48 protein-coding genes and 1 pseudogene are annotated in these 45811 nt (G+C 73.1%); 13 read left to right on the forward strand and 36 right to left on the reverse strand.

Translation table 11 applies throughout. From position 1 onward, the window contains the following. The first annotated feature begins 60 nt into the window (after positions 1 to 60). Together GPJ59_RS05125 and GPJ59_RS38395 are read left to right on the forward strand one after the other, a co-directional pair. On the forward strand, positions 61 to 786 hold the full coding sequence (locus GPJ59_RS05125; protein ID WP_258023904.1) for a hypothetical protein: 726 nt from the start codon (positions 61 to 63) through the stop codon (positions 784 to 786). Beyond that, entirely contained in the window at positions 783 to 1415 is a 633-nt protein-coding gene (locus GPJ59_RS38395; protein WP_219665163.1) for a DUF6875 domain-containing protein, read from the forward strand. The genes GPJ59_RS05125 and GPJ59_RS38395 overlap by 4 nt, the downstream gene beginning before the upstream one ends. 242 nt (positions 1416 to 1657) lie before the next feature. On the opposite strand, the gene GPJ59_RS05135 is transcribed toward GPJ59_RS38395, so the two are convergent. The 10 genes from GPJ59_RS05135 to GPJ59_RS05180 all read right to left on the reverse strand — a co-directional run bounded on the left by GPJ59_RS05135 (position 1658) and on the right by GPJ59_RS05180 (position 11037). Continuing rightward, positions 1658 to 2626: an ABC transporter permease gene (locus GPJ59_RS05135; RefSeq protein ID WP_219665164.1), complete on the reverse strand. Its 969-nt coding sequence runs from the start codon at positions 2624 to 2626 to the stop codon at positions 1658 to 1660. Next, complete coding sequence (locus GPJ59_RS05140; protein WP_219665165.1) at positions 2623 to 3531, reverse strand: ABC transporter ATP-binding protein; 909 nt, start codon at positions 3529 to 3531, stop codon at positions 2623 to 2625. The genes GPJ59_RS05135 and GPJ59_RS05140 overlap by 4 nt, the downstream gene beginning before the upstream one ends. Before the next feature lie 22 nt (positions 3532 to 3553). Then, positions 3554 to 3931, reverse strand: coding sequence for a GntR family transcriptional regulator (locus GPJ59_RS05145; RefSeq protein WP_308120144.1), 378 nt, complete (start codon positions 3929 to 3931; stop codon positions 3554 to 3556). A gap of 92 nt (positions 3932 to 4023) precedes the next feature. Then, the gene (locus GPJ59_RS05150) at positions 4024 to 5862 is read right to left on the reverse strand and encodes an ABC transporter ATP-binding protein (protein WP_219665166.1); all 1839 of its coding nucleotides are present in this window, start codon (positions 5860 to 5862) and stop codon (positions 4024 to 4026) included. Further along, a complete protein-coding gene (locus tag GPJ59_RS38400) occupies positions 5863 to 7497 on the reverse strand; it encodes an alpha/beta hydrolase family protein (protein ID WP_219665167.1) in 1635 nt (544 codons plus the stop codon). Then, positions 7487 to 8368, reverse strand: coding sequence for a hypothetical protein (locus GPJ59_RS05160; protein ID WP_219665168.1), 882 nt, complete (start codon positions 8366 to 8368; stop codon positions 7487 to 7489). The genes GPJ59_RS38400 and GPJ59_RS05160 overlap by 11 nt, the downstream gene beginning before the upstream one ends. A 2-nt stretch (positions 8369 to 8370) precedes the next feature. Further along, positions 8371 to 8733, reverse strand: a complete 363-nt coding sequence (gene adfB, locus GPJ59_RS05165; protein ID WP_219665169.1) for an actinodefensin-associated protein B — start codon at positions 8731 to 8733, stop codon at positions 8371 to 8373. Continuing rightward, the gene (locus GPJ59_RS05170; protein ID WP_219665170.1) at positions 8733 to 10268 is read right to left on the reverse strand and encodes a hypothetical protein; all 1536 of its coding nucleotides are present in this window, start codon (positions 10266 to 10268) and stop codon (positions 8733 to 8735) included. The genes adfB and GPJ59_RS05170 overlap by 1 nt, the downstream gene beginning before the upstream one ends. Continuing rightward, entirely contained in the window at positions 10265 to 10666 is a 402-nt protein-coding gene (locus GPJ59_RS05175) for a lasso peptide biosynthesis protein (RefSeq protein WP_219665171.1), read from the reverse strand. Before GPJ59_RS05175 ends, GPJ59_RS05170 begins: the two co-directional genes overlap by 4 nt. 194 nt (positions 10667 to 10860) lie before the next feature. After that, positions 10861 to 11037 (reverse strand): hypothetical protein, encoded by a 177-nt coding sequence (locus tag GPJ59_RS05180; protein WP_219665172.1) that lies wholly within the window; start codon positions 11035 to 11037, stop codon positions 10861 to 10863. Positions 11038 to 11404: 367 nt separating this feature from the next. Here GPJ59_RS05180 and GPJ59_RS05185 point away from each other — a divergent pair, with 367 nt between their 5' ends. The 3 genes from GPJ59_RS05185 (at position 11405) to GPJ59_RS37155 (ending at position 15751) form a co-directional block, all read left to right on the forward strand. Beyond that, positions 11405 to 12715, forward strand: coding sequence for an aminoglycoside phosphotransferase family protein (locus GPJ59_RS05185; RefSeq protein ID WP_219665173.1), 1311 nt, complete (start codon positions 11405 to 11407; stop codon positions 12713 to 12715). A 271-nt stretch (positions 12716 to 12986) separates the two neighbouring features. Further along, positions 12987 to 14591, forward strand: coding sequence for an alpha/beta fold hydrolase (locus tag GPJ59_RS05190; protein WP_219665174.1), 1605 nt, complete (start codon positions 12987 to 12989; stop codon positions 14589 to 14591). A 581-nt stretch (positions 14592 to 15172) separates the two neighbouring features. Continuing rightward, a complete protein-coding gene (locus GPJ59_RS37155) occupies positions 15173 to 15751 on the forward strand; it encodes a Uma2 family endonuclease (protein ID WP_308120147.1) in 579 nt (192 codons plus the stop codon). On the opposite strand, the gene GPJ59_RS05200 is transcribed toward GPJ59_RS37155, so the two are convergent. The 12 genes from GPJ59_RS05200 to GPJ59_RS05255 form a co-directional block, all read right to left on the reverse strand. After that, a complete protein-coding gene (locus GPJ59_RS05200) occupies positions 15748 to 16722 on the reverse strand; it encodes an alpha/beta hydrolase (RefSeq protein ID WP_219665176.1) in 975 nt (324 codons plus the stop codon). The two genes, GPJ59_RS37155 and GPJ59_RS05200, sit on opposite strands and share 4 nt — an antisense overlap. Then, positions 16719 to 17513 (reverse strand): indole-3-glycerol-phosphate synthase, encoded by a 795-nt coding sequence (locus tag GPJ59_RS05205; protein WP_219665177.1) that lies wholly within the window; start codon positions 17511 to 17513, stop codon positions 16719 to 16721. The genes GPJ59_RS05200 and GPJ59_RS05205 overlap by 4 nt, the downstream gene beginning before the upstream one ends. Continuing rightward, positions 17510 to 18241, reverse strand: coding sequence for an N-(5'-phosphoribosyl)anthranilate isomerase (locus GPJ59_RS05210; RefSeq protein WP_219665178.1), 732 nt, complete (start codon positions 18239 to 18241; stop codon positions 17510 to 17512). The genes GPJ59_RS05205 and GPJ59_RS05210 overlap by 4 nt, the downstream gene beginning before the upstream one ends. Continuing rightward, the gene (locus GPJ59_RS05215) at positions 18238 to 19383 is read right to left on the reverse strand and encodes an acyl-CoA dehydrogenase family protein (RefSeq protein WP_219665179.1); all 1146 of its coding nucleotides are present in this window, start codon (positions 19381 to 19383) and stop codon (positions 18238 to 18240) included. The genes GPJ59_RS05210 and GPJ59_RS05215 overlap by 4 nt, the downstream gene beginning before the upstream one ends. A gap of 63 nt (positions 19384 to 19446) precedes the next feature. Further along, complete coding sequence (locus GPJ59_RS05220) at positions 19447 to 19821, reverse strand: ectoine synthase (protein ID WP_219665180.1); 375 nt, start codon at positions 19819 to 19821, stop codon at positions 19447 to 19449. A gap of 73 nt (positions 19822 to 19894) precedes the next feature. Beyond that, a complete protein-coding gene (trpA, locus tag GPJ59_RS05225) occupies positions 19895 to 20755 on the reverse strand; it encodes a tryptophan synthase subunit alpha (RefSeq protein WP_219665181.1) in 861 nt (286 codons plus the stop codon). Beyond that, complete coding sequence (locus GPJ59_RS05230; RefSeq protein WP_219665182.1) at positions 20748 to 21836, reverse strand: anthranilate phosphoribosyltransferase; 1089 nt, start codon at positions 21834 to 21836, stop codon at positions 20748 to 20750. The genes trpA and GPJ59_RS05230 overlap by 8 nt, the downstream gene beginning before the upstream one ends. A gap of 89 nt (positions 21837 to 21925) precedes the next feature. Beyond that, positions 21926 to 22180 carry a phosphopantetheine-binding protein gene (locus GPJ59_RS05235; protein ID WP_219665183.1) on the reverse strand — a complete coding sequence of 85 codons (255 nt, stop codon included), beginning with the start codon at positions 22178 to 22180 and terminating at the stop codon, positions 21926 to 21928. 103 nt (positions 22181 to 22283) lie between these two features. After that, positions 22284 to 23780, reverse strand: coding sequence for an AMP-binding protein (locus GPJ59_RS05240; RefSeq protein WP_308120145.1), 1497 nt, complete (start codon positions 23778 to 23780; stop codon positions 22284 to 22286). Positions 23781 to 24145: 365 nt separating this feature from the next. After that, positions 24146 to 24988, reverse strand: coding sequence for a MaoC family dehydratase (locus tag GPJ59_RS05245; protein ID WP_219665185.1), 843 nt, complete (start codon positions 24986 to 24988; stop codon positions 24146 to 24148). Beyond that, positions 24985 to 26241, reverse strand: a complete 1257-nt coding sequence (locus GPJ59_RS05250; RefSeq protein ID WP_219665186.1) for a beta-ketoacyl-[acyl-carrier-protein] synthase family protein — start codon at positions 26239 to 26241, stop codon at positions 24985 to 24987. The genes GPJ59_RS05245 and GPJ59_RS05250 overlap by 4 nt, the downstream gene beginning before the upstream one ends. A gap of 53 nt (positions 26242 to 26294) precedes the next feature. Beyond that, positions 26295 to 27506 (reverse strand): aminotransferase class I/II-fold pyridoxal phosphate-dependent enzyme, encoded by a 1212-nt coding sequence (locus GPJ59_RS05255; protein ID WP_219665187.1) that lies wholly within the window; start codon positions 27504 to 27506, stop codon positions 26295 to 26297. A gap of 293 nt (positions 27507 to 27799) precedes the next feature. Here GPJ59_RS05255 and GPJ59_RS05260 point away from each other — a divergent pair, with 293 nt between their 5' ends. Next, positions 27800 to 28687: an AfsR/SARP family transcriptional regulator gene (locus GPJ59_RS05260; RefSeq protein ID WP_219665188.1), complete on the forward strand. Its 888-nt coding sequence runs from the start codon at positions 27800 to 27802 to the stop codon at positions 28685 to 28687. 21 nt (positions 28688 to 28708) lie between these two features. Here GPJ59_RS05260 and GPJ59_RS05265 read toward each other — a convergent pair whose 3' ends face one another. The 6 genes from GPJ59_RS05265 to GPJ59_RS05290 form a co-directional block, all read right to left on the reverse strand. After that, on the reverse strand, positions 28709 to 29083 hold the full coding sequence (locus tag GPJ59_RS05265) for a PIN domain-containing protein (RefSeq protein WP_219665189.1): 375 nt from the start codon (positions 29081 to 29083) through the stop codon (positions 28709 to 28711). Then, positions 29080 to 29340: a hypothetical protein gene (locus GPJ59_RS05270; protein WP_219665190.1), complete on the reverse strand. Its 261-nt coding sequence runs from the start codon at positions 29338 to 29340 to the stop codon at positions 29080 to 29082. The genes GPJ59_RS05265 and GPJ59_RS05270 overlap by 4 nt, the downstream gene beginning before the upstream one ends. 57 nt (positions 29341 to 29397) lie before the next feature. Beyond that, entirely contained in the window at positions 29398 to 29673 is a 276-nt protein-coding gene (locus tag GPJ59_RS05275; protein WP_219665191.1) for a hypothetical protein, read from the reverse strand. A gap of 143 nt (positions 29674 to 29816) precedes the next feature. Beyond that, complete coding sequence (locus GPJ59_RS05280) at positions 29817 to 30569, reverse strand: SDR family NAD(P)-dependent oxidoreductase (protein WP_219665192.1); 753 nt, start codon at positions 30567 to 30569, stop codon at positions 29817 to 29819. Continuing rightward, entirely contained in the window at positions 30566 to 31552 is a 987-nt protein-coding gene (locus GPJ59_RS05285; protein ID WP_219665193.1) for a 3-oxoacyl-ACP synthase III family protein, read from the reverse strand. Before GPJ59_RS05285 ends, GPJ59_RS05280 begins: the two co-directional genes overlap by 4 nt. 14 nt (positions 31553 to 31566) lie before the next feature. Then, the gene (locus tag GPJ59_RS05290; protein ID WP_219665194.1) at positions 31567 to 31821 is read right to left on the reverse strand and encodes a hypothetical protein; all 255 of its coding nucleotides are present in this window, start codon (positions 31819 to 31821) and stop codon (positions 31567 to 31569) included. A 304-nt stretch (positions 31822 to 32125) separates the two neighbouring features. Between GPJ59_RS05290 and GPJ59_RS05295 the strand changes: the two genes are divergently transcribed. The 6 genes from GPJ59_RS05295 to GPJ59_RS05320 all read left to right on the forward strand — a co-directional run bounded on the left by GPJ59_RS05295 (position 32126) and on the right by GPJ59_RS05320 (position 38241). Continuing rightward, complete coding sequence (locus GPJ59_RS05295; protein WP_219665195.1) at positions 32126 to 33025, forward strand: class I SAM-dependent methyltransferase; 900 nt, start codon at positions 32126 to 32128, stop codon at positions 33023 to 33025. A gap of 11 nt (positions 33026 to 33036) precedes the next feature. Next, the gene (locus GPJ59_RS05300; RefSeq protein WP_219665196.1) at positions 33037 to 34605 is read left to right on the forward strand and encodes a flavin-containing monooxygenase; all 1569 of its coding nucleotides are present in this window, start codon (positions 33037 to 33039) and stop codon (positions 34603 to 34605) included. Positions 34606 to 34625: 20 nt separating this feature from the next. Then, positions 34626 to 36161 (forward strand): FAD-binding protein, encoded by a 1536-nt coding sequence (locus GPJ59_RS05305; RefSeq protein WP_219665197.1) that lies wholly within the window; start codon positions 34626 to 34628, stop codon positions 36159 to 36161. Positions 36162 to 36253: 92 nt separating this feature from the next. Further along, positions 36254 to 36730 carry an SRPBCC family protein gene (locus GPJ59_RS05310; RefSeq protein WP_258023906.1) on the forward strand — a complete coding sequence of 159 codons (477 nt, stop codon included), beginning with the start codon at positions 36254 to 36256 and terminating at the stop codon, positions 36728 to 36730. Then, entirely contained in the window at positions 36727 to 37566 is an 840-nt protein-coding gene (locus tag GPJ59_RS05315) for an alpha/beta fold hydrolase (protein WP_219665198.1), read from the forward strand. Before GPJ59_RS05310 ends, GPJ59_RS05315 begins: the two co-directional genes overlap by 4 nt. Positions 37567 to 37578: 12 nt before the next feature. Beyond that, complete coding sequence (locus GPJ59_RS05320; RefSeq protein ID WP_219665199.1) at positions 37579 to 38241, forward strand: 4'-phosphopantetheinyl transferase family protein; 663 nt, start codon at positions 37579 to 37581, stop codon at positions 38239 to 38241. A 42-nt stretch (positions 38242 to 38283) separates the two neighbouring features. Here GPJ59_RS05320 and GPJ59_RS05325 read toward each other — a convergent pair whose 3' ends face one another. The 4 genes from GPJ59_RS05325 to GPJ59_RS05340 form a co-directional block, all read right to left on the reverse strand. After that, positions 38284 to 39282 (reverse strand): AraC family transcriptional regulator, encoded by a 999-nt coding sequence (locus GPJ59_RS05325; RefSeq protein WP_219665200.1) that lies wholly within the window; start codon positions 39280 to 39282, stop codon positions 38284 to 38286. Positions 39283 to 39508: 226 nt separating this feature from the next. Next, entirely contained in the window at positions 39509 to 40006 is a 498-nt protein-coding gene (locus GPJ59_RS05330) for an anthrone oxygenase family protein (protein ID WP_308120146.1), read from the reverse strand. Then, the gene (locus GPJ59_RS05335) at positions 40003 to 40659 is read right to left on the reverse strand and encodes a hemerythrin domain-containing protein (protein WP_219665201.1); all 657 of its coding nucleotides are present in this window, start codon (positions 40657 to 40659) and stop codon (positions 40003 to 40005) included. The genes GPJ59_RS05330 and GPJ59_RS05335 overlap by 4 nt, the downstream gene beginning before the upstream one ends. 101 nt (positions 40660 to 40760) lie before the next feature. Then, a complete protein-coding gene (locus GPJ59_RS05340) occupies positions 40761 to 41588 on the reverse strand; it encodes an NmrA family NAD(P)-binding protein (RefSeq protein WP_219665202.1) in 828 nt (275 codons plus the stop codon). A gap of 354 nt (positions 41589 to 41942) precedes the next feature. Between GPJ59_RS05340 and GPJ59_RS05345 the strand changes: the two genes are divergently transcribed. Next, the gene (locus GPJ59_RS05345; protein ID WP_219665203.1) at positions 41943 to 42935 is read left to right on the forward strand and encodes an AMP-binding protein; all 993 of its coding nucleotides are present in this window, start codon (positions 41943 to 41945) and stop codon (positions 42933 to 42935) included. Positions 42936 to 43005: 70 nt separating this feature from the next. On the opposite strand, the gene GPJ59_RS05350 is transcribed toward GPJ59_RS05345, so the two are convergent. From GPJ59_RS05350 to GPJ59_RS05365, 4 genes and pseudogenes are all read right to left on the reverse strand, one after another. Next, the gene (locus tag GPJ59_RS05350) at positions 43006 to 43788 is read right to left on the reverse strand and encodes a hypothetical protein (protein WP_219665204.1); all 783 of its coding nucleotides are present in this window, start codon (positions 43786 to 43788) and stop codon (positions 43006 to 43008) included. Positions 43789 to 43905: 117 nt separating this feature from the next. After that, complete coding sequence (locus tag GPJ59_RS05355) at positions 43906 to 44724, reverse strand: hypothetical protein (RefSeq protein ID WP_219665205.1); 819 nt, start codon at positions 44722 to 44724, stop codon at positions 43906 to 43908. Further along, positions 44724 to 45548, reverse strand: a complete 825-nt coding sequence (locus GPJ59_RS05360) for an SDR family NAD(P)-dependent oxidoreductase (protein WP_219665206.1) — start codon at positions 45546 to 45548, stop codon at positions 44724 to 44726. The genes GPJ59_RS05355 and GPJ59_RS05360 overlap by 1 nt, the downstream gene beginning before the upstream one ends. Then, positions 45545 to 45811, reverse strand: a pseudogene (locus GPJ59_RS05365) (hypothetical protein); the annotation flags it as partial. The pseudogene GPJ59_RS05365 and the gene GPJ59_RS05360, both read right to left, overlap by 4 nt.

Genomic DNA, 45811 nt, shown 5'->3' on the forward strand with positions numbered 1-45811 from the left:
TGTGTTGTTGTCAAGCACAAGACGGCAGCCGACAGTGGCCACGGTCACGTGGGCACGGAGATGTGTCTAAGAGCCAGACCCCACCCCTACCCGGAGGCCCCCTCGTCTCCGGCGACCCCCCGTCCGTCCCCGCCCCCGCCCGCGCCCGCGCCCGCGCCCGCGCCTGCGCCCCCGACCGCGCCCCCGACCGCGCCCCGGGCGGAATCCCTCCCCGCATCCCTCCCCGCGGCCCGGATCGCCCACCTCGGCGAACTGCTCGCCGCCGCGTTCCAGCAGGACGCCCTGACCCGCTGGATGATCCCCGACGACCGGCGGCGCGCCGAGCTGCTGCCAGGGTTCTTCCGGGTGTTCCTCGACCTCTCCGGGGCCCATGACGGCGTGGTCACCACGCCGGACGGCGACGCCGTCATGCTGCACCTGCCGCCGGACGCCCGGCCCGACGAGGCCGCGCTGGAGGCGGCCCTCGACGCCGCGCTCGGCCCGTACGCGCCCGCCATGCGCACCATCGCCGCGCTCCAGGCCGCCCGCCACCCGGCCGGGCCCCCGCACTACACCGTCTCGTTCGGCGCCGTACGCGCCGGCCGCCGGCAGAGCGGCGTGATGTCCGGCCTGCTCGCCGGGCTGCTCGACCGTGCCGACCGCGAGGGGGTCGCCACGTACTCCGAAGCCAGCTCGCCGGGCGGTGAAGCCGCCCTGCTGCGCGCCGGTTTCGCCCGCCTCGGCCCGGACATCGTCCTGCCCGACGACGGGCCGGCCCTGCGACCGATGTGGAGGGACCCCCGATGAGGGGCGACGACCTGATCATGTCCTGGTCCGCGGGCGAGGTGGCGCGGGGCGAGGTGCCGGCGCCGTACGCCGCCCCGCTGCAGCCCGTCCTCCTGTGGAGCCGGGACTTCCTGGTCTCCAGCCACCCCGAGCTGGGCCGCACCGGGCCCGTGTGCCCGTACACGCAGCCGTCGTTGCGCAAGGACCTGTTCCACCTGGCGCTGCCGTCGCCCGACTGCGAGGACCTGTCCTCGGCGGTCGACTCGCTGCGCACCCGGCACGCCAAGCTGTCGGCCCCGCTCTCCCCGGAGGACCGCGAACTCCTCACGATCCTCCTCGTCCTGCCGGACTTCGACCCGACCGACTCCGTCGAACTGGACGAGCTCCAGCGCAAGGCGAAGGACGAGTTCGTGGCGGAGGGGCTGATGATCGGCCAGTTCCACCCGGTCTGCGAGGAGCCCGGCCTCTACAACGAGTCCTTCCGCCCCCTGCGCTCCCCGATCCCGCTCCTGGCGGTGCGCAAGCTCCTGGTCTTCGACCTCCCGTTCCTGGTGGGCGACGACGCCCACATGGACCACTACCTCCAGCGCTTCGCCCCGGAGATCCCGACCCGCATCCGCGACCAACTGGTCGACCGGGTGGTGGCCTGACGGCGACCGGGTGGTGGCCTGACGACACCCACCCCACCCCTGCGCCACCCACCCCACCCCTGCCACCCGCCCGCCGCCCCCTGCGAACCCACCCCGCAGGGGGCGGCCGCGCATCGCGCCCGTTGCGCGAGCGGTACACCGGGTACGGCGCCCCGCTCTGCCTCCTGGCCGACCGCCAGGAAGGCAGGGTCACCCTGTTCTCCGAACCCGGCGAGCTCGGCTACGCCAGGGTCGGCCTGCAATCAGAGGACCCGGCGGCGCAGGGACCAGGCGCTGAGGGCCAGGAGGGCTGCCGCGACGGTCAGGAAGGCCGTGCTCTCGGCGGTCTGGAAGGCCCAGAAGCGGGTGGCCGGGTAGTACTCCGCCGCCTGCTGCCTCACCCCCTGCTTGGTCAGGCAGCTCTGGATGCTCTCCGTGCCGTCGCAGCCCGAGGGGTTGAAGGAGACCTTCCGGCCCTCGTCGTCGTAGTACGCGGAGCCGACCCGCCAGGCGTCGTCGGGGATCCAGCTCTTCCCGCCGCGCTCGCTCTCGCCCGTGCTCTGGGCCACCGTGCCGGTGGTCCGCTCGGGGGAGAAGTAGTGCGGGCGCAGGCCCCCGCCGAGGGCCAGGAGGACGACGAGGTAGAGGCCCAGGGTGATCGCCATGGCGGCGAGGGTGTTGCGGAAGAGCATGCCGGCCGCCACCCCGATGGCGAAGGCGAGCACCGTGTACGCGCCCAGCACCAGGCCCTGGGTCTCGAATCCGGGGGTCAGCAGGGGGCCGCGTGTCACATGGTTCAGCGGCTTCAGCGCCCAGACCCCGATCACGCCGAGGAACAGCATGAGGACCGCCACCGGGCCGCCGCCGACCAGGAGCTTCGTGGCCCACCACCGGCGCCGGCCGACGGACTGGGTGAGCCCGAAGACGTGCGTGCCCTGTTCGAACTCGCGGGCGAAGAGCGGCGCTCCCGCGAACATCCCCAGGAGGACGGGCAGGCAGAGCAGCACCATGGGGAGGAAGGAGACGTACGTCTTGTACTCGGAGCTCAGCGCGGCCATGGCACTGCTCGTGCAGGGGTCGGAGCCGATGCGGAGGCAGCCGGCAATGCCCCGGTCCTCCATGAAGGAGACGGCGTCGAACCGGTAGAAGACCATCACGGCGCCGACCGCCGCGATCAGCAGGGCGCTGACGAGGAACTGGAGGCGCTGCTGGCGCCAGGCGACCCAGATCATGCGGCGGCCACCTCCGCCGTCGCGCCCTGGCCGGCTGCCGGGCGGGCGGACCTCAGATGGGCCATCGCGAGTTCCTCCAAGGTGGGTTCGTGTGCCTCCCAGCCGGGCATCACCGCCGGTGCGTGACCTCGTACGAGCACGGTGGCCTGGCGCTGGGTGCTGCGGGACTCCACGACGATCTCGTCCGGGAAGCGGCTCTCCGCGCCCTGGCTCGGCCCGATCATCAGCCGGTGGCCGGCGAGAAGGTCCTCGACGTCCCCGGCCAGCCGCACCCGGCCGCCGGCCAGCAGGAGCAGGTGGTCGCAGATGCCCTCCAGGTCGGCGAGGACGTGCGAGGAGAGCAGTACGGTCATGCCGGTCTCGGCGACCTCCGCCATCAGGGCCTGCATCACCTCCTCCCGGGCAAGTGGGTCCAGGTCGGCCAACGGCTCGTCCAGCACGATCAGTTCGGGCCGCCGCCCGAGGGCCATCGCCAGGGCGACGCGGGTGCGCTGGCCGCCCGAGAGGGTGGAGATCCTGGCGTGGAAGGGAACTCCTGCCGACTCGACCAGGCCGCGTGCGTAGGTGTGGTCCCATTCCTGGTTCAGGGCGCTGCCCGCTCGTAACATCTCCTCCACCGTGAACCCGCGGTAGAGCGGTTTGTCCTGGGCGAGGAAGGCCAAGCGCGGGTGGGTCCCGCTGCTGACAGGGCTGTCGCCCAGCACGCGGATCGCCCCGGCGGTGGGGGTCAGCAGGCCGGTGGCCAGCGCCATGAGCGTGCTCTTGCCTGCTCCGTTGGGCCCGACCAGCGCGGACACCCGTCCGCGCGGCAACTCGAAGGTGCAGTTCTGCAGTGCCCAACCCCGCTTGTAGCGCTTGCCCAGGCCCTCAGCCGCCAGTGCTGCGACGCCATCGGTCGTACTCAACCCGTCACGCTCCTTCTTGTCTTCAGTACTGAGCGTCGATGACGGCCTTGACCAGCGCTTCGACGTCCTCGCGGGTCAGCCCCTCCGCCTGGGCGGCGCTCGTCCACGCCTCCAGCTCGCGGCGCAGCCGCGAGTCGGGCCCGGCGGCCGCGCTGGCCAGGGAGCGCCGGACGAAGGTGCCGAGGCCGGGCCGTGGCTCGACCAGTCCCTCACGCTCGAGTTCCCGGTAGGCCTTGAGCACCGTGTTCGGATTCACCGCTGTCGCGGCCACCACTTCCTTGGCCGTGGGGAGCCGGTCGCCCACTTCCAGCATGCCGAGCCGCAGCGCGTGCTTCACCTGCTGCACGAGTTGCAAGTAGGTGGCCACTCCGGAACGGCGGTCGATCCGGAACTCGATCACTCAACACCCTTTCACTAATCAGTTAGTGAAAGCATGATGATCCCGTCCCGTCCGGGGTGTCAAGCACATCGGCACCGCGCGGTGCCCAGGCTCTATGCCTGCTGGTACGCCTGCGCCTGGAGGCGGAACAGACGGGCGTACGTGCCGTTCCGGGCCATCAGCACCTCGTGGCTGCCCCGCTCGACGACGCGGCCCGCGTCGAGTACGTAGATCCGGTCGGCCTCGCGCACATTGGCGAAGCGGTGCGAGATCAGCAGGACCGTGCGGTCGGCGAAGAGGTCGCGGATCCGGCCGAAGAGATCGGCCTCGGCCTGCGGGTCCAGGGAAGCCGTGGGCTCGTCGAGGATGACCAGCGGCGCATCCCGGTAGAAGGCCCTGGCGAGGGCGAGGCGCTGCCACTGGCCGAGGGAGAGCTCGGCGCCACCGGTGAACTCCTTGCCCAGCACGGTGTCGTAGCCCTCGGGCAGCCGGTCCAGGAAGGCGTGCGCGCCGGCCCGTTCCGCGGCCAGGACCGCCCGGTCCCGATCGGGCGGGGTCTCCGGGCGGCCGAGGGTGATGTTGTCGGAGGCCGTCAGCTTGTACCGAACGAAGTCCTGGAACACGACGGAGGTCGCGGCGCGCAGCCGCTCGGGGTCGGCGTCGCCGTGGGCCCCGGCGCCGCTGCCGTCCTCTCCGTACAGCAGGCGTCCGCCGTCCGGGCGGTAGAGGCCGGCCAGGATCTTGGCCAGGGTGGTCTTGCCCGAACCGTTGGCACCCACCAGGGCGACGATCTCCCCGGCCCGTATCTCGACGCTGACGTCCTCCAGGGCGCGGGTCGTGGACCCCGGGTAGGCGAAGGCGAGGGACTCGGCGCGCAGCGAGGTGAACTCCTGTGCCGGCCGCGCGGGTTCGCCGGTGTCCGGTCCGGCCGCGGCGGCGAAGTCCTGGAGGTCCTTCATGTACAGGACGGCCTCGCCGAGGCCGTTCAGCAGGGCACCGATCATCTGGGCCCGCAGGGACAGCTGCCACAGGCCGGCGAGCGCCGCCAGCGCGGTGGACAGTTCGACGCGCCCGGCCGCCACCAGCCACCACATCGCCCCGATCACCGCACCGGTCGTCAGGTCGCCCGCCAGCCGGGCCGCGATCTTGCGGCGTACGTGGACCGCGTGCATGGCCTCGACCTGGGTGATCTCCTGGCCGTACCGGTCGGCCCAGCGGCGGCGCAGCGTCCCGGCCAGGTCCAGCGCGCGAATCTCCTTCGCCTCGTCCCGGCCGGTCAGCAGCTGCTCCAGGTACTGCCGCGACCGGCGGTTCTCCGACAGGGTCCGGTGCAGGTCGTACCCCGCGCCGCGCTCGTCACGGGCGGTCTTGAGCGTGGGCAGGACCGCGAGGAGGACGAACGGCAGCAGCCACCAGACCAGGACGGCGAGGACGGCCGTGACCGCCGCGACGGTCAGGACGGCCTGGAGACCGGCAGCCAGTGCCGTGACGACCATCGCGGGCTGGGCGCGCGAGGCGAAGACCGCCCGCTGCAACCGGTCATGGAACGCCGGGTCCTCGAACTCCGGGAGCTCCACCCGGCCCGCGGCCCGCAGGACCAGGCCGAGGGCAAACCGGTCGACCTTGACGGCGAGCACCCGTTGCCGCGCGCCCGCGACGGCGCGCAGGATGCCCGCCCCCGAGCCCAGCACCACCAGTCCCGCGATGACGGCGATCAGCCACTGGCTGGGTGCGGCCGGGGCCGCCCGGCCGCCCGGGGCAACGGCCCCGCCGAGGGCGTACCGGATGAGCAGCAGGACCGCCACCAGGCCCAGCGAGGCGGTCAGTTGGGCGATGAGGAGCTGGAGCAGGCAGCGGCGGTCGGCCCGCCAGGCGAGCCGTACGGCGAACAGCGCGCAGCCCACCGGCTCCCGGAGGCGCGCGCCGGCGCTGCGGTCGCGGGTACGGGGCATTCAGTGTGTCTCCAGCTTCTCCAGCCAGGCCTGGTGTTCCCCGGCCACGGCCTCAAGGGCCTCGTGGGAGCGGAAGGTGTGTCCCTCCTGGGGGAGCAGGACCAGCCGGGCGGTTCCTCCGGTGGCGACCACGGCCCGGTACAGCTCGACGGCCTGCTCGGGGGTGGTGGCCGGGTTGGCGTCGTCGGCGCCGTGGACGACGAGCACGGGGCGGTCCAGCCGGTCCGCGAACTGCAGGGCGCTGAAGGCCCGGTAGACATCCGGCGCCTGCCACAGCGTCCGCCGCTCGTAGTGGAATCCGGTCGGCGTGGAGGTGCGGTTGTAGCAGCCGCTGTGGGCCACGGCCCCGGCCGGCTCCGGGAGCTGCGCCAGGGCGTAGAGGGCGAGGGTCGCGCCGAAGCTGTGGCCGCCGACGGCAACGGTGCCGGGGCGCAGGAGCCGGAGGGCGGTGGACAGGGCGGCGGTGATCTGGCCGTTCAGCAGGGCTGGTGTGGCATCGTCCGGCCAGTGCAAGGGCAGGTCGAGCACGGCGGCGCGGTGGGAGGCCGCTGCGAGGAAGTGCGGCGGCCGTCCCGGGGCGGCTTCGCCGCTGCGCAGTGCCCTGATCCACAACAGGGCGGGACCGCCCGCGGCCCTGCCCGGCAGGACGGTGAGCCGGGCCTCGGCGAAGCCGGTCGGGATGGAGTGGACGGCGGCCGGCGCATCGGGAGGAGGCGGGACGGCAGGCCGCGCCCCGCCCGGCGGCGGGGCGGACGCACCCCGCGCCGCGGAACGCCGGTCACGCCGAGCGGACCGTACGGACGACGGTACCGGGCGTGCGGACGGCGGCGGCGCGTCCGGCAGCGGTACCGGTACGGGGACCAGCCGGCCGGGGGCGGACGGGTGCAGCCGTGACGTGGCCCAGCGCAGACCGTGTTCGTCCGGGCCGACGCCCGATGGATGGGCGTGTCCGATGGCCAGGGAGCCGTCCGGCGCGGCGTCCAGCGCCCGGACCAGCAGCAGCGGTCCGAGCAACTCCACGGCCCCGTACCCGGGTTCGAGTGTCGCCGGCCGGACGGCCGCCACGCGTTCGAGCTCCTCGGGCCCGGGCTGGAAGCTGACGAACCCCGGGCCTGTCGCCTCGTACACCGCCGCCCGCCATCGGGGCCGGTCCGCAGGAGCCGGGCGGGAGGCGTCCGGGGTGAGCAGTGCGAGCCGTCCGTCGGTGAGCCAGGCGAGCGGCGGGCGGCCGGGCCCGGTGAGGCTGGTGGCTGCCCGCACGTCCGGGTAGTGGCGTACCGTCCGCGCGGTCAGGTCCGCGATCCACGGACGGGCGGACCTGTCCTCGTGCACCGAGAGTCCGGCCACCAGGGGCCGGCGCGGATGCCAGGCGAGCGGGGTCGGCAGCACATCGGTGACGGGCAGCTCCCAGCCGTCGTCCGGGCGCTGCGCGGTGTGGAGTGCGATCCGCAGCGGCCGGGCCCGGCCCGGCTCCGTCCCGGCGAGCGCGGGATCGAGCACGAGCGAGCGCCAGTGGACGGGCGAGGGGTGCCGTTCGGCGACGGGGGGATGGGCGGGGAAGGTCAGCTCGGCCCACGTCCGCCCGTCCGGGCCGGTGTCCTGGCGCCGCCAGACGCCGTACAGCTCAGCCGGCACGGTGGTCCGCCGGGACCGCGGGGACGGAGGCGAGGGTGATGCCGTCGATGAGGGCCTTGACGGCTCCGATGCCGGAGGCCGGAGCGCACACGGGTGTGCCCGAGGCGTCGAGGCCGGTCGCGCACGGCACGCCGAGGCCGTGCAGGGCGCCGGGCAGCTCGGCCTCCTTCGCCACCGTGACCATGGTGACGGCAGCCAGCCGCTCCGGTTCGCCCGTGGACAGGAGGTGCTTGAGCGAGCGGCACGAGGGACAGTCGTCGGCGACGTAGAGCCGTACCGAGCGGACCTGTGCCGTGCACGGCGGGGCCGTGGAGGCGGCACGCGCACGGCGCCGGTCGGCCGTCAGGAGGGCGGCGAGGGTGAGGGCAGCGGTCGCGGCGGTGGCCGCTGCGCGCGGGAGCGGGCGGGCGTCCGCGTCGGACAGGGCGAGAACGGCCCCCGCGAGGAGCGCGGCGGCGGCGTTCAGGCCGATGTGGGCCCGGCCCACGGCGGCGAGCCGGGCCAGCCCGAAGCAGGCGCACTTCTGTCCCCGGGTCCGGGCGGCGACGACGGTGAGCACGGCGTACGCGAGGCATGCGACGGCCGCCCCCCAGCGGACGGGCAGCAGCACCACGGCAGCGGTCGAGGCGAGTTCGGCCGTACCGACCAGCCGGGGGCCGGCGGGCGCGGCCAGGAGGCCGGACCGGAGGGGCCAGGACAGCTTCTCCGGGGCGGTGACCAGTTTGGCCGCGCCCGCCACGGCGAGCGGCCCGGCGACGAGGGCGAGAGCGAGGTCCGCCGGCCGGACGCCGAGGAGCGCGCCGTCCCCGGGCGCGGCCGTGGCCGACAATGCCGACAGGTCTGACAGGGCCGACGACAGGGCTGATGACATGGTCAGGCACTCCGTTCCGGTACGAGCCAGCCTGCGGCGATCAGCTGGGCGGTGAAGCGGGCCACGGGCGCGCCGGCCTCGGGCGGTGGGACGCCCACACCGAGCAGGCGGGCGAGGACCTCCGCGTCGCGTTCGCCGTACTCGGCGACCGCGAGCGTGCGCCCGTGCGCGAGGACCGCGCCGCCGAACGGCAGCGGCGTCAGCGTGACGGCCGGTCCGAGCCGCAGGGGCGTCCCGGGCGGAGGCAGGAGCGGAGCCTGCGGCAGGCCGGCCGGCGCGAGGGGCGGCGTTCGGGGTAACGGTGGCGCGGCGGGCGGTCCGGCGGCGGGCGGCACCGGCGGCGGGGTCGCGGAAGGAGTGCTCATCAGCGCTCCCTCAGCCAGCGGTCCAGCCAGACGAGGCGCAGCAGGGGCAGGGCCTGGCCGGCAAGGGACCGGCCGTCGCGCAGGCTGGCCGTGACCAGCCGCGGCTCCAGCAGCCCCAGGTCGCCGAGGGCGCAGTGGCGTTCGAGTTCGGACACGATCTTCCTGCGCTCCCGGTGCAGGTACGCCGCGGCGCCCAGCCGCAGCCAGTGCCCCGGAGCGCCCGCCCGCAACCCTGTGACACCCGCGGCGGTGACCGCACGACGCAGCGGAAGGTGGTTCTCGAAGCAGCCGCGGCGGATCCGGCCGAGCCGGCGCGGGGCCAGCGCGGCCGCGGCGGCGAGTACGCCGATGTCGGTCGCGGGCAGCAGGGCTCCGGCCGTGCCCCGCTCCGCGAGTCCGCCCACCAGTCGGCCGACCACCGGTTCCTCGGCGTCCAGGTGGTCCTGCCAGACCGCCATCGACCCGCGGTGGGCGGTCTCGTAGGCCTGGCGGCCTTCGTCGGTGAGCCAGGGAAGCCGGCTTCCCCCGGTCGGTGACGGTGGCGGCGGCGCACCGAGCTGCTGGGTGTCGGGGCCGCTTCCGCTCCGTGCGTCATCGCCGGAACCGGCGCCGCGCCGGCCGGGTGTGTACACGACGCGGTTGTCGAGCAGTTCGCGTGCCTCGCCGAGGGTGCGCAGGGTCCCGGAGATGTGGAAGGGCTCGCAGCCCAGCAACCGCCAGGCCCTGGCGCCACGCGGTACGTCCGGCAGCCTGACCGAGATGAGTGACTCCAGCAGCGCGCCGGAGACCACTGGCAGTCCGGTGGCGTCGGCGAGGGCTGCGTGCAGGCGCACCGGGGCCTCGAAGTCCGGGAGGGGCGGGAGGAGTTCCCCGCCGTGGACGGTGTGGTGGTCGAGCATGCCGTGCAGGTCGAGCGCGATACGCCGGGGCTCCCCGCCCGGTACGGACGCCGGCGGGTGCCAGTCTCCGGCCGGCACGAGGTCGGCGTGCACGAGGTGGGCGCGATGACCGGCGGCCTCGGCGAGGACGGCGAGGTAGCCGGAGGCGAGCCCGCCGCTGTACGCGAGGGCGTAGGCCCCGCCGTCCGCCGCGCGCTCCAGCGACCGGGTCACCGCGTGCGCCAGATCGCCCTCGGGGGGCGGGAGTTCGGACCGCTCCCGGGTGACGGTGATCCCCTGTGCGTCCACCCGGATCCGGGTTCCCATGGTCAGCCTGCGGACGCCGGGCAGGGGGGTCGCGTCGGGGGGTGCGGCCTGCCCGTGCAGCAGGGCGAGGAGTGCACCGGGTTCGGGCTCCGGACGTGCGCCGGGTGGCAGGAAGGCGGTGAGGTCCGCGCCCCATTCGAGGCGTCCGGGGCGCGCCCGGAAGTAGACGGGGCGTTCGTCCGGCCGGGTCCTGCGCAGTTCCAGGCGTTGGTCGTGGCGTTCGATCAGGATGCCCAGGGCGGCCGCGGTCGCGTCCGGTGCCGAGCAGCGCGGTACACCGCGGGACATCTCGACCACGGCGGGTGCGGGTGCGGGTGCGGAGGTGCTCATGCGGCCCCCGACCGGTGGACCTCGACGTACTCCTCCCGGACGGGCAGGGAGGTGCTGACGACACGTCCGCCGCACTCGACCCAGGCGTAGAACCCCGCGGGAGGAGACGCGGGCGCGATCTCGCGGCCGAGGTGGAAGCTGGCGGGCAGGCCGATGCCGCGCAGGCCCGCGGTGAGGTAGACGGCGTCCTCGACGGGGTCGAGAAAACCGACGGTGAGACGCTGGGCGATGCGCAGCCGCGCGACGGCCCGGCCCACGGCTCGCGGTCCGGTCCCCAGGTCTCCGCGCCTGGCCGGCCAGTGGTCGATCTCGTACAGGCCGCGTCCGGCGCGCGCCGCCGCCAGGAAGGCGGCGGCTTCGCGTGCAGCCCGCGGCACTGCGAACAGTCCTGTCACCATGCGTCTCCGACCTCGGCTTTCGCGCCCCCTCGGGACCTGGGGGCGGGATCGTACGCAGCGGAGTCCGCCGGACCGCCGCATCCGGGCGACCGGGCGACCGTCCGGCGGATTCCGCTTTCGTTCATGTCACGGCGCCGCCGCCCGCTCCGGGGACCGGTTCGGGGACCGGAGGATGCGCGGCGGGGCGGGGACGCCTACGCGTAGCGGCAGGTCCACCACTCGCAGATGAGACTCACCGATTCGTTGCAGCAGTCCGAGTCCCACCAGCAGCTGTATCCCGCCATCCGGCATTCCTCGGCGACCGCCGTGGGCTCCGAGTAGAGGTGCTGCTGCAAGCCGTTGCTGGCGAGCTGCGAAACCACCGATGTCACCGGCACAGTGTTCCCCTTTCCGATGAGAATGGTGCTGTGGCCCAAAAGGACGGGCGCAGCACGGATTTCCGACGTGGGGACGCTAGCCATCGCACGATACGTCACGGAAGAGCGCGATACCGAAAATCCTGTCCGGGACAGAACGGGACAGGCGCGATCAGGCTCAGGTCAAGTCCGGCCAAAGCAGCGGCGTTATCCGGACACCTTGTCAACTTCATTGACTGACCCCGTTCGGTCACACTAACGTGCCCCATTTGCGGAGGAGGACTTCGCTTTCTCGCTCGCACGGGGGTGTGGCGTACGCATGCTGAAGGCCAGGGTGGAGTTGTTCGGAATCATCGGCCGGCGACGGGGCAGCGAGACCGAGGTGCTCCTGCTGCCCTCGCCCGACGGCTGGTCCCTGCCCCGCTGGCGTCACCCCGGCCCGCAGGCCGTGCACGCCGAGATAGCCGACCGGTTCGGCCTCTTCGTGACCACGCGCGACTGCCTGGAGGGGCGCGGCACGTCGGAGACGGCCTCCGGTGCGCCGCGTTACTACGTCCACGAGGTCCACCGCGCCACCACGGGCCCGGCCCCACTCGCCCTGCGGGAAGGCCGCTGGGTCACGGCGGCAGGACTGGGCGGCGCGGATCTGGCCGAGCCCGGCCAGCGCGAGGCCCTGGAGGCCGTACTGGACCGCGCCGGCGACAGCGACGGCGGTGACAGGGCACAGGCCGCGACCAGGGCATGTCCGCCGTGGACGCGCGCCGGGTGGTACGCCGAGGCCGCCGCCTGGGCCGACGACCGGCTGCGCGGCTGCGGACGGCCGGCTGCCGGCGTTCCCGAGCAGCCGTTCCTGCGCGCCTGGTCGTTCCAGTTGCGGATACCCGTCCAGGGCGGCGGCGCGGTGTATTTCAAGGCGTCGCCGCCGGTGTTCGGACACGAAGCCGAGGTGACGCGACTGCTCTCGGACCGCTTTCCGGCCAATATCCCCCGAGTTCTGGCCGTGGACGCGGAACGGCACTGGATGCTGACCGATGATTTCGGTGGGGTGCAGCGCACGGATTCCGTCGGCGAGGCCGTCGAAGGCTGCGCCACCATGGTTCCTGTGCTCGCCAGGATCCAGCGGGAGGTCATCGGCGATTTACCGGCATTACGTGCTGCCGGGTGCCCGGATCACCGGACGCTGCGCCTGCCGGAACTCTTTGCGGAACTCCTCGCGAATACTTCTTCACTTGGCATCAAGGAAAATCGCCGGCTCGCCGAAATCCTGCCGCGCTTCCGCGGGCTCTGTGCCGAACTGGCGGATCTGGGCGTCCCGGATTCCCTGGTCCACCAGGACATCTGGCGCGGCAACCACACCTTCCGGAACGGCACACCGCTCCTGTTCGACTGGGCGGAAAGCGTGATCGGCCATCCCTTCATCTCGCTCGACGTCGCCCTGCGCGATCTGCGGTCGGCGGCCCCCGGTGACGACGCCGCCGTACGCCGGGTGACCGACGCTTACCTGCGCGGCTGGTCGCGCCACGCCCGCGCCGGGCAGCTCCGGCGCGCCGCCCGGCTCGCGGCGACGGCGGGAATCGTCAGCCGCGCCCTGCTGTGGCGCTCGGCACTCCATGGGCTGGAGCCGGAGCGGGCACGTCCGTACGCGGGCACGGTGGAGGCCCAGCTGCGCGAGCTCCTGCGCGCCCCGGTCTGACGATCCCCGCCGCTGGGCCGGGCCCGGCGGCCTGCCTGCGCGGCCGTGCGCCGCAAGGAGCCCTGCCCCGCCCGCGTGTTCCGCCCCCGCTTGCCCGCCTCTGCTGCCCGTTCCCGACGTCCGCATCCTCTGTGACCTCGCATCCGTCCCTTTGCTCTCCTGCGCCTCCTGACGCACGGGGGTCCGCCGCCCCACCCCGTACAGCCGGCTGTGACGGCGTGTCCGCGGCCGCCCACCGGCCCCATGTCCACGAGGAGAAACGTTGGCCCTCATGCCCCCGCGAGCACTCCGCCTCCCGAGGCCGCCCCGACGCCTGCGCACGGCGTTCGCGGCCGGCCTGTGCGCGGCGGTGCTCCTCCAGCCGACGGCCGCCGCCACCCCCCGGGAGAACGGGAGCGGCACTCCCTCCACCGCCGTGCGGTGGCAGGAGTGCAGGGCGATCGTCGGCATTCCCGTCGACCCTGCCGTCGCCGACTGCGCCGTCCACCACGTTCCGCGCGACTACGCACGGCCCGCCGAAGGAACCGTCCCCCTCGTCATGCTGCGCCGCCGGGCGAGCGACCCGGCCCGCCGGACCGGCACGCTGTTCGTCAACCCCGGCGGGCCCGGCACCTCCGGCCTGCACACCGCCTACCGCGCCGAACGCTTCCTGGACCCCGAGGTGCTCGCCCGCCACGATGTGATCGGCTTCGACCCCCGAGGGGTCAACACCAGCGCCGCGCTCAAGTGCTACCTCAGCCAGGAGGACTACGCCGCCGGGGCCGCCGACCGCGTTCCCGTCCCGGTCGCAGACTCCGAGATCGCGCGGACGCTGCGCGCCACCGCCGCCTACACCGATGCCTGCGCCCGCAATGCCGGCCCGCTTCTGCCGCATGCCACGACCCTCAACGCCGCCCGCGACCTCGATCAGTTGCGCCGCTCGACGGGCGACGAGCGGCTCGGCTACATCGGCTTCTCCTACGGCACCCTGCTCGGCGCGACCTACGCCAACCTCTACCCCGACCGCGTAGGGTCCATGGTCCTGGACGGCAACGTCGACCCGGTCCTGCGTTCGTCCGACGGGCTCGAGTACGACCGCCGCCGCGCGGCCGGGACGGAGCTCGCCCTGGCCGAGTACCTCCGGCGCTGTGCTGCCGCCCCGGCCGTCTGCCCCTTCGCCGGCAGCGATACCCGGCAGAAGTTCGACCGGATCCGCGACCGGCTGCGTACGGGACCGCTGACGCTTCCCGACGGCACGACGACGACCCTGAGCCGCTTCACGGCGAAGGTTGCCGACTCGCTCGCCACTCCCTCCCGGCACACCGAACTCGCCGGCACCCTCGCCGAGCTGCACCAGGCCGTAGCCGCCGAGCCGGCCGCCCCTGCGGCGCAGGCGTCGGAAGGTGCCCGGGTGATCGAGGCCGCGGAGGCCTCCGTACAGGCGGGCACTCCGTACCGCCGCGACGACTCCGAGACGGCGTACAACTGCCTCGACAAGCCCTATCCGCCGACGCCCGCGCTCTGGCCCGTCCTCGCCGCGCACTGGGAAGGCCAGTCGCCCACCTTCGGGCGGATGGCCGCCTTCGAATCGCTTCCGTGCGCCACCTGGCCAGCGCGCTGGTGGCAGGCCGACCGCTATGCCGGGCCGTGGAGCCGCCCCACCCCCCGCCCCGTGCTGGTGATCGGCAATCGCTACGACCCGACGACCCGGTACCGCTTCGCCGAACGCATGGCCACCGTGCTCGGCAGCGCACGACTGGTCTCGGTCGACATGATCGGCCACACGGCACTCGGCCTGAGCCGCTGCGCCGACGCCATCACCACGGACTACCTGCTGGGCCGGGCCGATCCGCCGCCCGGCGGCGCCGAGTGCCGGCCCGACACCGAAAGCTTCTGAACCCCGCCCCATATGTTCCGTTTTCACGCACCAAGCGCACCGAGCGCACCACACGCACCACGTTGGGAGTACATGTGCCAGCCGACCGACCGTCGTCCACCTCCTGTCCTCCGCCGGAGCCCGGTGTTGCCCGAACCGCCCGGGAGTTCAACACCATGCTCCGGCTGCTCAAGGAACACGCCGGGCTCACCTTCCGCCAGCTGGAGACCCGTGCCGCCCGCGCCGGCCGCCGGCTCCCGCGTTCCACCACCGCCTCGGCGCTCGCCCGCCCCACTCTTCCCCGGGAGCACGTCACCGAGGCCCTGGTCGTGGCCTGCGGCCTGAACCCGCAGCCCTGGCTGGCCGCCCATCGCAAGCTCGCCTCCGCACAGCGCTGCCCGTCGGCCGTCATCAGCGATCCGCCCGGCGTGGGCAGGTCGGTTCTCGCCACGCGCGACGCCGCGCAACTTGTGGCCGCCGCCGGTGAACCCGCCCAGGAGGGGCGGCTGTACGGTCTCGTTCGGGTGATCATTGCTCCTCCGCCGACGACGACACTCCGGCACCGAGGTACGTTCGCGAGCAGAAGAGAGGAGCGCAGCAACGTGAGCACTGCACCGGTCGAGGGGGACGGCCGTCTCGGCGACTACAGCCGGGTGGCCGATCCCGAGCGTGCCCTGAAGTACGCCATCCAGCACATCAAGGGTGATCGCACGGAGATCATCGAGGGGGTCATCGATACAGTGTCACCGTCCTGGGCTCATGAGACTGCTACGGAGCGAATCCGTGATCAGGTCAAGCCTCGTGCGGCAGAGCTTGATTGCATGACCGGCTCTGGGAACCTCGACCTTCCCGGCTCCCCCAACTGGTACGTACCCGATATCGCCGTCGTTCCGAAGGACGTGGCCAAGGACAGCGGGGCCCTCCTCCCCGACCAGACCCTGCTCGTCGTGGAAGTGACCTCCGAGTCCAACGCCGAGACCGACCGGATCGTCAAGCGCAAGCGATACGCCGAGTACGGCGCCCCGCTCTACCTCCTCGTGGACCGCATCGAGCGGAGCGTGACGCTGTTCTCCGAACCCGGCCAGCTCGGCTACAGCAAAGCCGACGGTCCGCACCCCTTCGGCACCGTCATCACCCTGCCCGACCCGTTCGGCATCGACCTCGACACATCCGAGCTCTAGACCCAGCCCTTGGCGCGCCCCGCGCCCAGCAGGCATTCCTCCAGGAAGGCCAGCGCCCGCAGGTGGTACGCCCGCCCCGTCAGGCCCAGGGTGATGTTGTGGCCCGCGGCGGGAAGGTGGTCGACGGCCACCGAAGGAGCCGCCGTCAGGCGGGCCGTCATCTCCGTCAGCGTGGGGCCGTCCAGCTGCCACCACAGCTCGTGCTCCGCGAAGGTCAGGCGGACCGGGATGCGGACCCGGGGGGCCAGGGCTTCGAACTGGCGGGGCCAGTGGATCGTTTCCGCCGATTCGCGGGGCGGGGTCGGGGAGAGCAGGGCGCGGCTGGCCTGGAAGGTGCCGCGGGGGTAGAGGTTCAGGGGGCCCCAGTTGAGCTTGGTGGCGCCGCCGCCCAGGGTCGAGGGGAAGTGCAGGGCCTCGGGGTTGTAGAGGTAGCCCGTGCCCGAGGTGTCCAGGCCGAGGAGGGGGACCGCGCCGTCCGTGGCCGCCGTGTGGAGGGCGACCTTGCCGCCGTCCGAGTGGCCGAGGAGGAAGACGCCGGCGCCGAGGTCGTGGGTACGGGCGTACTCCTTGAGCGCCGCGTGCAGCGTCTCCGCCTGCTCGGCCAGGGTCAGGCCCTCTGGCAGGAGGTTCGCGGAAGCGCCGTAGCCGGGGCGGTCCACGGCGAGCACGGTGTGGCCGAGGGCGGTGGCCAGCGGGACGAAGAAGTTCCAGTACGCCGCCCGCATGCCGCGGCCGTGCACCGCCAGGATCGTCGAGCGGGCCGGGCCCCCCGCGGGCTCGGCCAGCAGGGCGGACAGGGTGATCCCCGCCGCTTCGATCTCGTACGGGCGGATCCCCGTAGCCGCCGGGGCCCCGGCCCCGGCCCGGGCCACCGCCGGAGCCGCCGTAGCCGCCCCAGCCGCACCCTCGCTCGCACTCACGCTGAGCGCGTCCAGTGCATCCGGTGCGGCCAGTTCATCCAGTGCACTCATCGCAGTGCCAGTCCCTTCCGCGCCGCCGCCACCGCGTCCACCCACGCCACCGGCGAGCCCGTCCGTAGCAGCGACGTGCCCACCAGCAGCCCGCCGAAGCCCGCGTCCAGCAGGTTCGCCGCGGTGGCCGGGCCGTCGATGCCGCTCGCGCTGACCGGGCAGGGGGTGCCCGTCGCGCGGACCGCCGGCAGCAGGTCCAGGCTGCGGCCCAGGTCCCCGGCGCCGCGCTCGCGCGTCTTGATGTCCTTGTTGTTGACGGCGATCACGCACCGGGAGGCGTGCGGGACCAGCTCCAGCTCGGCCTCGGTCGTCACCTCCACGAACGGGGTCAGGCCCGCCAGCAGGGCCTCCGTCACCAGCGTGCGCATGCTCGACTCGGGCAGCAGCGCCGCCGTCAGCAGCACCGCTGACGCGCCCAGCTCCTTCGCCGTGCGGATCTGGTCCTTGCGGGTGATGAAGTCCTTCTGGAGCAGCGGCAGGTCGGTCATCGCCGCGACGTCCCGCAGCAGCGCCGGCGAGCCGCCGAACCAGCGGCCCGTCACCACCGAGATGCACGGCGCGCCCGCCCTCTCGTACGCGGCCACGATCGCGGCCGGGGTGCGGCCGCCCAGCAGGTCGTAGCCGTGGGCGTCGCGCCGTTTCACCTCCATCACCACCGGTGTCGGCGAGGCCAGCAGGGCGTCCAGGAAGGACACCTTCGTACGCGTACGGCTCGTACGGCTCGTGCTGCGCGTGGTCGTGCTCGTGCCGTGCGTGGTCGTGCCGTGCGTGCTCGTGTTACGGGTGGTCATGACGACAGCTCCATCTCGCGGGTGGTCCGGTGACGGCCTTCGGCGCCCGTGCGCCACGCGCGGGCCAGGGCGGCGATCTCCGGTGTCCCGAAGCCGCCGGTGACGCGGTCGCGGGCCGCCGTGTCCACGTCGATGCCGCGGAAGCCCGGGTCGCGCACGACCTCCTCGTACGCCGGCCTGGTGGCCGGGGTCAGCCCGCCGGCCAGCAGGAACGGCCGGGTCAGGCGGGGCAGCAGGGCCATGACGTCGGCCTGGTCCAGGCTGCGGCCGGTGCTGCCGATCCGGCCGTCCTCGGTGGCGGTGTCCAGCAGGAACAGGTCCGTGCCGGCCCGGGCGTAGGCCCCGATCAGCGGGCGTTCGACGCACCCGCCGCCGCCCGGCGCGACATGCAGCACCTTGACGATGCCCACCGACGCCGGCAGTGCCTCGCGCAGCGCCCGTACGACGGCCGGCGGCTGGTAGGCGTGGAGCTGGATCCAGCTGACCCCGGCGCGCCGGGCGGTCGCCGCGAGCGCGGCGGGGTCGGCGAGGAAGGTGACCCAGACGGGCAGGAGCCCGGTCGAACGGGCCGCCGCCGCGAGGGCGGCGAGCCCGTCCGGGTCCAGTTCCGAGGGGCCGCCGGGTACGCCGTGCCAGAGCCCGACGCAGTCCGCCCCGGCGGCCGCCGCGGCCTCGATGTCCTGCGGGGCGGTGGCCCCGCAGACCTTGAGCAGGGTCCGGGAGCTCATTTACCGAGCCCCAGCATCGAGGCGATGCGGTTGTACTGGATCTCGTTCGTGCCGGAGTAGATGGTGCCGCCGACGGCGTTGCGCACGTCCTGCTCCAGTCCGAACTCGGCCATGTAGCCGTGCCCGCCGAAGATCTGGACGGCGGTGAGGCTGGTGGCCAGGTTGCTCTCGCTCGTGACGAGCTTGGAGATGGCGAGGTCGACGGTGACGTTCTCGCCCGCCTCCAGCTTCTCCCCGGTGTCGTAGAGCCACTTGCGGGAGGTCTCCAGCTGGATCTTCGTGTCGACGATCTTGTTGGCGATCGTCTGGTACGAACCGATCGCCTTTCCGAACGACTTACGCGTCCTCGCGTAATCGACACAGCGCTCCAGCCGGTGCTGCATCTCCCCCACGTTGACGATGAAGGAGAAGAGGATCTCCCGCTTCATCACGTGGTCCAGCACCAGAAAGCCGCCCCCGACCCGCCCGAGCACCGCCGACTTGGGCACCCGTACGTCGTCGAGGAAGAGCTCGCTCAGCGGCGAGGTCCGCAGGCCCATCTTCTTGATGGGTTTGCCGCGGGTCAGCCCCGGGGTCGTGCCGTCCACCAGGAACGCCGTCGTTCCCAGCGGGCCGCCGTCCGGGTGGGTCCGGGCGTAGACGACGATCACGTCCGCGACCGGCCCGTTGCTGACGAAGACCTTGCTGCCGTTGATGACGAAGTCGTCGCCGTCCCGGACCGCCCGGGTCGTCATCGCCATCGCGTCCGACCCGCCCTCGGCCTCGGTGATCGCGTGCGCGCCGATCGCCTCGCCCGAGCAGATCAGCGGGAGCCAGCGCTCCTTCTGCTCCGCGGTGCCGAACTGCTGGAGCGGGATGCCGGTCGAGCACATGGACGTCGTGACCGAGAAGCTCAGTCCCGCGTCCCTGTTGTACTCGCCGAGTCCCTCCAGGACGTACATCGTGGTGAGCAGCGACTGCCCGAGTCCTCCGTACTCCTCGTCGAAGGGCAGTGCCAGGATTCCGGTCTTCTGGACGAGCTTCCACTTGTCCTCCGGGAAGGCCGAGCGCTCGTCGAGTTCGAGGTGGTCTGCGCTGAGTGCGTCTCCCCACCGCTCCAGGCCTTCGCGCAGATCTGCCTGGTCGGCGTTCCAACGGATCACGGTGGACCCCTTTGAGTCGGTGTCGGTGATCGGATCAATGCGTGGCTGCTGCTCGTCGGGCGGTCAGTAGGCGGACGAGCGGGCGGCGTCGAGGTTGTGGACCTCGTCCCCGCGCAGGGCCGGCGAGAAGACGCAGACCAGGCGCAGGTCCTCGTGCGGGCTGGCGACGAGGAAGTGGGCGTCGTGCTGGTCGAGGGCGTACATCCGGCCCGGGACGATCTCGTGGGAGGTGCCGTCGAGCTCGATGACCTCGCCGGAGCCGGCGATGCAGTAGCAGGCCTCGAGGTGGTTGACGTACTCCAGGCGGGACTTGGTACCCGCCGCGACGACGGTGTCGGTGAGGGTGTAGCCGAGGCCGTCCTCGGCCAGGAGGAAGCGGCGGCTGAGGCCGTTGCCCCACTCGACGGTCTTCACGGACTCGATGTCGCGAACGATCATGACAGTCTCCTGGTGTGAGATGAGGGGTGCGTGGCTGGGCGGAGCAGGACCGTACGGGTGAGAGATGCGCAGGTCAGGACTGTGCAGGTCGTACCGAGCGGACGAACTCGCGGAAGGCCTCGGTCACGTCGCGCCCCGCTTCCTGGGCCGCCGCCACGGCGGCGACGGCGGCGGAGCCGATGATCGCGGCGTCGGCGCCGGCGGCGCCGACGGCCTCCACGTGCTGCCGTGTGCTGACCCCGAAGCCGACGGCGATCGGGGACGTCGTGTGCGCCCGGAGCTCGGTGACCGTCTGCGCCAGCGCGGCATGGCCGGCGGCCGGGGCGGTCCCGCTGCGTCCGTAGTGGGCGACGAGGTAGAGGTAGGCGGAGGCGTGTGCGGCCGCCTCGGCGCGGGTCTCGTAGGGGCTGTTGGCGTAGCAGGTGGTGACCACCGGGAGCCCGGCCTCGGCGGCCGAACCCAGGTGTTCCTCGCGCAGCCGCGGCGGCAGCGCGTGGACGAGCAGTCCGTCCGCCCCCGCGGCCGCGATGTCGCGGGTGGCGGCGGTCAGGTCCCGGTGCCCCAGGGAGTACCTCCAGTCGGCGAGCAGGGCGATCCGGGTGCGGGTCAGGTGCGGCCGTACGTCGGCGACGAAGCCGAGTACGTCGTCCAGGCCGGCCCCGCCGCGGTCCAGGGCCCGGCGCGCGGAGCGCCGTACGACGGGCCCGTCGGTGACGGAGTCGGGGAACGGGACGGCCAGTTCCAGGCAGGCCACGCCCTCCTCGTCCAGCATCAGGACCAGCTCGCGCAGCTGCGGCAGCGGCGGGTCCCCGGCGTTGAGGAAGAGGGCCAGCCCCGGCACGCCGCCGGGGCGGCGGGCGGGGAAGAAGGGGGCGGGGGCGGTCGTGGTGGTCGCGGTGGCGGTGGTCGCGGTGGCGGTGTCCGGCCTAGGCATGGGCCACCGCCGGGACGAGGGTACGGGCGGGGGCGGGGCGGCCCGCCGCCGCCAGCCGGTCGGCCAGGTCCAGGGCGGCGCCCGAGCGGATCGCCTCCTGGGCCTCGGCGACCGCCGACAGCCAGTCCCGGCGGGTGCCGGCGGCCACCGCCAGGGCGGCGGCGCCCAGGCTGACCGTGCGGGTGGCCACGGCGCCCGCGGTGCCGGCGAGCACGGAGCGGAAGTGTTCGACCGCTCCGGCCGGGTCGGCGGCGGGCCGCAGGTCGGCGAAGGACCCGTCGCCCGGGGTGAGTTCGCCCGGCCGGACGATCCGGGTCAGGGAGCGCTCCCCGTGGACGGTGTTGGTGGCGAAGGGAAGCAGCTCGTCGGCCCCGGTGTCGTTGGAGACGAGCCAGATCCGGCGGGTCGTGGTCGAGGCGGCGAGCTCCCGCAGGACGTCCAGGGGCGCGGCCGCGGAGACCCCGGTGACCTGGGCGGTCACCGGCAGGTCCGCGAGGAACGGCCCGAGGGCGTTGAGGAACCGGCCGAAGGGCTTCATACCGATCGGGGCCACGGTCCGCGCCAGCCGGGTCAGCTGCGCCGGGTAGACGAAGGGCCCGGCGAAGGCGATCCCGTGGGTGGCGAGGGTGTCCTCGGTCTGTGCGTAGGAGGAGGTGAGCCGGACGCCGAGCCGCTCCAGCAGGTCCACGGAGCCCAGCGAACTGGTGTAGGCGCGGGAGCCGGTCTTGACGACCTTGACCCCGGTGGCGGCGGCGACGAAGGCTGAGGCGGTGGAGATGTTGAAGGTCTTCGGGCCGCCGCCGGTGCCGACGACGTTCACGGTGCCCTGCCAGGTGGTCCGGTCGATCCCGGCCGTCCCGTCCGCCCCGCCCGTCCCGGCCGGCGTACGGCGCTCGGCGAGCGAGTCGAGCAGGTGCCGCAGGGTGTCGTGGTCCGGGAGCCGGCTGGTCAGGGACGCCAGCAGGGCGACGACCTCGGCCTTGTCGAGGCTGCCGGCGCCGAGCTGGTCCCACCAGGACCGCCAGGTCTCGCGCCCGACCGGGGCCTGCTGCTGGAGCAGACCGGTGAGTGCGTCATGCACGGTCGTTCTCCGTCTCTCTCCTCGTGCGGATCGGTAGGGGCGGTGCGTGGGTGGTGCGTGGGCGGTGCCTGGGCGGTGCCTGGGTGGTTCTAGGCGGCCGCCGTGCGCGCACCGGAGATGAACGTGTCGATGGCCTCGACGCTGCGGAAGTTGTTGGGGTCGAGGTCGGCGTCGCCGACGGCGAGCTCGAAGCGGTCCTCGACCCAGGCGATGAGCTTGAGGACGCCCAGGCTGTCGATGACCCCGTCGTTGAGCAGGTCGTGGTCGGCGGCGAGCTCGGCGGGGGAGGTGCCGGGCAGGAACTCGGCGATGACGAAGGTCTTGATGGTGTCGACGTTGCTCATGACGGGCTTCCTTCGGTGAGAGGCGTGTTCGCGGGTCGTGGGGTGGTGCGCTGTCGTGGGCTGCGCCCGTGCCGACGGGTGGATCCGCCGGCCAGGCGGCCGGTCAGGCGGCCGGCGCGGCCTCCGGTACGGCCGCCGGCGCGATCGGTTCGAGCCGGTCGAGCGCCTTGCGGTCGACCTTCCCGGTGGCCGTCTTCGGCAGCGGTGCTTCGGTGAGGGTCAGCTGGGTGGGTACGGCGGCCCGCGGCAGGTGGCGGGCGCAGTGCCCGCGCAGGGCCAGGACGGTCAGGTCGGAGCCGGGGGCGCGGCGGACGCCGGCGACGAGCTTCTTGCCGGCGATCGGGTCGGGTACGGCGGCCACTCCGGCCTCCAGCACGTCGGGGTGCTCCTGGAGGACCCGTTCGATCTCGGCGGTGTTGACGGCGACGCCGCGGACCTTGACCTGGAAGTCGGTGCGCCCGGTCAGGTGCAGGGTGCCGGCCCCGTCGCGCCGTACGAGGTCGCCGGTGCGGAACCAGCGGCGGTCGTCCAGGCCGAGCGGGTGCCCGGTGAACTTGTCGGCGTGGCGGGTCCGGTCGAGGTAGCCCCGGGTCTGGAAGGGCGTGGAGACGAACAGTTCGCCGCTGCCGGGTCCGTCCACGACGGCCCCGGTGTCCGGGTCGAGGACGAGGGCCTCGACGCCGGGCAGCGGGCGCCCGATGGGAACGGGCGGGAAGCTGGTCGCGGACGTGTCGACCTCGTGGACGAAGCTGTCGTTGGTCTCGGTGCAGCCGTAGATGTTGTGGATGCGGGCCTTGGGGAAGAGCGTGGGCAGGACGGCGTACGTGCGGTCGGGGACGGCGTCCCCGGTGAACATCACGTGGTCGACGCCGGGGAAGGTCGCGCCGGTCTTCGCGGCCGCGTCCTGGAGCAGTCCGAAGGCCATCGGCACGGCCTGGACGACATGGACGTCGTGGCGGGAGACCAGGTCGAGCAGGTGCCGGCCGTGGGCGGCGAGCGCCGGGTCGACCAGGACCACGCGCCCGCCGCGGGCCAGGGTGGTCCAGACGTCGAGGAGGCAGAGGTCGAAGTTGAGGGGGGCGTAGTTGAGGACGGTCCGGTCGGGGCCGATCCCGAACGCCGGCCCGGCCCAGGCGGCGAACCGGTCCACGGCGTCCCGCCCGAGCGGGACGATCTTCGGCAGGCTGGTCGATCCGGAGGTGGTGAGCATGAACGCCACCTCGGCGGCCTCGTCGGCCGGCAGCGGCTGGGCGGCCACGTCCGGGTTGGGCGCGACCCGGCCCGGTGCGCCGCCGGGGGCGAGCACGTACCGGCATCCGGCCTGGGCGAAGAGGTCGGCGAGCAGGGTGTCGGCGAGGGCCGGCGACGGCAGCAGCAGCGGCCGCCGGGCCAGCAGGCAGGCCAGTACGAGCGCCACGGCGTCGGGCGATTTGTCGGCCAGGACGCCCACCGGCTCCCCGGGGTCGAGCTCCAGCCGGGCGAGCCGGTCCCGCTCCTCCCCGGCGAGCTCGTACAGCTCGCGGTAGGTGGTCTCCTCCCCGTTGAAGAGCAGCGCCACGGCGTGCGGCCGGTCGCGCACCTGGGTCAGGAACCCACCCACGATGCCGAGCGACGGCTCCACACCGCCGCTGCCACCGGCGGCCACACCGGACCGCAGCCCCGATCCTTCAGCCCCGCCGCTGCCACCGGCGGCCGCACCGGACCGCAGCCCCGATCTTTCAGCCCCGCCGGCGTTTGCGGCGCGGGGTCCGGGGCGGAGCCCCGATCTTTCAGCCCCGCCGGCGTTTGAGGCGCGGGGTCCGGGGCGGAGCCCCGGGAGGGCGGAGCCCGAAGAAGTCCCGGCGGAGCCGGACACGTTCCCGGCGGAGCCGGACAGCGCCCGGGCGGAGCCCGACACCACCTCGGCGGCAGCCGGTCCCTCGGCCTGGGCGGAGCCCGGCCCCCGGTTCTGCTGCGGCGCGGCCATCACGCACCCCCTGCGGGAACACCGAGCTCGATCCAGCCCGACTTCACCGCCGCGCCCTTGGGCGTCTTGCAGGTGAAGCGGACCACGCGGGCCTCGGCGTCGGGCTGGAGGGCGATCTCCAGCGGGATGTCGGGCGGCACGGGGGCGGAGAAGCGGCAGCCGAGGCCGCGGACCCGGGCGGAGTCGCCGCCCGCGAAGCGGTCGACCGCTTCCTCCACCGCCAGCGCGACCACGCTCATGCCGTGCGCGATGACCGTCTCGAAGCCGGCCGAGCGGGCGGCGTCCTCGTCGAGGTGGATGGGGTTGAGATCGCCCGAGGCATGGGCGTAGGTGCTGATCCAGTCGCAGGTCAGCTCGTGCACGGCGGTCTGCGGTTCGCCCGCGCCGGCCGGGGCGGGGACGGCCGGGCCGCCGGTGATGTCGCCGAAGGGCTCCAGCAGGGTGGCGCCCACCAGCAGCGCGGAGATGACCAGTTCGGCGAAGGGCCGGGGCCCGTCCTCGCCGAACAGCTGCACCCGCAGCGCGATCCGGGCGCCGCGCGGCTCCTTGCGGATGCCCAGCACGTCCAGGGAGACGGTGACCTGCTCGCCGGGGCGGACGGGCCGCTCGGTGCGGATGTCCTGGCCGAGGTGGACCACGGACACCGGGCCCGGCTCGGCCGCGGTCAGCGCGGCGACGGTCTCCTCGGCGACGGTGTGGGCGAGGACGAAGGTGTGGACCGGGGAGGCCTGGCCGGGGCGGGCCGTGGGCAGTCCGCGGCGGGCGGCGCCCCGGTAGTCGGTGATCTCGGGCTCGGTGACGGTGACCGTACGGACCGGGGTGGGCAGCGACAGCAGCGTCATACCGGCATCACCACCACGGAGGCGTTGTGGCCGCCGAACCCGAAGGAGTTCGAGAGGGCGGGTCCGGGGCGCACGGTGCGCGGCGCGTCGCCGTGGACGACGTCGATGTCCATTCCTGGCTCCAGCTGTTCGTGGTTGGCGGTGGGCGGCACCTCGCAGTGCCGCATGGCCTGCACGGTGGCGATGAGTTCGACGGCGCCGGCGGCGCCGATGAGGTGGCCGATGACCGACTTGGGCGCGGTGACCGGCGGCTGGGCGGTGCCGAACACCTTGGCCAGGGCGGCCGCCTCGGAGCGGTCGTTGTACGGGGTGGAGGTGCCGTGCGCGTTGACGTGCACGATGTCCTCGGGGGCCAGTCCCGCGTCGGCGATGGCGCCGGCCATCGCGGCGGCCGCGCCGGCGCCGTCGGGCAGCGGCATGGCCAGGTGGTGGGCGTCGGCGGTGGCGGCGTACCCGGCGAGCAGCCCGTACGTCCGGGCCCCGCGGGCCGTCGCGTCCGCCAGCCGTTCGAGTACGACGAACCCGGCGCCCTCGCCCATCACGAACCCGTCGCGGTCCACGTCGAAGGGCCTGGACGCGTGCTCGGGGTCGTCGTTGCGGAAGCTGACGGCGCTGAGGTTGCCGAAGCCGGCCAGGGTGACCGGGGTGAGGGTGTGCTCGCAGCCGCCGGCGACGACGACGTCGGCGCGGCCGGTCTGGAGCAGCATCAGCGCGTGCCCGATGGCGTCGGCCCCGGAGGCGCAGGTGTTGGCGAGGGTCAGCGCGGGCCCGGTCCAGCCCAGCCGCATGGCGATCTGGGCGGCGGCCGCGTTGGGCATCGTCATCAGCGGCATCAGCGGGTTGACCTTGGCGGGGCCGCCGGTGGTGAAGTTCGCGGACTCCAGGTCGCTGGTGGCCCGCCCGCCGACGGCGTTGCCGACGACGATCGCGGTGCGCCCGGCCTCGGCGGCCGGGGAGCCGGCGTCGAGGTGGGCGGCGAGCGCGGCGGCGGTGCCGTAGTGGGCGAAGGGGTCCATCCGCCGGGCCTCCTTGGGCGGTACGAGGCCGGCGACGGCCTCGATGCCCCGGACCCGGCAGCCGATCCGTACGCGGTGCCGGCTGAGGTCGATGTGGGTGAGCTCGGCCGCGGTGGAGCGGCCCGCGCGCAGCGTGCTCCACAGCTCGTCCGGGGTGCACCCGCCGGGGGTGACCACGCCCATGCCGGTGATGGCGACGGGCGGCTGCGCCGAACTGCCCCTGGACGGTCCAGGCATGTCTGCTCCCTGCTTTCCCTGACGTGGTGGTGGGCGGCGGGCCGGCGGCGGCGTCAGATGATCCGGCACTCGCGCGCGGCCTTGATGAAGGCGTCGGCGGCGAAGTCGATGTCGGACACGGTGTGCCGCGCGGTGATGGCGATGCGCAGCCGGGCCAGGTCGTTGGGCACGGCCGGGGTGACGACCGGCAGGCCGATCACGCCGTGCTTGCGGGAGATGGTGGCGAAGTCGTACGCGGCGTCGTCGGAGCCGGCGATGACCGGGACGACGGCGGTCTCGCTGTCGACGGTGGAGATGCCGGCGGCGTGCAGCAGGCCGCGGAAGCGCTCGGACTCGCGCTGGATGAACTCCACCCGCCACGGCTCGCGCTGGAGGATCCGCAGGGACTCCAGTCCTGCGGCGGCCTGGGCCGGGCCGAGGGCGGCGGAGAAGAGGAAGGGGCGGGAGGCGTACTTCAGGTGCTGGATGAGCTCGGCGGGGCCGGCGACCCAGCCGCCCATGGACGGGATGCCCTTGGAGAGGGTGCCGACCTTGACGTCGACCTTCACCTCGTGGTCGAAGTGCTCCTCGATGCCGCGGCCGGTCGCGCCGATCACGCCGAGGGCGTGGGCCTCGTCCACCATCAGCAGGGCGTTGTGCGCGTCGCAGACCTTGCGCAGCTCCACCAGCGGGGCGATGTCGCCGTCCATGGAGTAGACGGAGTCGACGATGACCAGGCGGACCCCGGTGTCGGGGGTGCTCGCCAGGCGGCGCTCCAGGTGGGCGACGTCGTTGTGGCGGAAGCGGACGACGCTCGCGCCGGAGAGCTTGCAGCCGTCCACGATGCTGGCGTGGTCGTACTTGTCGATGAAGACGGTGTCGCCGGGGCCGACGAGTCCGCCGATGACGCCGGTGTTGACGGCGTAGCCGGAGCCGAAGACCAGGGCCTGCTCGCGGCCGGCGAACTTGGCGACCTCGGCCTCCAGCTCCTCGTGCAGCGGGGTGCTGCCGGCCAGGGCGCGCACGCCGTGGTTGCCGGTGCCGTAGCGGTCGACGGCGGCCTTGGCGGCGGAGACGACCCGCTCGTCGCCGGCGAGGCCGAGGTAGCTGTAACCGGACATCATCAGCAGCCGCTGGCCGTCCTGGTCGGCGTAGGCCGAATCACGCTCGGCGGTGTACGCCACGAAGCTGTTCTTGCGGGCCGGCTCGTACTCCAGCTCGGCGACCCGCTTGCGGAAGTAGGCGAACTTCGGCTCCAGGCGGGCCCAGGCAGCGGATGCGTTCACGAGCTTCTCCTCATCGGCAAACGTCCGGCGGACCCGGAACTCCATCGGTGCCCCGCCGTTTTTCCGGCCGGGCTCTAGTGGAATTCCATTAAGGCTCGGGGGGCGCAATAGCAGCGCAAGAGGAGTCCCTGGGGCATCCCTGTGCGGGAGCCGCGCGGCGATGGATTCCCGCTCGAATGCGGGGCGTGGCGGTCCATCGGCCGTTGACATGCAAAGAAGTGGCGCGGGTATCTTCGAAACCGCACGAACTAGGGGGACACGGCCGGAAGCCGACCGTTTTCGGAGAGTGCATAGTGCTGATCAGACTCGTAGGTCTTGTCACGATCGAGCCGGACGGAGCTCCGCCGCAGCACCTCTCCAGCGCCCAGGCGCAGGTGGCCTTCGCCCGGTTGCTGATCGAGCGGACCACGGGCACGGACCGCGACCAGCTGGCCGAAACCGTGTGGCCCGAGGGGCTGCCGGACACCTGGGCCTCGGCGCTGCGCAGTGTGGTGAGCCGGGTCCGTACGTTCGTGACGACCCCGCAGGACCAGCCGGGCACGACACCGCTGGTCGCGCAGGGCGGCCGGTACGTGCTGCGGCTGCCGCAGGACGTGGCGGTGGACGTGGAGTGCGCGGAGGCCGCGGTGGCGGAGGCGGGTGAGGCGTACGCGGAGGGCGCGTACGCGGTGGCCCAGCAGCTGGCGGCCGGCGCGGTGTCGAACCTGCGCGGCTCGTTCCTGCCCTCGCACGAGGGCGAGTGGGTGTGCGCGATGCGCGAGCAGCTGGAGGAACTGCGCCTGAAGGCCCTGGAGACGGCGAGCCTGGCCTCCTCCGCCCTCGGCGACGAGCACCACGCCCTGCGCTACGCGGAGGAGGCGGTGCGCCGGGCCCCGTTCCGCGAAAGCGCGTACCGCTGCCGGATGGCGGCGCACACCCGCGCCGGCAACCGGGCGGAGGCACTGCGCAGCTACCAGCAGCTGCGCGAGGTCCTGGCGGAGGAACTGGGCATCGACCCGGCCCCCGAAACAGAGGCCGCCTACCTGGCCCTCCTGCGCACCCCGGAACCCCGCCGCCCCCTGCGCCCCTTCACGTACGTCGACCCGGTCCTGATGGGCACGTTCGAAGTCGACCGAGCGGCGGCCCCCCAACCGTGCTCACTGTCGGACCACGGCTGCACGACGCACCGGCGGGTGGCGTAGTCCCCGTCTCCCGCCTCGGGGCTATGACGGGTCGAGCGGCTGGATGCCGGTCCCCTCGTACAGGTCGGGCCTCAGCGACAGGACGGTGACCGGCTCACCGTCCTTCGCGGCCTGCCAGGCGATGGCCGCCGGGTGGGCGACGGCCCAGTCCACCCCTGGCCAGGACGCGGCGTCCAGGGCGTGGGCCGCGGTGAACGGGACGGTCTCGGCGAACCGCAGGCGCGCGGCATGGGTGCCTGCCCCAGGTGTCAGGCGCTCCGCCGCGAGCACGGAGAGCGCCGGGACCAACACGCGCCCGCCGCCACGCGAGGCCTCGACGTAAACTCCGGCGAAGAACTCGTCAGCCTGGTACAGGGCCGTCAGAGCGGTGTGGTCGAAGACGGCGGTGACGTTCACGCAGCCGCGCCCTCTTGGTGGGCACGGATGCGCTCCCAGGCGGACCGACCGGCCTGCTGGAGCCCGTCCGTGTACTCCAGCCCCAGCTCGGCGGCGGCCTCCATGGCCCGCTGCTCCTGCTCGGCCTCGGTCAGCCGACTCTGGGCGAGCTGCTCAAGGAGCTCGGTGATGGTGGTACCGCTCTCCTGCGCCAGTATGCGCAGCCGGTCCCGGACGGCCTCGGTGGTCTTGACGCTGGTGGGCTTGCTGCTGCTCATGGGAGCGATTCTACCGCCGGTAGAACTCTGCTGCCAGCAGGACGGAATCCCTGACGACTACCGGCCCATCGCCTTCGCGATCCGCCGCTCCAGCTCGCGGTCGATCTCCGCCTCCTCGCTCGGCGTCGGCGCGTACCCGCTCCAGGCGAACAGTGCCGCCAGGGCCTGCTCGGAAGACACGACGGGAGCGGGCAGAGCGACGGGAGCGGACGGCCTGGGCGGGCGCTGAGACAGCTGGATCAGGTAGTCCCGTAGCGACAGCCCCTCGGCGGCAGCCACCGCAGTGAGACGGTCCTTGGCTTCCGCGGCGATGCGGATGGTGACGTCAGCCATCGAGGGGCCCCTTTCCACCGGGCCAGGATAGGGCGCGAGGCACCACCACGTACGCGGCCCGGCGGGCGCGCCAGTTGGCCCCGGCCGCCCAAGGGGGGTGGGCGGCCGGGGCCGGGTGGGGGGAAGGGAACGGGCGGTGGGGATCAGGTGATGGAGACGCCCGAGTCGATGCTGACGACCTGGCCCGTCATGCAGTCCTGGTCCAGGAACAGGCCCACGCTGCGCGCGACCTCCTCGACCGTGACGAACCGGGGGATCGGGGCCTTGTCCTCCATGCCCTCCTTGACCCGGTCGGGCAGGTCCTGCGTCATGCCGGTGATCATGAAGCCCGGGGAGAGGGCGTTCACGGTCACCCCGCGCCGGCCGCACTCCGCCGCGAGGGTCCGCGTGAGGCCGATCAGGCCGGCCTTGGAGGCCGAGTACGCCGTCTGGCCGGACGTGGCGATGATGCCCGACGGCGAGACGATGTTGACGATCCGGCCCCACCGCTTGCGCAGCATGTACGGGACGGACACGCGCGCCGTGTGGAAGGACCCGATGAGGTTGGTCTGGATGACCTGCGCCCAGTCGGCCGGGTTCTGCATGGCCATCAGGCTGTCCTTGCGGATCGCGCCGTTGTTGACCAGCACGTCCACCGGGCCGAGCGCCGCCGAGATCTCCTCGTACAGCTTCTGCGTGGCCTCCCAGGAGCCGACGTCCCCGGTGACCAGCACCGACTCGTTGGTCAGCTTCTCCTGGACGGCCAGCGCCGCGTCCCGCGAGCTGTTGTAGTGGACCGCGACCCGGCAGCCGAGCGCGTCCAGCTCCAGGGCGAGGGCCTGGCCCAGCCCCCCGGAGGCGCCGGTGACCAGCGCGACCGGGGACTGCGGGCGCTCACCCGCGCTGTTCTTGCTCATGCCGCGACACCGCCCCACTCCATCAGGATCGAACCCCATGTCATGCCGGCGCCGAAGCCGGCCAGCAGGACCTTGTCGCCCGCCGTGATACGGCCCGCCTCCAGGGCCTCGGTCAGCGCGATCGGGATCGACGCCGACGCGGTGTTGCCGTACTTCTGGAGGTTGGTGATCAGGGCCTCGGGCCGCAGGCCGGTGTGGGACAGGATCGAGTTGATGATCCGGATGTTGGCCTGGTGCGGGACGACGTGGTCCACGTCCGCCGCGTCCACCTTGGCGCTCTCCAGCGTCTCGCGGACGGTGCGGACGGTGTAGCGCACGGCGTTGAGGTAGATCTCGTTGCCGTTGATCTGCGCGTAGTGCAGACCCGCCTTCACCGTCTCCTCGGTGGTCGGCATCCGGCTGCCGCCGGCCAGCACCTTCAGGGAGCCGGTGCAGGAGCCGTCCGCGCCCAGGTTCCAGGCCTTGACCCGGTTCTCGGCGCCCGGCTGCAGCACGATGGCGCCCGCGCCGTCGCCGACGAGGATGGACAGGTCCCGGTCCGCCGGATTGGCGGTCAGGGTGTGGGTGTCGGAGCCGATCAGCAGGATCGGCCGCGGGTCGATGGCGATCAGCGCCATGGCCGAGACGAGCCCGTAGACGAAGCCGGCGCACTCGGAGTTGACGTCGTGCGCGCTCCCGGCGATGCCGAGCTCGTGGTGGACGAACGCCGACGTGGCGGGCGAGGGCTGCTCGGGCGTGGCGGTGGCGACGATGAGGTGGGCGATGTCGGCGCCGGTCAGGCCCGCCTTGTCCAGCGCGCGCCGGCCGGCCTCGACGGCCAGGGAGGCGGTCGTCTGACCCGGGTCCACCGCTCGCCGCTCGCGGATGCCGCAGCGGCTGACGACCCAGTGTTCGTCCACGCCGAAACGCTCCGCGAGCTCCGCACTGGTGACGATGCGCTCGGGTACGGACATGCCCCACCCGGTGATGTCGAAGCCGGTCACGTGGCTGGCCCGCCTTACGCCTGTGCCGGAACGAGCTCGACGATCTTCGCGTACACGTCACGCAGCGTGGTGGTGTCGTCGAGGTCGGCGAAGAGCGACTCGTCGGCCGGAATGTGCGGGTACTGGTTCTGGAAGCCGTACAGCCACTCCATCAGGTCCAGCGAGTCGACGTCCGCGATGTGCTGGAGCGGGGCGTCGGGGCTGACCTCTGCGGCACCCGAAACGGCCTCGAGCTGGCTCGCCAGTTCTTCGATGGTGGGCAGCGACATGGGGTCGGTCCTCTCTCGGCAGTGCAACTCGGCGGTGCGTGATGTGTTTTCGGAAGTGATGAAAACCCCGCCCCCGCAAGGAAGGCGCAACACGCACACCCGCTCCCGCCGCCACCGCCGTTCCGGCCGTCTTGCGCCCGCCTTGCGGGGCATCGGGTTTCCTCGACGCGAATTCAAACGCGGCACCACCCCGAACGCGGCACATTCCCCGCGGTACGTCCCACGCGGCAATTCCACGCGGTACGTCCCACGCGGCGCGAAGACGCGGCACTGCCCGAGCCGGACAGGAAATGAGGACCACAGGATGACAACGGTCGCCCCCAAGTCGGTGGACCCCGAGGTCGACGCGATCAGGCACCACTACGAGGTCAGCAATGACTTCTACCGGCTGCTGCTGGGCCCCACGATGATGTACTCCGGCGGGTACTGGGAGGAGGGTGAGGACCTCGTCGCCACCCTCGACGAGGCCCAGGAGCGCAAGCTCGACAAGTTCGCGGAGCTCGCGGGCGTCCAGGCCGGCGGCGACGCCAAGCGCGTGCTGGACATCGGCTGCGGCTGGGGCACGATGCTCAACCGCCTCACCACCGTCCACGGCGCGGAGGCCGGGGTGGGCCTGACCCTGTCCCGCACCCAGGAAGCCTTCATCGACGGCCTGGGCAACCCGAAGATCACCACGCTCGTGCAGAGCTGGGCCGACTACAAGGTCGCCGACGACAGCGAGAAGTACGACGCGGCGTTCTGCATCAACGCGCTGGAGCACTTCGTCTCCTCCAACCTGCCGCCGAAGGAGCGCACCAAGCGCTACCGCTTCTTCTTCCAGCAGGTCGCGAACGCCCTCAACCCGGGCGGCAAGTTCGTGCTGCACACCATGACCGCCGAGGCGCTGCCGATGAACCGCGCGCTGCTCGACGACCTGAAGTTCCTCCAGCGCTCCGAGTTCGAGGGCTGCCACATCCCGCACCTGAGCGAGCTGAGCGCCGCCGCCGAGGGCCTCTTCGAGATCGACGAGATCGTCAACGAGCGCGAGTCGTTCGCGATGGCCTGCCGCGCCTGGCTGGTGCTGCTCGCCGAGCGCCGTGACGAGGCCGTGGCCATGGAGGGCGAGGAGGTCGTCGCCCGCTTCGAGCGCTACCTGGACATCTTCGCGTACACGCTCGAGGACAAGTTCTTCAACAACTTCCGCGTCACCATCACGCGCCGCTGAAGGAGGCCGACGTGACGAGCATTCTCGAACCGGCCACGGACGGCGGGGCCCGCCCGGCCGCCGAACCGGCCCCCGGCGGCCGCGGCCCGACCCGGCACCTGCGGGTCGCGGTCATCGGCACGGGCTTCTCCGGCCTGGGCACCGCCGTGCGCCTGCTGCAGTCGGGCATCGACGACTTCCTGGTGTTCGAGCGGGCCGACGAGGTCGGGGGCACCTGGCGCGACAACAGCTACCCGGGGTGTGCGTGCGACGTCATGTCCCACCTGTACTCCTTCTCGTTCGCCAGGAACCCGAACTGGAAGTCCACGTTCGGCAAGCAGGACGAGCTGTACGCCTACCTGCGCGACGTCGCCGACCGCTTCGGCGTACGCCCGCACATCCGCTTCGGGCACGAGCTGCTCGCGGCCCGCTGGGACGAGGGCGAGCGCCACTGGCGCATCGAGACCTCGCAGGGCGAGTACACCGCGCAGGTGCTGGTGACGGGCACGGGCTACCTGAGCGAGCCGGCCGTCCCCGACATCAAGGGCATCACGTCCTTCGAGGGCAAGATCTTCCACTCCTCGCAGTGGGACCACGACCACGACCTCACGGGCCGCAACGTCGCCGTGATCGGTACGGGCGCCAGCGCCATCCAGTTCGTGCCGAAGATCCAGCCCGAGGTCGGACGCATGGACCTCTACCAGCGCACGCCCCCGTGGATCGGCCCCAAGAACGACAAGCCCACCAGCCCGCTCCAGGCGAAGCTGCTGCGCTCCCTGCCCGGCTACCAGAGCTTCCGGCGGAACTTCAACATGTGGGGCCGGGAGATCCTGGCCTTCGTCATGGCCCGCCCCAAGGTCGCCGGCAAGATGCAGAAGATGGCCTCGGACCACCTGAAGAAGTCGGTCCCCGACGAGGCCCTGCGGGCGAAGCTGACGCCCGACTACGTGATGGCCTGCAAGCGGCTGCTGTTCTCCAACGCCTGGTACCCGGCGATCCAGCAGCCCAACGTGGACCTCGTCACCGACGCGATCGCCGAGGTGCGGGCCACCTCGATCGTCACCCGGGACGGCACCGAGCGCGAGGTCGACACCATCATCCTCGGTACGGGCTTCCAGGCGACGGACCGGCCCGTGGCACGGCGGATCTGGGGCCGGGGCGGCCTCGCGCTGCGCGAGGCGTGGAAGGACGGCAACGGCATGGCCGCGCACCGCGGCACGACCGTGGCCGGCTTCCCGAACCTGTTCATGCTGCTCGGCCCGAACACCACGCTGGGCCACTCCTCGCAGGTCGTGATGATCGAGGCGCAGATCCAGTACCTGCTGGACGCGCTGAAGCAGATGGACAAGCGCGGCCTGGCCAGCGTGGAGGTGCGCCGCGAGGCGCAGGACGCCTGGAACGAGGCGCTGGACGCCAAGCTCGACGGCACCGTGTGGAACGCCGGGAACTGCAACAGCTGGTACCTGGACGCCAGCGGCCGCAACCCGTCGATCTGGCCGACGTACACCTGGCGCTTCCGTCGCGCCACCAAGCGGTTCGACCTGAGCGAGTACCAGCTCGCCTCGCGGGTGCACACGCCCGAGCCGGTACGCCACCAGTAGGAATTGGGAGACGCACGCAGATGAGCTCTACCCCGAGAACCACGGCCGGCCCCACTGCCGCCGGCGCTGCCGCCCAGCCGTCGCGGCGCGGTCTGCTGCGCGGCGCGGCGGTGGCCGCCGTCGCCGTCGTCGGCTGGAACGCCGCCAACCAGACCTGGGCGACGGCCGCGGAGGCCGGCAAGCGGGACATCGTCCCGGTGCCGAACCTGGTCGGCACCCTGGAGACGTCCCCCGCCACGGTGGACGCCTTCAGCCACGACTTCGGCCACTTCTTCGACAACGCCAAGCCGTGGGCGGTCCTGCGGCCCGGCTGCGTCCAGGACATCGTCACCATCGTCAACTACGCCCGGGTCAACGGCATCAAGGTCGCCGTCAACGGCCAGGGCGGCACCGGAACCGACATCGAGTCCCACTCGGTGTACGGACAGGCGCGGGTGCCCGGCGGCATCTCCATCGACGCCAAGGGCCTTTCGAAGATCCTGTCCATCGGCAACGACTACGCGGTGGTCGAGTCCGGCGTCACCTGGGGCCAGCTGACCGACGCCACCCTGGCGCTGGGCAAGACCCCGCCGGCGCTGCCGGACTACCTGTACATCTCCGTCGGCGGCACCCTGTCGGTCGGCGGGATCGGCGGCACGGTGCAGAAGCACGGCCTGATGGTCGACACCGTGCAGGCCATCGACATCGTCACCGCCGACGGCAGGCTGGTCACGGCCACCCCGTGGCTGCGCGCGGACCTGTTCAACGCGGCCATGGCGGGCGCCGGCCAGGTCGGCATCATCGTCCGGGTCAACGTCAAGCTGGTCCCGGCGCCGAAGCGGTCGGTCATCTTCAGCCTCTTCTACGCCGACCTGGAGACGTACCTCGCGGACTCCGAGAAGGTCATGGCCGAGGGCCGCTTCCAGGTCCACGCGGGCGAGATGCTGCAGAAGGCGGACGGTTCGGGCTGGCGCTACAAGATGGAGGTCGGCGCCAACTACGACACCACCCCGCCGGACCGGGACCGGCTCCTGGCCGACCTGCACGACGTACGCGCCGACGCGGTCATCGAGGACGTCTCGTTCCGCGACTACATGTTCCGCCTCGACGCCTACGAGGCGTACCTGAAGTCCAGCGGGCACTGGTACACGCCGAAGCCGTGGCTGAGCATGTTCCTGCCGGCGTCCAAGACCAAGACGTTCATGAAGCTGGTCGAGCAGGAGCTGAACGCGGACTCCCTCGGCGGCGGGTTCCTGCTCTTCTACCCGTACTACACCTCGAAGATCCGCCGCCCCCTGGCGGTACAGCCGGCCGAGTCCGTCGGCTACCTCTTCGACCTGCTGCGCTTCCCCAACCCGGGGGACACCGGCATCCAGGCCATGCTCGACCAGAACCGCCGCCTGTACGACATCGCCCGCTCCATGGGCGCCAAGCGCTACCTGGTGGGCTCCATCCCGAACATGACGCAGGCGGACTGGAAGGCCCACTACGGCAACCGCTGGTCGGCCTTCGCCTACGCCAAGAAGAAGTACGACCCGACCAACATCTTCACCCCCGGCCAGGGCATCTTCACCTGACAGCCCCGACCGGACGCGTGAATCCCGGCGGCGGGGGTGGGGATGAGGGACCCCGCCCCCGCCGCCTCCCCTTTTTCCGCAGGAGGACCGGCATGACCACGTACGACCTGATCGACGAGGCGGTGATCGACGCCCCGGCGGCCGCCGTCTGGGACGCACTCGTCGCCGAGTTCCGCGGCGCCAAGCAGTGGTGGGTCCCGCACAACACGTTCACCACCGTCTCCGGCTCCCCCGACGCGGTCGGCGGCGAGGTCGGGGTCACGGTGCACACCAAGGGCGTCGACAACGGCGGGCTCAAGCTGCGCTTCACCGCCCGTACGACGGCCGTCGAGCCGGGCCGCCGGCTGGACATCGAGTACGTGGACGGGGTCTTCCGCGGGCCGAGCACCTTCACCCTGGAGCCGCTCGGCGATGGCCGCACCCGCCTGGCCATGCACTTCAGCGCGCGCCCGCACGGCTGGCTGAAGCTGCTGTCGAAGGTCGCGGACCTGGGCGCGGAGCACTCGCGCGGCACCCTGGCGGCGTTCGAGTCGCTCGACCGGCGTCTGTCGGCGGGAGAGCGCGCATGACCGCCGTGGCCGAGGCGACCCGGGAGACGACGGTCCGTACGGACGACGGCGCGGAGCTGGCCGTCACCGTCCTGGCCCCGCTCGCCGGTCCTGCCCCGGCCGGCGACGCCGTCCTGGTGCACGGCTGGGCGCACTCGCGCCGTGCCTGGGGCACCGTCGCCGACCGGCTGATCCGGGCGGGGTACCGGGTGGTGCTGTACGACCAGCGCGGCCACGGCGCCTCCACCCTGGGCCGTTCGCCGCTGTCGGTGGAACGGCTCGGCGCCGACCTGGCGGCCGTCCTCGGGGAGACCGCGGCGCGCGAGGCGGTCGTCGTGGGCCACTCGGGCGGCGGCTTCGCGGCCCTGTCGTACGCCGCGCACCACCCGGAGGCGGCGCGGCTGCGCGGGCTGGTGCTGCTCGGCACGGCGGCGCACGGCCAGGACACCCCCGACAGCGAGGTCAAGATGATGGGCAGCGCCTTCTTCACCTGGGCCCTGTCCCGCCCCGCCCTGGGCCGCAAGCTCCTGGGCGCCAACACCATGTCCCCGCACGCCGACCGGTGGGCCCGGGAGATCAACCGCCAGCTGTTCTCCGCCACCGTCCCGCGGGTGCGGGCGGACTTCTTCCGCTGCACGCGCGGCTGGGACGTCCGCGAGGCGCTGGCCCCGGTCCGCGTCCCGGCGGTCGTGCTGCACGGCGACCAGGACAAGGTCATCGACATCGCGCTGGCGAGGACGCTGGCGGACGTGCTGCCCGCCGCCCGCTTCGAGACGGTCCCGGACACCGGCCACATGCTGCCGCTGGAGCGCCCGCTCCCGGTGGTCGCCGCGGTGGCCGAGCTCTCGTCCCGCTGACGGGGACCGTCGATGATCGAGCAGCTCCTCCCCCCGGGCGTCACGTCGTCGGAGGCCTTCGACGACGCGGCGCCCGCCCCGCTGTTCCCGGCGGAGGCCGCCCTGATGGCGGGCCGGCGGGCGCGCCGGCGCCGGCAGTTCGCCACCGCCCGCGCCTGCGCCCGGCGCTGCCTGTCCCAGCTGGGGCGGCGCCCGGTCGCGCTGCTGCCCGGGCCGGGCGGGGCCCCGGCGTGGCCGGACGGCGTGGTCGGCAGCATCACCCACTGCGACGGCTACCGTGCGGCGGTGGCCGCCCACGCCCGCGACACCGCGGCCCTGGGCATCGACGCGGAGCCGGCCGGACCGCTGCCGCCGGGCGTGCTGTCCCTGATCGCCTCGGACACCGAGCGCGCGCACCTGGCGGAGCTGTCCGCGGCGGACCCGGCCACGCCCTGGGAGCGGCTGTTCTTCTCGGCGAAGGAAGCGACGTACAAGGCCTGGTACCCGGCGACGTCGACCTGGCTGGGCTTTCGCGACGCCACCCTCGCCCTCCGCCCCGACGGCACCTTCACCGCCACGCTGCACCCCCCGCAGCCGCCCCCGGTGGACCCGGTCTACGAGGGCCGCTGGCTGGCCTCGGAATCCCTGGTGATCACGGCGGTCGCCCGCGGCTGGGGTGCGGTGCCTCCGGTGTAAGGAGGGGTAGCCTCAGGCCACGCTCTGTGTAGTCGGGCGCCCCTACCGCGCCGGCAGGACCACCGTTCTCGGAGGCAGCGTGGTCGGCTCCGGGGCGGTGGGGCGGATACCCGTGCGGAACTCCTGCGGGCTCATGCCGCGGACCCGCTTGAACGCCGCCGACAGTGCGAACGCCGAGCTGTAGCCCACCCGCCGGGCCACGCCCGCGACCGTGGCGTCCGGTTCGCGCAGCAGGTCGGCGGCCAGGGCCAGGCGCCAGCCCGTCAGGTACGCGACCGGGGGCTCGCCCACGACGTCGGTGAAGCGGCGGGCCAGGGAGGCCCGGGAGACGCCGACCTTGAGGGCGAGCTCCTCCACCGTCCAGCCGTGGGCCGGGTTCTCGTGCAGCAGCCGCAGCGCGGGGCCGACGACGGGGTCGCTCTGCGCCCGGTACCAGGTGGGGGCGCCGCTGCCCGGGGCGGCGAGCCAGGCGCGCAGTACGCCGATCAGCAGCAGGTCCAGCAGCCGGTCCAGGACGATCTCCTGGCCCGGCTCGTCCTTGCCGATCTCCGCGGTGAGCAGGGTGATCAGCGTGGTGTCGGCGGTCTCCGCCGGGCGGACCAGCAGGGTCGGCAGGGCGCTCAGCAGGCGGCGGCCGATCTCGCTCGGCGCCTGGTAGGTGCCGCTGAGCATCACCGCCGAGCCGGCGTCCTGCAGCGGGTCGCCCCAGGTGCGCACGCCCAGGGACATGCTCTCGGTGACGTCCTCGCCCTCCTCGGTGCTGCACCGCTGCTCGGGGCCGACGGTGATCAGGACCGGGGTGTCCGGGGAGTCGGCGACCGTGTACGGGTCGGGGCCGCGGACCACCGCCACGTCGCCCGGGCGGATGCGGACCGGGGTGCCGTGGTCGGGCAGCAGCCACGCCTCGCCGTGCACCATGGTCACGACCGACAGCGGCGCCCGGTCCTCCACCCGCAGCGACCACGGGGGGTTGAAGACGGACTTCAGCAGGAACGCGCCGCGGGCCTTGGGGCCTTCGAGCAGTCCGGTCAGGGTGTCCATCGCCCCATCCTCCCTCGGTCGGGAAACACGTGGAAGCGCCCGCTCTCCCGCGGGGGACGGAAGAGAGAGCGGGCGCCGTTCACAGGGGCCCGGCCCGCGCGGGTCAGGCCGACGCGGGCCGGACCGGCGTGGGGTCGGGCCGACACGGGGTCAGGCCGACACGGGGTCAGGCCGACACAGGTCGGGCCGACACAGGTCAGGCCGACACAGGTCAGGCCGACACAGGTCAGGCCGACGCGCGGCCGTGCAGGGTCAGCGCACGGCCCAGCGCGGCGAGGGCCGCCGTACAGGCCACCGTGCGGACCACGTTGCCGCTGGTCCAGCGGCCGCCGAAGCGGGTCCGGGCCGCGGACAGGTCCGGCCCCGCCTTCGCCAGCTGGTTGTTCAGCGGGATGTTGACCACGGCGGTCACCGCCAGCGACAGCCCGTACAGCGCGAACGCCAGCCAGCCCCAGCGCGCCGCGTCGGGCCGTCCGCCGCGCTGCTGCTGCGCGGCCGCCACGCCGGTGGCGAGGAAGGCCCCGAGGAAGAGCAGCCCGAACAGGCCGTTGTCGATCGCCTCGTTGATGTTGCGCATGGCGGTGACGTACGTGTGGTCGTCGCCGCGCCCGAGGCCCGGCATCACCGAGATGTCGAAGGCGAAGTAGAGCCCGGCCATCAGGCCGGTGCCGACCGTCGCCGCGACCAGGGTGGCGGACTGGGTGCTCGTGCTCGTGCGGCTCACGTCAGGATTCCCTTCACGGTGCGCTCGTAGCGCCGGCGCAGCAGCGTCGCGCCGACCAGCCGGACCGGCGGCGGGATGGTGGCCGAGACGTGCGCGACGGAGGCCCGCGGCGCGCCGTCGAACATCCACGGCTGGAGGTACGTCATCACGCGCATCGGCGCGGTCCCGATCAGCTTGCGCTCCTCCGCCAGGTACGCCCGCTCCCCGAGCCGGTCGAAGACGGGGAAGACGACCTCCTCCTCGGCGGCCAGGTGGTCGCGCAGGACGGTCTCGAAGTCGGCCGCCGCCACCACCAGGCCGTCACCGCCACGGCCGATCGCCGTGGAGACCGCGGCCATCGCCGCGTCCAGCGCCTCGTGGTCCTCGTGCAGTTCCCGGGCCTGCGAGTCGAAGTCGGCGTCGCGGGCCCGCAGTCCGGGCCACAGCACGTCGTCCTCGCTGGTGTGGTGCCATTCGATCACCTCGCGCAGCCGCTGCCACCATTCGGCGCCGGTGCCCCGCCACGCGGGCGCCGCCGCCCGCAGGCGTGCCGCGTCACGCCGCATGGCCATGTGCATCAGGGCGAAGCCGTGGTAGTGGGCGGGCAGCGCGGCGAGCCCGTGCTCGCTGGAGCGTGGGGCGGAGCCGGAGCCGGACGGCTCGGTAGTGGACATCCAGGGCCTCCTCGTACCCGCACCACCCCGGACACCGGCGGGCGGCGGCCGTACCAGAGTCGCCGCCCGGCCGGACCGGGGTGACAGGGGCGGATCGCGGGTCAGACGTTCCAGACGCCCGTGGCCGCGGCCTCGCGGGCGAAGTCGGCGAAGTCCTTGGGCTTGCGGCCCAGGGCCTCCTCGACACCGTGGACCAGGTGCGCGTTGCGCCCGTCCAGGATCATCGTGAACAGGTCGGCGAACTCCTCCGGCAGACCGTTCTCGCGGAGCACCGCGCGGTACTCCTCGTTGGTCACCGAGATGTACTTGATGTCGCGTCCGGTGGCCTTGGACAGCTCGGTGGCGACGTCGCTGTAGCTGAGCAGGCGCGGCCCGGACAGCTCGTAGGTCTTGCCGATGTGCTTGTCGTCGGTGAGCGCGGCGACGACCACGTCGGCGATGTCGTCGGCGTCGACGAAGGCCTCGACGGCGTCACCGGTCGGCAGGGCGATCTCGCCGGCCAGGACGGGCTCCAGGAAGAAGCTCTCGTTGAAGTTCTGGTTGAACCAGCTGGAGCGCACGATGGTCCAGTCGGCGCCGGAGGCCTTGACGTTGTTCTCGCTGACCTCGGCGGCCTCCTCGCCCCGGCCGGACAGCAGGACCAGCCGGCGGGCGCCCTTGGCGACGGCGAACTCGGAGAACTCCGCCACCTGCTCGGCGGCGCCGGGGAAGGCGAGGTCGGGGTAGTAGGTGATGTAGACCCGGTCCACACCCTCCAGCGCGGCCCCCCAGGTGGAGGAGTCCTCCCAGACGAAGGGCGGCTCGCCGGTGCGGGAACCGATGCGGACGGCTCGGCCCTGCGCGGTGAGGCGCTCGGCGACGCGGCGGCCGGTCTTGCCGTGGCCACCGATGACGAGGGTGATCTGCGTGTTCTGCGTGTTCTGAGTCATGAGTACAGTCAAGTCCAGTCTCGCGAGACGGGCCATAGCCACAAAGCTCAGTTCCATACGCGTGCGTCTACGAGTTGGGGCCGAGTCGGTCAGGGTCGGCCCACCCGCGGACGGCGTGGAGAGTGCGGCTGCGGCATGAGCCCGAGAATCGTAGGCACGCCTTCACGGCGTGGGCCACAGCGTCCCGAGCGCCTCTCGACCCCGCGTGGAGCGGCCGTGGACGGCCCGTCGAGCCCGTCTTGAGCGGGCCCCGAGCAGGTCCCGAGCCGTCCTGTACGGCGGGACTCAAGTGCTTCTCCGGGCGTTCCCGACACCATCGGACCCGGAGTACCCGACCCGAGTCCGGGAGGCCAGATGAACCCCACTCCGGAGCGTCCGGAGCTCGACCAGTTGTCCGCCGATCTGGCCGGGCTGCTCGGCCGGATCGGGCTCGACCCGGCCGGTGAGCGCCCGATGCGCCGCGATCGCATCGACGTCCGCTTCGCTGCTGCGGCCGCCCGCTGTCCGGGCCAGGTCGCCGCCCAGGACGCCGAGGACTCGGCGACCTACCTGGAACTGGAGCTGCTGGCCGACGACATCGCGCGCCGGCTGAGCGGCCGGGCCGGCCCCGGCCAGGCGGTGGCGGTGCGCGCCGCCCGCTCGTGCCTGTCGGCCGGCGCGGTGGTCGGCGCGCTGCGCTCGGGCGCGGCCGTCCTGCCGCTGGAGCCCGGGCACAACGCCGGCCTCCAGGAGTTCCTGATGCGCGACTGCGGGGTCGAGATGGTCGTCTCGGACAGCGGGCTGCTGCGGGACGAGGTGCCGGTGGCCAAGGCCGGCCGGTTCGTGGTCGCGGTCCGCCCGGAGCAGGCCGTACGGCGCGAACTCCCGCAGCGGACCGCGTTCCTGGCCCTGCCGTCCGGCGGGCGGCCGGGGCGCGCCCTGGCCGTGCAGCCGGTCTCGCACCTGGACGTCCTGTCCTGGGTGGACTCGGTCGTCCCCATGCTGGAGGCCGGCCCGGACGATGTGTGGACGTACTACCACTCGCTGAGCCTGGACCTCGGCATGCGGGAGATCTGGGGCCCGCTGCTGTCGGGCGGACGCGCCGTCGTCGTGGACCGGGACACGGCGTCCGAGGCGCGGGAGTTCGCCCGGATGCTGGTGGAGCACGGGGTGACGGTCCTGACCCAGCTGCCCTCTGCCTTCGGCCGCCTGGTGGACACGGCCCGTGTCTCGCGCATGCCGGCCCTGCGGCACGTCCTGCTCTCGGACGAGCCGGTGCCGCCCGCGACGGTCACGGCCTGGCACGCCTCGGCCATGGCCCCGCAGGCCACCCTCTGGGACGTCTCGGGCTCCCCGGTGATGCTCTGAGGAGGCCGCCGCGACCGGGTCGAGGGCCCCGGGCGATGCCTGGGGGCCCTCGACCGCGCGTGCCGGCGGGTCAGCCGCGGAGCTTGTCCGGGTCGACGGTCTCGTCGGCGCTGGGCGCGGTGACCGTGACGGGGGCGTTGAACTCGCGGAACTCCACCCACCGCGGGTCCTTGCCGCCCTCGACGCTGAACTTCAGCAGGTACGGCTCGCCCTCGGCGGCCACGTGGAAGGTGACGGTCTCGCCGGCCGGGGTGGTCTTGCTCAGCACGACCGTCCTCTTCCCGCCGACCTCGGCGTTCGCGCCCTTGGTCAGACCGGACTTCTGCTTCTCGGCGGGCTGGGTCAGGTCGTCGGTGTCACAGAAGTCCTCCTCGCCCGCGTCGTCGGCGGGCACCTTGACCCAGCGGCCCTTGAGGAGCTCGACGACCGTGGTGCGCTGGGCCGCGGGCACGTTGTCCTCCTTGAGGACCGTGTCCCACAGCTTCGCGTCGCCCTTCATGTAGCCGGTGGTGCCCACCTTTCGCACGGTCGCGTTCGCGCCCTTCATCGTGGCCGTGCCCTCGCAGTCGCCGTTCGCGGCGACGGCCACGTCGAAGTCGGTCGGGGTCTTCTCGCCCTTCTCGATCGAGGAACCCTTGGCCTTGAGCGAGTTGGCCGCCTTGGTGGTGTCCAGGGCCTTGTCCGCGATCTGGTCCGGGGTCATGCCCGCGAACGGCTCCGGGGTCGGCGTCGGCGAGGGGGTGGCGGAGGCGGCCGGCCCGGCCGGGCCCTTGGCCTTGTCGTCCCCGCAGCCGGTCACGCCGATCGCGGCAGCGGCACACATTGCCGCCGTGGCCAGAATCTTGCGGTTCATCACCCTGTCGCTCCGTGCTTCCGTACGTACGGCACGCGCCTTGCCTGCCGCCACAGCCTGATATCGCCTACCCATGACCGTCGAGATCAGGCAATGGTTGTACGGCGTAGATGTGACTCACACCACGTTGATTTTCAGCCGTCGGCCGTCCCGCTCGGCCTCCTGGCGGACCGCCGTCAGCAGGTCCCGGCTCTGCCGGCCCAGCTCCCGGCGTACGGACGCACGTACGGCGCCCGGGTCCTGCGCGCCGAGGGCCGCGGGCCGGAGCACCACGCTGTGCCGTACGCGCACCAGCCCGTCCCCGTCCACGCACCACACCCCGGTGTGCGCGGCCAGCGGTCCGTCCGCCGGCTGCGGACGCTTGCCGACGATCCGGCCGGAGGCGGGCAGGCAGACCCGGTAGGGCCACTGGCCGGCACGCGCGGCGAGGCGTTCGTACGTCGCCCCGGGCGCGGCGGCCACGCGGGCGGAGTCCTCGAAGGTGAGGACGAGCTCGTCGAGCCGTTCCCAGTGCGCGGCGAGCGCCAGCAGCTCCCGGGCGTCGTGCCAGGCCGCGGCGGAGCCGCCGGCCAGGGTGACGCGGGCCCGGTCGGGGGCGGGCGCGTCGACCTGCCAGGTGCCGGCGGCGCAGTCGATCCGGCGCCGGGCCGGGTCGAGCACCCGCCGCTCACCCACCGCCCGCACCCCGCCACCGGCCTCGGCGCCGGCCCGGCCGCCGACGGCACCGCCGGCCTCGATCACCCCGGCCCCGCCTGCTGTGTCGGCCGTGTCGAGGAGGCCGGCCACGCACCACACCTGCAGCTCGTCCCGTACCCCGTCCGACCCGGGCAGCCGTTCCACGTGCACCGCCGACGGGCAGTACAACGGCCTGCGCGCCGCGTCCGCGAGGAGTCCGTAGACGATCCCGGCGGGCGCGGCGACCTCGGCCTGCCACATCAGAAGTTGCCCAGCCCGCCGCACACGTTGAGGGCCTGTGCCGTGATGGACGAGGCCAGGTCGGTGGTCAGGTAGCCCACCAGCCCGGCGACCTCCTCGGGGGTGGAGTAGCGGCCCAGCGGGATCTTGGCCTCGAACTGCTCCTGGACGTACTCCTCCGTCGTGTCCCACGCCGCCGCGTACCCGCTGCGCACCCGCGCCGCCATCGGCGTCTCGACGTAGCCGGGGCAGACCGCGTTGACGGTGACCCCGGTCGGCGCGAGCTCCTTGCCGAGGGCCTTGGTGAAGCCGACGACGGCGTGCTTGGACGCGGAGTACGGCGCGCCCAGCAGGACGCCCTGCTTGCCGGCCGTGGAGGCGATGTTGATGATCCGCCCCCAGGAGGCCCGGCTCAGACCGCCGTGGTTGAGGACCTCCCGGGTGAGCAGGAAGACGCTGTTGAGGTTGGTGTCGATGACCTCGTGCCACAGCTCGTCGGTGATGTCGGCGGTGGCCCCGCCGCCGCTGCGGCCCGCGTTGTTGACGAGGATGCCGACGGGGGAGTCGTACGCGGCGACGGCCGCGGCGACGAGCGCCGCGACGTCGGCCCGGTCCCGTACGTCGGCGGCCGTGCCCTCCACGGTCAGGCCCTCGGCGCGCAGGTCCTCGACGGTCTGCTTGACGGCGGCGCCCGTCCGCGCGCACAGGAACACCCGGTGCCCGCGCGCCCCGAGGTCCCGGGCGATGGCCAGCCCGATGCCGCTGGTGGCTCCCGTGACCAGGGCCACGGGCCGCTGGGGTGCCTTGCTCGTCGCCTTCGCCGTCACTGCCGTCTCTGCCGTCATCGGGCGCCCTCCCTCACTCGCGTCGACGTCTCGACGGTGGCGCAGTCCACTCGGGGCGCGCCGGAAGCCGGGTGGGGCCGCAGGGCCTGTCCCAGCCGCAACGGGGCCAGCGCCCGGGACAGGGCCGCCTCCGTCAGGTCCGGTCCGGCTGCGGCGACGTAGCCGTCCGGCCGGATGAGCAGCCAGCCGCCCGCCGCCAGGCCGAGCGCCTCGCGCAGCCGGCCGCGGGGGTCGGCCAGCGGCCGCAGCGTCCACCGCCGGCC

It is taken from the genome of Streptomyces bambusae (assembly GCF_019400985.1).
GTDB lineage: Bacteria > Actinomycetota > Actinomycetes > Streptomycetales > Streptomycetaceae > Streptomyces > Streptomyces bambusae_A.

Coding starts and splice junctions, on each gene's coding strand:
- GPJ59_RS05335 (WP_219665201.1), bottom strand. CDS start 40,659: ATGTCCACTACCGAGCCGTCCGGCTCCGGCTCCGCCCCACGCTCCAGC.
- GPJ59_RS05345 (WP_219665203.1), top strand. CDS start 41,943: ATGAACCCCACTCCGGAGCGTCCGGAGCTCGACCAGTTGTCCGCCGAT.
- GPJ59_RS05150 (WP_219665166.1), bottom strand. CDS start 5,862: ATGCCCCGTACCCGCGACCGCAGCGCCGGCGCGCGCCTCCGGGAGCCG.
- GPJ59_RS05175 (WP_219665171.1), bottom strand. CDS start 10,666: ATGGTGACAGGACTGTTCGCAGTGCCGCGGGCTGCACGCGAAGCCGCC.
- GPJ59_RS05125 (WP_258023904.1), top strand. CDS start 61: ATGTGTCTAAGAGCCAGACCCCACCCCTACCCGGAGGCCCCCTCGTCT.
- GPJ59_RS05315 (WP_219665198.1), top strand. CDS start 36,727: ATGACCGCCGTGGCCGAGGCGACCCGGGAGACGACGGTCCGTACGGAC.
- GPJ59_RS05325 (WP_219665200.1), bottom strand. CDS start 39,282: ATGGACACCCTGACCGGACTGCTCGAAGGCCCCAAGGCCCGCGGCGCG.
- GPJ59_RS05290 (WP_219665194.1), bottom strand. CDS start 31,821: ATGTCGCTGCCCACCATCGAAGAACTGGCGAGCCAGCTCGAGGCCGTT.
- adfB (WP_219665169.1), bottom strand. CDS start 8,733: ATGAGCACTCCTTCCGCGACCCCGCCGCCGGTGCCGCCCGCCGCCGGA.
- GPJ59_RS05160 (WP_219665168.1), bottom strand. CDS start 8,368: ATGTCATCAGCCCTGTCGTCGGCCCTGTCAGACCTGTCGGCATTGTCG.
- GPJ59_RS05235 (WP_219665183.1), bottom strand. CDS start 22,180: ATGAGCAACGTCGACACCATCAAGACCTTCGTCATCGCCGAGTTCCTG.
- GPJ59_RS05190 (WP_219665174.1), top strand. CDS start 12,987: ATGCCCCCGCGAGCACTCCGCCTCCCGAGGCCGCCCCGACGCCTGCGC.
- GPJ59_RS05210 (WP_219665178.1), bottom strand. CDS start 18,241: ATGAGCTCCCGGACCCTGCTCAAGGTCTGCGGGGCCACCGCCCCGCAG.
- GPJ59_RS05170 (WP_219665170.1), bottom strand. CDS start 10,268: ATGAGCACCTCCGCACCCGCACCCGCACCCGCCGTGGTCGAGATGTCC.
- GPJ59_RS05320 (WP_219665199.1), top strand. CDS start 37,579: ATGATCGAGCAGCTCCTCCCCCCGGGCGTCACGTCGTCGGAGGCCTTC.
- GPJ59_RS05280 (WP_219665192.1), bottom strand. CDS start 30,569: ATGAGCAAGAACAGCGCGGGTGAGCGCCCGCAGTCCCCGGTCGCGCTG.
- GPJ59_RS05360 (WP_219665206.1), bottom strand. CDS start 45,548: ATGACGGCAGAGACGGCAGTGACGGCGAAGGCGACGAGCAAGGCACCC.
- GPJ59_RS05310 (WP_258023906.1), top strand. CDS start 36,254: ATGACCACGTACGACCTGATCGACGAGGCGGTGATCGACGCCCCGGCG.
- GPJ59_RS05250 (WP_219665186.1), bottom strand. CDS start 26,241: ATGCCTGGACCGTCCAGGGGCAGTTCGGCGCAGCCGCCCGTCGCCATC.
- GPJ59_RS05355 (WP_219665205.1), bottom strand. CDS start 44,724: ATGTGGCAGGCCGAGGTCGCCGCGCCCGCCGGGATCGTCTACGGACTC.
- GPJ59_RS05135 (WP_219665164.1), bottom strand. CDS start 2,626: ATGATCTGGGTCGCCTGGCGCCAGCAGCGCCTCCAGTTCCTCGTCAGC.
- GPJ59_RS05245 (WP_219665185.1), bottom strand. CDS start 24,988: ATGACGCTGCTGTCGCTGCCCACCCCGGTCCGTACGGTCACCGTCACC.
- GPJ59_RS05275 (WP_219665191.1), bottom strand. CDS start 29,673: ATGGCTGACGTCACCATCCGCATCGCCGCGGAAGCCAAGGACCGTCTC.
- trpA (WP_219665181.1), bottom strand. CDS start 20,755: ATGCCTAGGCCGGACACCGCCACCGCGACCACCGCCACCGCGACCACC.
- GPJ59_RS05340 (WP_219665202.1), bottom strand. CDS start 41,588: ATGACTCAGAACACGCAGAACACGCAGATCACCCTCGTCATCGGTGGC.
- GPJ59_RS05205 (WP_219665177.1), bottom strand. CDS start 17,513: ATGACCACCCGTAACACGAGCACGCACGGCACGACCACGCACGGCACG.
- GPJ59_RS05305 (WP_219665197.1), top strand. CDS start 34,626: ATGAGCTCTACCCCGAGAACCACGGCCGGCCCCACTGCCGCCGGCGCT.
- GPJ59_RS05220 (WP_219665180.1), bottom strand. CDS start 19,821: ATGATCGTTCGCGACATCGAGTCCGTGAAGACCGTCGAGTGGGGCAAC.
- GPJ59_RS05295 (WP_219665195.1), top strand. CDS start 32,126: ATGACAACGGTCGCCCCCAAGTCGGTGGACCCCGAGGTCGACGCGATC.
- GPJ59_RS05270 (WP_219665190.1), bottom strand. CDS start 29,340: ATGAGCAGCAGCAAGCCCACCAGCGTCAAGACCACCGAGGCCGTCCGG.
- GPJ59_RS05350 (WP_219665204.1), bottom strand. CDS start 43,788: ATGAACCGCAAGATTCTGGCCACGGCGGCAATGTGTGCCGCTGCCGCG.
- GPJ59_RS05200 (WP_219665176.1), bottom strand. CDS start 16,722: ATGAGTGCACTGGATGAACTGGCCGCACCGGATGCACTGGACGCGCTC.
- GPJ59_RS38395 (WP_219665163.1), top strand. CDS start 783: ATGAGGGGCGACGACCTGATCATGTCCTGGTCCGCGGGCGAGGTGGCG.